This is a genomic window from Halomonas sp. (assembly GCF_029263665.1).
In the GTDB taxonomy this organism is placed as follows: Bacteria; Pseudomonadota; Gammaproteobacteria; order Pseudomonadales; family Halomonadaceae; genus Halomonas.
In genome coordinates, this window is sequence record NZ_JAJUFQ010000007.1 from 173,015 (window position 1) to 230,685 (window position 57,671).

The window sequence follows — 57,671 nt, forward strand, 5'->3', positions numbered from 1 at the left end:
GGTTGCGCGGGGCAATGACGAACAACGGCGCGTAATGGGCTGCCAGGCGCAGCAAGGCTTGATCATCGATATCCAGCAAGCCCAGAGGACTGCGTGGTGCACTGCGCAGCCACTCAGCGGCCACGGCCAGAGAGCTGCCCTCGACGACAGGGGCATAATAGGTCATGGCGTCAGATGATATCGCTGCGGATGACAGCGTCTGGACATCCTGACGGAAGGCATCGAGATAGCCACGCTTCCAGCCTTCATACCCCGAGGCAATTCCCAGACTGGTCAGCGGATAGAGCCCCATCACCCGCCATGCAGTGAGATAGCTGTCCGGTACCTCGACAGCATCCTGCAGTGCCGACCTGGCCGCATGGTCTTCTGGCCCCAGCAATTCCTCCGCCAGCAACATATCCGCACAGGCATTGGCGGTGGACACAGGATCTCGGGTAGATAGTTCCTGTCCCAGCCGTTGACGTTGCGCAGGTGGAAGGTTGGCTGCCTCGATGCGCCGTGCTTCGGCATCCAGGGTGCGCATACGGGTCAGCCAGTCGCTATAACGGGGATCTGACGGATCATCATGCAGTTGGTGGTTGAAGCTCGCCAACAAACGATCACTGCGTAGATAGGGAAAACCGGGAATACGCGCATACCCGGCATCCGCGACATCGGCTGCCGCCACGGTTTCATCGAAGACGGCAAGCGTGTTCAGGCAGCGCTTGTCCGTGGTACTCGGCCGACTCATGTCCGCTGCGCTCGGCATTGGACGCCAATCGGCGACACTCGCACAACCATTCAGCAGCAGGATCGGCAGCAAGGCTGCACTAGCACCACGCCTCCATGCGCCGGGGGCGAATCGGAACATCCTGCGGATGGCCCGCAGGGTAGCCGCCATGGACGGCGGATATCGCCCGGTGATCGAGCCGTGCAGGCGTTTATGCTGTGCTTCTTCAGAACCCGCTTTCACGAATCGCAATGGCTGCCACCCAGTTGACGAATTGCATGACGAGGCTCTCACGCTCTGCATCGATGTGCAGACGGCCTCGCGCTTCACGCGTCTCTGGCCAGGGGGCATCAAGGCGCGCTCTTACCATGAACAATGGACGCTCAAGGTGCAGACGGCCAGCATCACGATCAGCGCCTTCCTGTATGGTCAGAGAACCGCCATGCCGCTCAGCCAGAACAGGATATTCAAGATACTGGGTACGCGTCGGGGCTATATCGACCAGTTCTCCCTCAAGTGGTGCCATGCGTCCCTCGATAAAGAACGATACACGGCTGCCTCGCGTCAGGCGGTGCACTTCGTCCTGATTGACGTAGGCATCCACCATCCAGTGCTCAGGGTCGATCAACACTCCTAGTGGATCACGTGGACTGACCCACTGCCCCGCTTCAAGTTCTGGGTTCACTTGCTGCCAGCGCCCGGTAAAGGGGGAGTTGAGCGACATCCGGGTGATTTCTCTCTGGGTCGCCTCGATGTTGCTCAGATTGAGAAGCCGCTGAGCCCGAGCGGCACTGTCCTGCTTCAGCCCCTGGGGGTTGGCAAGCAATCCCGCCAGCACGGCGTCGATATTGGCCAGTTGCGCCTGCTGAGCCTGCAGGTCGAGACCGACATCAGGGTTGGAAAGCGTGACCACGGTACTGCCGGCATCCACGTCACCATCGGCACGGCGCGCTTCCAGAAGTGCCGGAAAAGGCGCGTAGACAGTGATCGCATGCTGCGAGCGCAATACCCCAGGTCCGCTGACACTGGTCTGCCACGGAATGCTCAGCACTCCGACAAGAATGAGCAACATCACCCACCAGACCCGGCGATGACGACGGGGCACTTCGCTGCGATGGGACCACCAATGGGAAAGCTCACGAGCAATGGGCATGACGATGAACCAGGCGATTTCGACAATGAACAGCACGATCCCCAACACCTTGAAGAACAAGGCATACACCACCAGGGCAATCCCCAGGAACAGCACCAGTCGATACAACCAGGTGGCAAAGGCAAAGCCCACCAGGGCAAGGCGCTGGCGCGGCGGAAACGGTTCCGGCCACGGCTGATCGAGCCCCAGCAATCGACGGCGCAACCATGTTCTGGCCTGGGCCCCCGCTCGCTCGTGCAGGTTGGGGAAATCGAGCAGATCGGTCAGGATGAAGTAACCATCAAAACGCATGAAAGGGCTGGCGTTCAGCGCCAATGACAGCATCCAACTGGTCGTCGCCAGATACAACAGGCCGCTGTTGAGCGCTCCCGGCTCGGTCAGGACCCAACCCAGAGTGGCCAGGCCAGCAATGGCCAGCTCCGTCAAGATACCGGCAGAGGATATCGCCAGGCGCTGGCGCGCACCTTTCAACTTCCAGCTCTCCCCGGTATCGGTATATAGCATCGGCCACAGGACGATGAAGGCTACTCCCATATGGGCCACCCGAACCCCCTGTCGTGTGGCCACCAGGGCATGGCCCAGCTCATGCAGTGACTTGGCGATCACCAGCGCGCAGGCAAAACTGACCAACCCGGAGAACGAGAACAGCTCCACCACCGAATGCGTAAACAGATCCCAACGCTGCAGGACCAGCAGGACACCACACAGGCTCAGCAGCAGGACCACCAACACGCAACCGCGCGTAAACAACCAAGGGATGGCGCCAGCCAGTCTTTGCAGTGCATGTTGCGGGCGAAGCAGTGGTATACGAAAGAACAGATAGTGATGCAGCCACCACCAGACATTCAGCCAGGGGGTGGTCTTGGCCGCTTCTGCGGCATATTGGCCGATACGTTCGCGGTCCGGTCGCAGCAGTTGATGACGATCGAGAAACTCGACCAGTTCCAGCACCTGCTCCACATCAGGTTCAAGAGCGGTCTGAGCGGCCACCTGGGTACAGATGCGTTGTGGGGTCTGCCCCCAGCGCAGCAGACATTCGAATTCAAGCCAACCGATGCGGTAGAAGCGGTTGGTCACAGGATCCTCGATCGACCAGGCAGGCTCACCACTGCGTTCGCGTTCCACTTCGACCAGGTGAAGATCATCACGCAGCGGGGCTACCGGAGACAGGGCTCGTGGGTCCCCCCCGGAGTCCCCCAGCGTGACTTGCGGCGCCGTGCTTGCATCACTCATGCGTGGATCACCAGCCTGTCCAGGCGCGCAATGCCGAAATCGGGCGGCGCATCAGGTAATAGCCGAGACTGACCTCTTCACCATATACCTTGGCGGTACCATGCAATCCCAGGCGAGCATGTTCTGCCTGGTCTTCGATACTCGCCTCCAGGCGATAGGCTGCAATGCCATTATCGTCAGGCTGGGCCTGGTAGCTGGTATCTTCAATGCGGCCATGGATCGGGGTCAGTGGATAGGCGGTGAGAAACAGGGTCACTTCGCCGCCTGGTTCCAGAGAAATGGCATCCGCCACGGCAAGCTGGATTTCCATCTTCGGCTGTTCGGGATCGGCCAGTTGCAGGATCCGCTCCCCCGTCGTCACAGGACGTCCCTGCCAATCGTCTTCGTCTCGATAGACGGCAACCCCGGCACTGGGCGCAAGGACCAGGGCCCTCTCCAGCTCAGTTTCCACTCCTTTCAGTTCCGCACGACGCTGATCTCGCTGGCCCCGCAGTCGAGTGATTTCGGCCAGGCTGGCAGGGTCGTCGAAGGCCAGGCTGCCTGCGGCATCCAGTTCCGCTTCCGCGACCGCCAGTTGCTGACGCAGCACCTCCGCGCGGCTTTCCAGACTGGTCGTATCAAGCCGGAACAGGGGCGTGTCCGCGGCAACAGTCTGGTTGGGCCGTACCAGCATTTCTGCCACGACGCCATCCAATGGACTGGTGACGGCCATCGACTCACGAGAGATGATCTGGGCCGGAGCCAGGGCCGATTGGCGTACGGGAATGAACATGGCCGCCGCGATGGCAATGATCACCAGCCATGCCAGGCGTCCAGCGGGCATGCGCCAAGCTGTCCTGCGCTTCGGCGTCATGGCCTGCCAGCAATAGGCCCAGGTGCTGGCAAGGCCGAGCATCTGCTCTCTCACCGCCTTGGGCGGCGGCTGATCGAGCAGGAACACCACGATCGCCAAGCGCTCACCATCCCTGCTGTGCAACGGCACGCACCACAGCACAGCGGGCCACCACTGTGCCCAGCCCTCGGCAATCTCGGGGGGCGGATCGACACTTTCGCGCAGCACGATACGCGGCGCAGGGCCCTCCAGCGTGGTATCCAGCCAGCGTGTGGCACGCTTGAGCCAGCCAAGATAGGGGGTCTGCTCCTTGGGAGTGGCCAGCCCTGACACACAGGGCACTTCGGCACTTCCTGGCTTGGGCACCAACACCACAGCCTGACGGAAACGCAGTAGCGGGTAGGGGTCGTTGGCGATGGAGAACATCAGTGCCGCCAGGTTCTCCGCCGCCATGGCACGATCACGCAACGCCAGCGCCAGCGCCGAGAGAGACGCAGGCACCGGCTGTTCCTGGGCACTCATGGCGTCACTCTTTTGTCGGTTCGGCGGGAGTCTGCGCCGCTGTCTCGAAACGCACCTGAGCGCTGCCCGTCATGCCCGGCCGCAGCTCCTCGTGCGAGGCATCAAGGGTCGCTTCCAGTGCCACGGTCTGCGCCACCGCATCAATGCGCGCGCTGATGGCGCTCAGTGTCGCGCCATAGTGCTGCTCGGTTTCATTGACCACGATGTCCAGTGGCTGACCAACCTGCAACCTGGGCAACAGTACCGACGGAGCGTTGAGCCTGACCTTGAGCGCGCCATCCCCCACCAGATCGACAATCGGAGTACCTGACCCCATGGTCTGATACGACTTGACGTGGACCTTGGCGATACGCCCCGAGAAGGGAGCTTTCAGGGTGCATTGGTCACGTTCGACAGCGGCCAGGTTGAGCGCACTCTGGGCCTTTTCCACCTCTGCCTGAGCCAAGGCAACCTCATGATCCCCCACCGCATCCAGGCGGCGCAGGCTGCGCTTGGCATCATAGTTCAAACGTGCCACCGAAATTTCCGTATTGGCCGCATTGACCCTGGCCTGCTGAACCCGGCAATCGAAGCGTGCCAGCACATCACCTTCAGCAACGCTATCACCAAGTTCAACCGGTAGTTCTTCCAGCGTGCCTTCCATGCGGCTGGACAGCGTCGCCTCCTGTTGCGGCGCCAGAAGCATTCGCATGCGCAGCGCCTCAGGATTCTCCCGCACCTGCTCCATGCGCCGCTCCATCTCAGGTGTCGGCTCTGGTACTTCGGCTTCCGCCTGTCCTGCCGTCTCGGTCTGAATCTGCATCCCTGCTGGTGCCTCGCCCAGTCTCTCCTGTGCCTGTACCGACAGTGATGCAGGCACCACCAGCAGCGCCAGCATGATCATGGCAGGAACCCTAAGCAACGATCGCTCAGATAACATGGCTTCCCCCATGCGCATCCTCTCCTTCACCCTCTCCTGCATTCTGTCGTGGTAGTGGCGCGGCGGACGCTTGAGTGTTGCCCGTTGCCGGTTCGGAAGGTACGGGGGAAGAAACCGGTTGCAAGGCAGGAGGCGGCCCGGCAATGATGCCGTTCCTTTCATGGGCGCTCATCATGCGCTCAAGCTCACTGGCCAGGGTCTGGATGCTGTCATCGGCAATGCTATCCGGCAGCACATCCAGGCCCACTGAATTGAACAACCGGCCCCAGGCCTCCTGGGCCCGTGAATAAGCTGCCTCACGCTGGTATTGCGAGAGCAGATAGCGACTCTGGGCGCGGATCACTTCCAGCTCGGAGCCGATCGACGTCGAGGCTGCAGCCTTGGCATAATCGAGCAGTTCCTCGTCGACCTGCAGGCTCTCGTCCGCGTAATCGAGTTCTTCCCTGGCCAGGTGATAGCGCAGTGCACCGACACGTACCTGAGTCAGCACAGCCATCGATAGCGCCGTACGGCGCAGGTCGTCCACATCACCCTGGGTTTCCTGGGCGTTGTTGAGATCCGGGTACTGCAACAACCGCAGCAGATTCAGCGACACATTGACCCCTGTCTGGGACCAGTCGTTGTTGTACAGGTAATCGTTGGAGTCATAGTAGAAGCCTGCGTTGACCGAAACATTGGGCCACAGGCGCAACTTGGCCGCTTCCAGGTCGTTCTGGTTGACCCGCTTGCGGTACCACTCTTCCATGATTTCAGGACGGTTCTCCAATGCCAGCTGTTCGAGCTGTTCGATGTTGGCCGGCTCCGGTGGCAATGTCGGTTCCGGTTCGTCGGCCAGCTCCAACCGGGTTCCCGGTGGTAGGGCCATCAACGCTGCCAACTCGGTCTTGGCCAGTTCGAGATCCTGACGACGCGCCGTCAGCAAAGTGGTCGAATCCAGCAAGGCGCGCTGATAGGACAAGATCTCCTGACGCGGCAGCAGCCCTTGCTGCTGGGCCTGGCGCGCCGCATCCAGCGCCACTTCCGTACGCGCCAGCAGGATATCCAGCTGTGGAATCAGGCGCTGGGCGGCCAGCGCTCGCCAATAGGCATTGCGCACATCTCGCAGCACATTCTGCGCCACCCGGCGACGGCGTTCCTCAGCCATCAGGATCTGGTCAGCCTTCTGCTGGTTTTCATAATAGGCAAGCCCGAAATCCAGCAGACTCCAGCTCAAGCCCAGACCGGCAGTGGTCTTGTAACGCTCTTCGGAGGTTGAAGGACGCAGACTTTCTTCACCATCCTCGATACCGATCGAGGTGCCGCCGGAGTCATTGCTGCGGTCGCTGTAACCCGCCTCGGCAATCAACTGCGGCAACAGTTCATGACGCGACACATCCCTCAAGTTCGCTGCCAGAGCGCTTTCCATCAGCTTCAGGCGATAGTCGAGATTGTATTTCAGTGCCCGCGCCGCGGCCTCATAGAACGTCACCGGTTGATTCAGCGGTTCCTGTTCCTGGTACATATGGGCCTGGTCGCTGATCGCCCGTTGTCGGACTTCCGATTGGCTGTACGGGTTCAGCTCAAGGCTGGAGCAGGCACTGAGTGTCATTGAGGCGACGACTGCCGCGCTGATCGTTGTCAGAGGAAAGCGAGCCATACGATATCCTTGTCGCAATGGGGTCATGAATCCGACTCCCCAGGGAAGGGCACTGCATGCTGGGTGGCCGCCAGCAACTGCTGACGGAAGCTCGGTGCGATTGAGGCCACTGTGCCGGGCGTCGTTGTATCTGTCGTCGGTGTGGAATCCGGTGTGTTCGCATTGCCTACAACGCTATCGTCACGGCCCTCCGAGCCGTCACTCAGAGCGGGAGGCCCATCGACCCAACGTGCGCCAGGCGGCAAGGCCGGGCGTCCGTCATTGGCTTGTGGAGTGGAAGGTGGAGCATTGTGCTGCGATGGTGCCTGCTGAGGGGCATCATCATGACTCAAGGTTCCCTCGAGCAGCGCATCTCGGGTTGGCGCATAAAGGGAAGGAGCAGGCAGCAGGCCATCGGCACTCAGCTCAGTGCGCCCATAGCGACCCAGCAGCAACAAGGTGTCCTGTTCGGCAAAGGCGCGACTGATCAGGACGCTATCGCGGACGAACTGCCCCTCCACCTGCCCCAATCCTTCTGCGAGAGAGAGCGATTGGATTTCGGGCAACGTCACCAGGCGCGGGTTGGCGCCATGGCTGAGACGCAGATAATTGGAGGCTTCCAGGTTACTGCTCTGGACCTCCGGGGTGACATACACGATAGGCTCGAAACCAAGATCACTGCCTGGCCCCGGTTGCAAGGGGGCGCGATCGAGAAAATGCGGCCCTATTTCACCTTTCACAGGGATGTAGGGCGCCGCTATATCCAGGGTGATGGTGAGATTCGCGGTGGCAGTGGCACCAGCCCTGTCAGTGATGCGGTAGACGAAGACGTCATCCAGAATGGCGCCGCGCCCGGCGGCCTGCAGCACTTCGCTGTTGGTCATATCGATGACGTACTCATAACTGCCATCGGCATTGAGCAGCAGCGTGCCATAACGCCCATAGAGTGCCTGACCGGCTGCCGCTGTCTCGTCATCATCGAGCGGACGCACATCGACCACCTGCAACTGATCACCACCATCGACATCTCCGTCGTTGGGCAGCACGTTGCCGGTAGCCTGAGGTTCGGGAGTCTGATCGCTGGCGAAGTTGCTGTCGTCACGGGCGACCGGGTTGTCATTGGCACCCTGAATGACAATGGTCAGGCGGGCACTGGATGTGTCTCCTGCCGTGTCGCGCATCACATAGTCGAAGCGCTCGGTGAGCGTTTCGCCCGCCGTTCGCAGCGCCTGGACAGTCGGGTTGTCATTGTCGACTTCGTAACGGTAACTGCCGTCAGCGTTGATGATCAGCGTGCCGTAGCGACCCTGTAACGTCTGGCCAGCCAGTGCAGTGCTATTCCCCTGGCGGACACTGACCACGCTCTTGGTCTCGCCGTAGTCCGTACCATCGACATCGGTGTCATTGTCGAGCACATTACCGCTCGGGTCGGTACCGGGGGTGCCATTGTCGATGCCGCCTGCCTCGACAGCGATGGTGCCATCGTCATTGGCCACCGGGGTATCGTTGGTACCCTGGATGACGATGGTCAGCACCGCCTGAGACGTATCACCGGCGGTGTCACTGATGAGGTAATTAAAGTTCTCGGTGAGTGTCTGCCCCGCAGTACGCAGCGCCTGTACGTCGGGGTTGTCGTTATCGACCTCGTAACGATAGCTGCCGTCAGCATTAATGATCAGAGTGCCGTATTGCCCGGTCAGCGACTGACCCGCCTGCACGCTGTCGGTACCCTGGCCGACGCTGACCACGGTAGTGGTTTCGCCGCGATTGGTGCCGTCGACATCCGAGTCGTTGTCGAGGACATTGCCACTGGGATCGATGCCCGGCGTGCCATTGTCGGCGCCTCCAGCCTCGACTGCAGTGGCGGTATCATCGTTGGCCACTGGTGTATCGTTGGCGCCTTGAATGACGATGGTCAGACGTGCAGTTGATGTATCCCCGGCAGTATCGCGCATGACATAGTCGAAGCGCTCAGTCAGGGTCTGTCCCGCAGTGCGCAGGGCCTGCACGGCGGGGTTATCGTTGTCGACCTCATATTGATAGCTACCGTCATCATTGATGACCAGCGTACCGTAGCGGCCCTGGAGAGTCTGGCCGGCCAGGGCGCTATTGCCCCCTTGGCTGACACTGAGCACGGTTTTGGTTTCCCCGTAGTCAACGCCATCGACATCGGTATCGTTGTCGAGCACATTGCCGGTTGGGTCGACACCTGGCGTACCATTGTCGATGCCGCCTGCTTCGACAGCGGTGGTGCCATCGTCATTGGCCACCGGGGTGTCGTTGCGGCCATCAATGGTAATGGTCAGTTCTGCGCTGTCTTCAGCGCCCCAGCGATCATCGATGGTGTAGGTGAAGACATCCGTCAACGTCTGACCACTCTGGCGCAAGGCCTGAACGTCGGGGTTGTTATCGTCGACTTCGTAGGTGTAGCTGCCATCGCCATTGAGGATCAGACGTCCATATTCACCGTCAAGATACTCACCAACCACACCTTCGGTACCGGTGCCAGCGGCGTTTCCGGCACGGATGCCGATGACCTCAAGGTTGGGGCTATCATCGGGCGTCGGGCCGACGTCTGCATCGGGGTCTACATCGTTGTCCAGCACATTGCCAGTGGCATTCTCACCCGGGCTGGCATTGTCCAAACCGCCGGCTTCGATAGCCGAGCCGGCATCGTCACTGGCAACCGGCGTATCATTGCCGCCGCGAATGATCACTCGCAACTGGGCAGTATCAACGAGCCCTCCCTGGTCAACGGCTTCATAGGTGAAGTAGTCGTTGAGAAAATCGGTAGCATCCAGGGCGATAACATCGGGGTTGTTATTGTCGACTTCGTACAGATAACTGCCATCGGGGTTGATGGTCAGAGTGCCGTACTGGCCGATCAAGCTGATGCCTCCTGGCGGGATCGCTTGTAGCGGGTCGCCACTGGATTCTTCGCCAGCACGGGCAGCCCCTACCGACAGGCTATCGTTACCATCGACATCGGTATCGTTGGGTAACACATTGCCATCGGGGTTATTGCCGGTGCCGTTGGGGTTTTCGGCGACAGCGTAAGCCAGGTCGTTGTCGGCCACCGGCGCGTCCCAGGCACCTTCGATGGTCAGGGTCAGCTGTGCGATGTCTGTCGCGCCGACCGTATCCAGCATGCGGTAACTGAACGTCTCGGTCAGCGATTCCCCTGCGACCAATTGCTGTACCGCATCAAGGCTGTTGTCGATGGTGTAGGTGAAGCTGCCATCGGCGTTGATGGTCAACGTGCCGTACTCACCGGCAATATCGGTACTCCCTGACACGCTAGTGAAGTCACCGCCATCTGCTTCGCTGCCGGTGCGAATGCCATTGACGGCCTTGGTGTCTCCGCTATCGACATCGGTGTCATTGTCGAGCACATTGCCGGTGCCATCCTGCCCGGGGGTTCCATTGTCGGTGCCACCAGCCTCGATGGCGGTGGCCTCATCATCGTTGGCGACCGGGGTGTCGTTGCGGCCCTCGATGGTGATGGTCAGAACGGCCGTGGACGCCCCACCCAGTGGATCCACGGCGGTATAGGTGAACGTTTCACTCAGCTGATCGTCGGCCGTGCGCAGTGCCTGGACAGCGGGATTGTCATTGTCGAGGACATAGGTGTAGCTGCCATCGGCATTGAGTGTCAGCGTGCCATAGAGACCAACGAGGGACTCACCCGCGGCAGCGTCACCGCTAGCGTTGCCGTACTCACTGACTTCCAGTGTCTGGCCATCGACATCCGTATCGTTGTCTAGCACATTGCCGCTGGGATCAACGCCGGGCGTACCGTTGTCGATACCGCCCGCCTCGATGGCAGTGGCGTTGTCATCCACTGGAGCAGGCGGATCATTGGCGCCGGTAATAGTGACGACCAACTGGGCGAGGTCGGTATTGCCGTCGGTATCGACCAGTTGATAGGTAAAGGTCTCGGTGATGGTCTCACCGGCTGCCAGCGCCTGGACATCCGGGTTACTGCCATCGACATCGAACTGATAGCTGCCATCCGGGTTGACGGTCAGGCTGCCATAGGTTCCGTCGATGCTGGTGCCGCCAGCGATGACGTCGATCAAAGTGCCACCTGCACCCTCTTCTCCCGGTCGGATACCGTTCACGGCCAGATTAGTATTGGGTCGGTCGATCGCATCGACATCGTCATCGATGCCATCCCCATCATCATCGGTGATCAGATTACCGGTCCCCGGCACGGCGGGCGTCTCGCCATCGGTGGATGGCGCCTGGGCGGTGGCCGAGTTGTCGGTGGCCACCGGGTTGTCCTGGCTGCCATCGATGGTGATGGTCAGGGTGGCGATATCATCCAGGCCACCGGCATCCGTGACGATATAACTGAAGTCTTCGCTCAGGCTTTCGCCATCGGTCAGGCGCTGAACATCGGTGTTGTCGTTGTCGACCACATAGAGGTAACTACCATCGGCACCGATCGTCAGCGTGCCGTACTGCCCCGTGATGCTGGTGCCATCAGTAATGGAAGTCCCACTGCTGACATCGGTGAAAGCCCCTTCCGCATCCTCGTTTCCACTACGAATACCGCTGACGGCCTGGGTCTCGCCGTATTCGTCCACATCACTGTCGTTGTCGAGGACATTGCCGCTGGCATCCTGCCCCCCAGAGCCATTGTTGACGCCACCGGCTTCGATAGCCGTCGCAGTATCATCTTCGGCCACCGGAGTGTCGTTGGCACCCTGAATGGTCACGGTAATACTGGCCTGGGACGTGGCACCTGCCAGGTCGGCCATCTCGTAGACAAAGCTCTCGCTCAACGTATCGCCGGACTGACGCAACGCCTCGACCTCTGGGTTATCGTTGTCGACGATGTACTGAGCAAAACCATCACTGCCGATGATCAGGGTGCCGTATTCACCGACGATTTCCAGCGGCTGGCCGGGATTAGCACTCACTGCCTGCAGGTTGTCAGCATCAATACCGGCCTGAATCACACTCAGCACATCATCGTTGGTCGCGATATCCACATCGGTATCGTTGTCGAGCACGAAGCCATTGGGATCGACACCCACCTGGTTGTTGTCAGTACCACCGGCTTCCACCGCAATGACCGAATCATCATTGGCAATGGGATCGTCATTGACCGCATTGACGGTGATGCCCAGGGTGTCGACATCTTCCAGAGCATCATTCGGGTTCTGGCCGGGAATACCATCCCCCTGAGCCGCATCAGGATGGTCACCAAAACTGCCTTGATCGTTGGTGGTGATGGTCAGGGTGTCCTGGCCATTGAAGTTCAGGTTGCCCTGATAGGTAAGGTTGGACAGTGCGGTATTGATCTGTGCCACCGTGCCGGTGATCACCAGCGTCGCCGTGCCATCGCCCTGAAGATCGGCACCACCCGCATCGTCGATGTTCAAGATGCCGCTCAGTACTTCCAGCGTGACTTGCAAGGTGTCCGAATCATGAGCGTCCGGATCGGAGATCGACAGGCCGGTAATGTCGATGACGGTATCTTCGTCGCCTACGGCAGTGGCACTATCCACCCCCTCGTTGACCGGGGCATCGTTGAGTTGCACATAGCCGATATTCGCAGGGCTTTCGCTACCTTCGCCAAGGGTGACGGTGATATCGGCCAGGCTGCCATTGCCATAGGTACCGCCGTCGCTGTCGTAACGGGCACGCACATCACCTGCATCAACATCGCTGAATTCATCCGCGGCAGTGATGCGATACAACCCCGTGGGCAGCACGCCAAACTGATACTGGCCATCGGCATCGGTCTCGATGGTGAACGTTAGATTGTCATCCGTCGTAGCGAAATCATTGTCGTTGCCCGCCCAGGTCAAAGTGACCGTCTGGCCGGCGAAAGCGGTTTCGTCCGCATCCTGAACGCCATTGGCATTGTTGGTGTCATCCCACAGGGTGCCTTCGATGATACCCAACCCGGCACCTTCGCTGAGGATATAGTCGTTGACGCCACCAGCGCCGTCACGACCATCTCGCTCGCCTTCTGCCGTGCCATCGGCCCCGACCGTACTACCGGCAAATTCAGTGAAATCCTCAGGCAGGCTCGACCAGGTCAGCGTCGCTTGGGCATCGCCCTCGGCTACCACGGCATCATTGGGTACATCGACGCTGTAATTGACCGTGACACTCTGTCCGGGATCAAGTTGATCGAAGACCACGCTGATGCCACCGGTGGTGTCGATGGTGACTCCGTCGGGAAGGTTGTCGGGGGGATAGGAAGTGCCATCGATGGTGATGCTATTGACGGTATAATTGCTGCCATTGGGGAAGGCATCCGTCAGCGACACGTCATAGGCAGGGGCAGTGCCATTCTGGGTGAAACTGACATCCGCTGTGGCATTACCGGTCGCACTGCCTACGCCGGGATCGAAGTCGACCACACTCTTGTCGAGGTCAGAAAAGCCAGGCTCGGCGATACGCTCGACGATACGTTCACTGGTGAAATCAGTGCCATTACGACTTTCGGTGACCGTCATGCCGAGTTCGGTACCAGCGATATTGCCTGTCACATTATCGACGCGAACGTTGAATTCCAGAGTGATGCCTTCCGCATCATCCTGCTCGGGAGGTTTGTCCTGGTCATCGCTATTGGCGATGGATGCCAGATTGATGGTCAACGTGCGGCCATCCGCCGAAATGGTGTAGAGATCCGGGTTGAGAACTCCTGAAGGACCGTTGGACAGGTCGGTTGGAATATCCCCTGCTTCTGGAGACTCCTCATTACCATCGATTTCATTGGCCCCGGTATCCAGTATCGGAAACAGGCCATTACCATTCGAGATCAGCCCCATCAATATCTGATTGGCGGTTTCCGGCAGAATAGTGAGCCCTTCATCCACCTGAATCGTCAGGCTGTAATTGCTCGACAGCCCTTCTGGAATCAGGGCAACGACACGGTAACGAATGATCTCGCCGACGGCGACATCTTCGCTGGGGCCACTTGTAGGATCTGCGGCCTCAGTATCATCCAGCCCGCCGACCCGGGAAACCCGTAATTCCTGTGCCACAGGAATGACCAGAGTGTCCTGCTGCTGATAATCGTTGAGGACACCACTATTCAGGGGACCATCTACACCGGTACGTTCCTCGCCCACGCTGGATGTGACTTCATCATCGAGGCTGGTCCATTGCACCTGGGCGTCGCTGTTCAGGCTGACGAAGTCTGCTGCCAGAAGCCCCACGGTACCGGAGATAGTGATGGTGATGCTCTGTCCATTGCTCAAGTCAATATCCGAGCCATCAGCGATACGCAGCACGCCATCTTCAATAATGAAATCGGCGGCAGTCACATTGCCGGCACTGTCGACAACGCCAGCAATGCTCAGGTCTTCTACGTGTTCCGGCAGCTGGGTGTCGAGGATCAGGTCAAAGGCATCGGTTCCGGATGTATTGTTCAGAGTGATGGTGAATTCCACCTCATCACCAAGATCGACACCAGGGCCTGGATCGGCAGGGACAGTGAGTTCCTGTTCGATCGTTACCGTAGGCTCGACGATATTGGTCACCACGCCATCACCGGTGCTGGCCACGTTGCGATTCACCGGGGTCGTGCCGTTGACCTCGTCACCATCGGGGTCGCTGTAGCTCAACTCGGCATCATTGGTATGTGTCGTGCCTTGCTGGTTGCTCTGGACATTATCGGCAATCAGGCGCAAGCGAATCACAAAGCTGTTGTTGCCTGTGTCGTTGTCGGCATCGGTACTGCTGGCAGTAAAGGTCAGACTGCCATCGGCATTGACACTGCCGACGGTGACAGTACCGGCGAAATCAGCACTCAGTGCACCACTGCCAGCGCTTGTCTGAATCAATTCATAACCCAGACCGCCGTTGAAGGTGGTATCCAGCACCATGCCTGGTGGGATCAGGTCACTGACGTCGAGATCCTGAGTGGTGCCTTCGGGCAGGGTGACGACAATGTCGTAATCCATGCTTTCACCCACCACCAGGTTGGTGCCGCTGGTGTGGGATTCACTGGAGTCGTCGTCCGTCAGACTGCCATCCTTGTAACCGATGCTGACTTCAGGAGCAGCGATCTGCTGGGTAGCATCGTCGCTGAGATCATTGGGCGTGAAGTCCTCGCCGCCTTCGACACTGGCGTAATGGTTCAGTGTCGCGGTACTGCCCATGGTACGGCTGGCGGCCACTGCCGCCACGACCTGCACGTCGTAGGTGATGACAATGACGTTCAGGCCACTGGTGTCGTTGTCGGTGCCGTCACGACCGGCCAGGAGCGTGGCCTGATTGTCAGCATCAAGCAGGGTGATGGTATTGCCGTTGACTTCGTAGTCGGTGCCTTCGACCAATTCCGTACCATCGCCACGGGTCAGGATCAGATTGGCAGCGTCGAGACTACCGCCAACAAAGGTCAGATCCGAGGGAATCTCTATGGTGGTAGCCACATCGTAGGCACCGCCGCCGCCGGTGTTCTTGAGAATGGTCGCCAAGCGCAAGGTGTCACCGGCATCGATATCACTGACATCGCCGTCTCCCACACTGGGATCGGTAACGGGACCAGTATGTGGAGTTCCCGTTGTACCAGGCGCAGCCCAGTTGCCATCGGTGCCGGATACGGTGCCGTTGCTGGAACTGACGACACCATGGGTGATACCCACCACCGGCTCAGCCACCGATTGCACTCGAACGACGTCTTCGCTGATCAGCTCATTCTTGTCGAGGGTGGTGGTCTGGCTGGATTGGGCCAGTACATCCAGCGAACGCTGGTCGGCAAAAGGCTGATCACCCACCGTCATGGTGAAGTCGATGGCAATAGTACTAGGAGCGGTGGCATCACTGACGTCGGCAAAGGTAAAGACCAGTGAGTTGCCCGGTCCGCTGGTCACGGTGACGGCGCCTTCATGGGTATTGGCGGCATTGAGTGCCCAGGTATTGGGGCCGCTACCTTCGGTCCAGTTGATACCCGATGTATCCAGCAGCGGTAATGGTAGATACACCGTCAGGGTGAAGTTCTCGTGATCGCCGGTGATCAGGTCATAACTGACGGTGAAGGTGACCTCTTCACCAGGGGATAGCTCAGCGTCACCACCGGGGATGGTGATATCCACCTGGCCAGTCGGTACCGTGGTTTCAGTGCTGGAGTTGTCGCTCTCATCGAAACCCGTGGTGTTGTTCTCATCAATCAAGATATCGGCGTTGACCACCGCATTGTTGCTGACACTATCCCCCTCATTGATGGCGGGATGGTCCACGCCTGTCGCATATTCCTCGTCGATGACAGTGGTGTAGTTGATGGTGGCACTGGTGGGAGTGCCGTCATGAACCTGGTCGAAAGCATCGTCCCCGGCCAGCCAAGGCTGCCCGGGGAATGCTGCCTCCATGGAAGCGGCGACATCGAACTCCAGCGCAGTGGTGCCATCGGAGTTGGTGATTTCGGTGTATATCAGGTCGACGATCACCCCCTGCTGCACGTTGCCGTCACCATCGACGAAGGTCACCGTCATGGTCGGCGTGCCCTGAAGCGTCTGGCCATTGCCCAGGGTGTCGGTGACCACGAATTGTCCCTGATCCTGGCTATTGTTGCCGAAGGCAAAATAGTCCGACAGCGTCATCTGCAGCTGGTAATCGAGAGTGTCACCTGGTGTCAGGCCAGGTGCGCCGGTATCGGTGACGATAGTCGCTGTCTTGTGCAAGGCGATGGACTTGGCGGTGAAGCTGATCGGCTCACCGGTGCCGCTGAAATCGATGGTGCCACCGCCATCGGGTTCATCACGATCATCGATGGGGTCCCACTCCCCGGTTCCAGTGGGAGCACCGAAGGTAATGGTGACATTATCGCCGGTATCCGGATCGATGATCGGATTGCCCTCGGCATCCTGCTCGGGAACATAGAACTCCACCGTACTCGATTCGGCACCCGTCAATTCAGCGTACTCGACCGTATATTCGGTGATGAACACATCGTCACGGTCGATCATCGTCTGAATGATGGCGGGATTGGTGACGACCTGGCCGCTGGCCAGAGTGATCGAAGTCAGGGTGCCATTGCCGGGATCAATACTGGTGACCTGAACGTTGGTCGGCACCGGCTGGGTAACCACCACATTGCTGATGGGCTGGATTTCAGGGTCGATACCGGCAGGCTTTATGGTGGTGGTCAGGCTATGAGTATAGTTCTCACCAGTGGCCGTCTCATCTTCGGTCATGTTGAGCGTCTGCTCGACATCGACGACCGTCGGCATGATCGTGATGATCGACGGGTTGGTACCGATGACACTGGGGTCGTCCTGGGGGTTGTCGAGAGGGTCGTGGCCCAGCTCAAAGCCGCCGATAGCGGTGATATCCAGCTCAGGAGAACCATCGGTGGCCGAGGTGTCGGCCAGATCGCTCAGGGTGGCGGAAAAGGTGACTTCGATAGCCGGCTGGTCGGGACCAAAACTGGCGAAAGGAATCTCGACCACCACCAGCGTATCACCGGGCTGATAGCCATAATCGGCCGCATTGATGATCACGGCGTCGCCGTTGGCATCCTTGGCAATGGGATGTTCCGCCTGACCATTGTCATCGAAGGTGACCGTGGTAATGGGCAGATTGCCGCCCACGTAGCTTGCCGAGTTGATGGTGATGCCATCATCGATTTCAGCCCCCGCACCATCCTTGCCGGTGGTCGGCACGTACAGGTGGATAAAGGGCGCATAACCGATCTCGGAAGAAGTGTTGCTGAAGCTGACCGTGAAGTCGAAGTTCTCTCCCAGAGGGACTTCCTGGTTGGCCGCGCCCAGGGAAACCGTCGGGGCAGCGGGCAGAAGCCCATCCATGGTGGCCAGTCCGCTGAGATCGGTACCGGTCTGTTGGTCGATATCTCCCCGGGTGATCTCCAACTGCCAGTCACCACCGAGGCGTGCTTCACCGGTATCGTCATCGGAAGCAGCGACATCCGCACCGGTGGCATCGGCAAGGCCGTCGATCAGTTGCTGGCCGCTGGCTCCGTCTCCCACTCGGCAGCCATACAGCAACAGATCGGCATCAGCACTCAAGGAGTCGCGCCATTGGCCAAGTTGCTGTTCTAGCTGAGGAAGGGTGTCGACGGAGACATGGGAACTGCCGAGCAGGAACTGACCGTCGGCACCATGGCTGAAGATCTCGATGCTGGCGACATCGTCCATACCCGCCAGGGCCGAAGTGATGGCATCGATGCCATCCTGCCCCGACGCCACGACCACCAGTTCGGATGCCTCCTTGGTGCTGTCAATGATCGACTGGCGCTGCTGCGGATCCAGCCGCGCATCGAGCACCACCAGATGCCGTTTGGCCTGTAACTGGCTACGTGAAGCTTCCTGGACATCATGGTCCCCATTCGTCGCCACATGCTGGGAAGCATCCACACCACCATCGCTCTGGTGGTCCGGTGTTTCCTGGTCGACAGCCGCTGCTGCTGCACCATCGAACAGCAGACGTGGTTCCAGGGCGATCAATCTTGAGCGAGGCCGAGTCCCTTTCATGGCAATTCCGTCAAGTGAATTACTTCTTTATCTGTAGGTAGCACTTTGTAAATAAGCGCTTTTTCTTACAATCACATAAGAGCATCTAGGAAAGCATAGTAGAAAATTTGCCAATACCAGATTCTTCCATGAATTTATGGGCCTGATTCTTGGGTCAACTTTTATTGAAAAATATCTCGCCAAGCCTACGCACACAGACATAAAGACCAGATACGAACTGAGCCAGGAAACAGTGATGCATGCAGAAAGCATGTCCAGAGAACAGAATGCACCATTTCCAAAGACAGAAAACGTCTCCGCAACGCATGAAGACATGAAACTTCCTACAATTGTGTGAATAGCCACTGACAATCACAGAGGGCTTCTGATATAGAAACTGTGCTAAAACAGCATCAATAAAACCTGATACCCCGAGAACAGGGCCCATCGTCAAGAACGGAGCCTTCCATGCTGTGCGGGATGCTGTCGTAACGACTGGATAGGAGAGCTGAAGGTGACACAAGCCGAAACCAAGGTTGTCATCGTCGACGACCATCCTGTGGTCTGCATGGCACTGAGCACGCTACTTTCTTCCCATGGCATGAAGGTCGTAGGAGAGGCCGACAATGGTGTCAATGCGATCCAATTGATCAAGCAGAGCAAGCCTGCGGTGGTGGTACTGGATATCAACATTCCCCGTCTCGATGGCATGGCGGTGATTTCTCGTGTCCGGGCACTGCCCGATGCTCCCGACATCCTGGTCTTCACCTCTCAGCCCCCACAGGTCTACAGCCGCCGTTGCCGGCTGGCCGGGGCATCGGGCTTCGTCAACAAGGACCAGGACCTGATGTCGGTACTCAATGGCATCCGGGCTATCCTCGGTGGTTACCAGTACTTTCCCAAGGAGTCCTATACCTCAATGGACTGGGAAACAGAGGGCGATCACGACGACCCCATTCGTACCCTGTCGGAGCGTGAGCTGACGATATTCAGATATCTTGCCCAGGGGCATTCGAACAAGGAAATCTCTGACCAACTGCTGATCAGCAATAAAACCGTCAGCACACACAAGACGCGAATCTATCAAAAGCTTGGTGTCGGCAATATCGCCGAGCTGGTCGAACTGGCAAAACGCAACGCCATCATATGATGCTCTCGCGCCTTGTCAGAAAGTTCGCTTCCATCAGCCTGACATTATGGTTGATGAGCCCCGCTGTTCAGCTCCAGGCGTATACCGGCCAGCCAATATCCCTGGAGTTGCTGGCAAGGACTCACGAACCCCTTCAGATCGAGCGCTATACCCGACAGGAACAGGTACGGATCGAGCAGCTCAAGACACTGCATGTAGGCGTTTTCCTGTCCTCGCACACGCCTTTTGAAGTGGTTTCCGATGGTACGACATTCGAGGGCATTACCGCCGATATGCTCGGCATCATCTCAGGCTTTACCGGCCTGAATATCGAAGTCACTCAATATGCCGACCAGGCCAGGGCCAACGCGGCGTTGAAGCAGGGGGACATCGATGCCATTGCGACCATACCCGTCAATACCCCACCGCCGGGGGGGATCACCTATACACGCCCGTTCCTGAGTTCCGGCCTGGCATTGGTCAAGCGCCCTTCTTCTACCGAACCCGCCCGCAACCTGATCACGGGCTACGACAGACTCAATGCCCCCTGGATGGGAAGTGAAAGTGTCCGTAGCATGGTTTCGACCACCGAGGTACGCCCGTTCGAGTCGACACTAGATGCCATCTCGAATCTGGTCTTTGGCGACATCGACAGCGTAGTGACAGATACCATCTCAGCCAATTATGTCATCAACCGGTACTATCCCAATGACGCTCGTATCGCCAGCCTGATCGATGAGCCAGTTGAGGTCGGGTTTGCTGTGCTGGCGGACAGGCCCATACTGACATCGATCCTGGATAAATCGATCGACAGCATTCCCCCTGATATTGCCAGCAATATCGTGGAAAACTGGGGCGGCGGTGGCAGGGTATCGCGTGGCCGCCTGACATTTCCTCCCGAGTTGCAACAGTGGGTGGATGCGCGGCCAGTCATCCGAGTGGGGGTCAATAAAGAGTATGCCCCCTATTCCTACTACGACATCGAGAACCGCTACGTCGGCATCACCTCAGATGTATTGTCGCGAATCTCTGCCCTCACCGGCATTCAGTTCGATGTTGTCCCCTTCTCGGAAATTCGAGAGGGAATCCGTGCCTTGAAAGCGGGTGAAGTCGATATGCTGGCAGACTTTACCGCGACTCCCAATCGCAGGGAGCAATATCTGTTCACGCGGCCCTATCTGGTATCACCTTATACCGTGATCACCCATGATGCTGACAATGAAATCGATATTACCAACCTGGATGGCCTGAAGATTGCGCTGCCCCGTGGCCATGCGCTGATTTCCTCCTTGAGTCTGGAGTACCCTGAGGCCAGCTTTATCGAGCTGGATGATATCTTGTCGACCTATCAAAGGGTGAATCGCGGTGGCGCGGATGTTGCCATTCAGCCCTATCGGAGCACACGTTACGTTCTATCGCGTCAGCAAGGCTCCCGTCTTCATATTGTCGGCATATTGCCAGATCGCTTTGCCAAGATGGCCTTTGCTACCTTGCCGAACAATGCCCCCCTGGTGGATATCCTGAATACGGCGCTGGCCAGCATTCGTCCGGAGGAAATGGCCAACATGGAGAACCGTTGGCGCACCAACCCTGTGATAAGGGTGTCAGGCTGGCAGATATATCGTTCTCTCATCCTCGGTGTGGTGCTGGTGTCATTGCTGGTGGTCACACTGTTCTTCGCCTGGAATTTTTTCCTGCGCAAGGAAATCACCAAGCGCAAGCGCGTGGAAGAGGAGCTTTCCGATCAGGTTGAATTCATGACGGCCATGATTGAGGGCACCCCTCACCCCATCTATGTCCGGGACAAGAAAGGGTTGCTGCTGCGATGCAACAACAGCTATCTGGAGGCCATCGGTCGGACGCAAAGCGAAGTGATGGGCCATGACCTTTGCAAGTTGCAAGGTCTCGACCAAAACACGCTGGACTCGTTGTTGAACGATTACGAAAGCGTGATTGCCACCCGGCAACCACAAATCGGAGATCGAGTTCTTAACCTGAACGATCAGACGGTCGCGGTGTATCACTGGATCATTCCTCTCTCCAGCCATTCGGGGGAGGTGCGCGGCGTCATTGGCGGCTGGATCAATATCAGCGAACGCTATCGCCTGATGGATGAACTGAAGGAAGCGACACAGGAGGCAGAGTCAGCCAGTCAATACAAGAGCCGCTTCCTGGCCACCATGAGCCATGAGATTCGTACCTTGCTCAATGCCATCATCGGCATGCAGGAACTGGCACTGGACAAGGGCAAGAAAGGGCAGTTCGATGAAGCCTCCCTCGAAATCTCGCACCAGGCCTCACGCGACCTGCTCGAATTGATTGGCCATGTACTGGACTTCTCCAAGATTGAAGCCGGGCACCTTGAGCTCAAGCCGACACGAGTGGATCCCGTCGCACTGTGTGAATCGGTCATCGATATTTTCAGGCCGTTGGCGGCAGAGAAAGGCATTGCCTTGGAGCTGGAGGTCACCGCCAGGAAACGCCATGACGTGTTCGTCGACCCTTACCGGCTCAAGCAGGTGGTTTCCAACCTGATCAACAATGCCATCAAATTCACCTCCGAAGGCAAGGTTCATGTCAGCCTGAACATGACCGACAAGAAGGATGGCATGACGGATCTCTGCATTGTCGTCGAAGACAGTGGCTGCGGCATCTCTGAACAGAACATGGAGCACATCTTCCAGCCATTCACCCAGCTGTCGTCCGGGATCAATGGCACCGGCCTAGGGCTGGTGATCTGCCAGGGGCTGGTCGAGAGCATGAAAGGGCGTCTAGCGTTGACGAGCAAGGAACATGTTGGCACCCAGGTGACCGTGGACCTTCCCCTCAAGGTGATTGACTGGCCGCTACAGATTCCCGCTCACCTTGATGAGGGTGAGATTGCCTCCATACCCTTGCCGACCTTGAACATATTGATCGTCGATGATCACCCTGCCAACAGAACGTTGCTCATGCAGCAACTCGACCAGTTGAACCAGAAAGTTACTGCCACAAGCAGCGGGGCCGAGGCCCTCAAGCACTGGGAGCAGGACTGCTTCGACCTGGTGATCACCGATTGCAATATGCCGGAAATGACCGGATATGAATTGGCCGAAAAAATACGCGAACGGGAGCAGCTCAAAGGCGGCCCCAACTCGAAGATATTTGCCCTGACGGCCAATGCCATACTCGATGAAGAGGAACGCTGCCTGAAGAGCGGCATGGATGGCTGCCTGTATAAACCTGTCAGCATGCAGGAGCTGCGCGAGCTGATAGAAAGCATTCAATCCATCCAACAGGTCGTGTGTCGACTCAGCCAGATCCAGACGCTCGACATCTGTTCTGTATGCAAGACGCTGGGGGTCAACCCAAAGACTGTGATGCAGATGCTGGAGAAGCTCTACTTCACCAATGATGAAGATATCAAGCAACTGCACCAGGCTTTCAATCAGCAGGATGTTGCTCGCCAGGCCGACCTGGTCCACAAGATCAGGGGAGGCGCCCGCATCATTCATGCCGACCCGGTCGTGGAGGCATGCAAGCGCTTCGAACAGTGCCTCCACAAGCAGGATGATGCCCAGCTGCAGCAGGCCAGGATAGCGATGCTTGACGAACTTTCTGCCCTGCAGGAACAGCTCAGGATCCATGCACTACCCAGTTCCTGAGCCGTTACCACACAGCATCCATCGTGATGGCTCAGGCCCACCTCAGCAGAGATGTTGAGGTGGGCTTTGGGTATTGAGCACGATACCGCCTGGTTCTTGGTTTGAATTTCTTGATGTTCAACATTAATACAGCTTCTTCAGGAAAATTCTCGAGAACATTCAGACAGAGTCCCGTAGAAGCTTCATCTCGACCATGGAATCCTGCCGTGAGTCCACGATGGTCCTGAGAGTAATCCAGCCATCCAAACTCGATGATCCAAGTCATATACGAAAGTTCCTGGAAACTCCGGCAAGGGATAGAAATAGTGAACGCATCTTACATGTTGACACCTCATGAAAACTTGCCAGGCAAGGATATGGCCAGGACTATTCAGATGAAAAAAAGAGCGAAAACGCCTATAAATCAAGAATATTAAAAATATGCGGCCTCACTGGAGTCATAGAGCTGATGGATATCGCCAAGCAACATGATATCGAGACAACCCACTTGATTTTAGTGATATTTGTACGGATGTATTTTCTTATTATAAAACAATAAAGATGTGAATTGAATCATATTTACGCAGCAGACCTGCTCAATCCATAGCTTTAATATAGTAAACACATAAACCTCTAATAACACGTATCACCTCGAGGTATTATCGGAAAACAAACTCTCACTAACTCCATGGATTAATGAATATGCCGAAAAAGCTCTCACACATATACTACTGGATAGATATAGCGCAGAGTAATCATGCCAACAAGGCAGCTCCATGCTCTAGTTACACTTCTTCAAAGAGGCGCATTCACCCTGACTCTTCGATGAGTTGGTAGCCTAGGGAAAGGAAGGTCTATTGGGAACAAAGGAGAATACCAATGATAAAGAAAACGCAAAGCGGCGCTGCAATAGTTGCAGGGCTTCTCGCCATGGGCCAGGCCATGGCTCAGGGGCAGGAAGCGACGGATGACCACACCAGTTATCCAACGTATGGAACGAAACCCAATATCGTATTGATCGTTTCAGATGACACAGGCTATTGGGATCTCGGTGCCTACATGGGCGGCAAGGCCCGTGGCATGGATACACCGAATCTCGACCGCATGGCCGATGAAGGCATGATGTTCACCGACTTCTATGCTCAAGCCTCGTGTACTCCCGGGCGCGCGGCGATGCAAACTGGCCGCAACCCGAATCGTTCAGGGATGACCACGGTGGCCTTCCAAGGCCAGGGCGGCGGCCTCCCCGAAGCGGAATGGACCCTGGCATCCGTCCTCAAGCAGGCGGATTACAATACGTACTTCTCTGGAAAGTGGCACCTCGGGGAAGCCGATTACGCCATGCCCACCGCCCAAGGCTATGACAAGATGGAGAACGTCCTGCTCTACCATCTCAATGCCATGACCTACGCATTGGAAGGCTGGAATCCCCAGATCACGGACGAGCAGCGCAAATTCTTCATGGACTCCACTATTGGTATTCTTGAAGGGGAGGCGGGCAAAAAGCCTACTGAAGTGCTGTCGATGGCCGACATGACGGTGAAGGACCTTGCCAACCTCGATACCGTGACAGCCGAAAAGGCAGTGGCTGAGATGGAACGCCTGGCAGAGCTGGACCAGCCGTTCTTCATGTCGATCAACTGGTCAGCCAACCACCAGCCCAACCTTCCGGCTGACGAGTTTGTCGGCGCCTCCGAGGTCAAGTCCAAGTATGGCGACAAGGTTGTCGAAATGGATGCTCAGACCGGCAAGCTACTCGACAAGATCCAGGAGCTAGGTATCGAGGACAACACCCTTGTCGTCTACACCGTCGACAACGGCGCATGGCAGGATGTGCATCCTGATAGCGGCATGACACCTTTCCGTGGCTCCAAGGGCACGGATCGCGAAGGCGGCTGGCGGGTACCGGCGATCTTCAAATGGAAAGGCCATATCGACTCAGGCACTAAATCCAGCGACATTGCTGGCGGCCTTGACCTGATGGCCACCTTTGCCCATCTCGCAGGCGTTGAACTCCCCAAAGAAGACCGTGACGGCAAGCCGATCATTTTCGACAGCCATGACATGGCCCCCATTCTGTTCTCGGATGTCGATGATGATCTGTGGGATCGTGACTCCTGGCTCTACTTCACCGAAACAGAATTGATGCCAGGTGCGATCCGTATCGGTCACTGGAAGGCGGTGTTCAACCAGAAAGGCGATAATGGCGCTATTGCCGGCTCTGAAGCTCCGGCCGCGGAACTCGGCTGGCGTGGGCCGTCGCAGTATTCCGATGTGGTGCCACAGATCTTCAACCTGTGGGAAGACCCACAAGAGCGCTACGATATCTTCATGACTTCCGGGCGGGAAAATACCTGGGCACTGCCTTTCTTCAGTGAAGAACTGAAAAAAGTCGCCGAGTCCTACATGGAATACCCCCCACGGCCACTGCAGTCTGATGCCTATTCCGGCCCGCTGACCATCAAGCGCTTCCGTGCCCTGGAGAAAGTGCAGGAAATCCTCAAGGAAAAGAATATCCAGGTGGATCTCAACAACTAACAGATGCTAATAGCCAGTCGATAGCGTCAACTCAAAACAATGCCGGAGCAGGGAAACCTGCTCCGGCTTTTTGCCATCACCAGCTCCAGACAATATAGATGTGATTGTGCTCGCCCTGACAGGCAAGGTTCCTCTGCTCCGAGGTTGTAAGCATTACATCCATGCTTTATAGCAAGGAATATCAGGGAATACTCACCGTAACAATAGCCGTTGCACTATAAGCGCCGGGCTCAATCTTCCCTTCACTCGGAACTAGAGTGGGATAGAGTTGTACCAAGTTCTCAGCTCGCCCATTGTGATAGGGGATCATCCGACTGTTCTGATTCCCTAGACCGAGAAGGTTGCCTGAAAGGTCCGTCATGGCGACCCCCAATCCAGGCATGGTAGTGACAATGTAAGGACCGTCAGCATTGGGGGTTCCAGCAGCAGAGATAAAGTACTCTAGATGACTAGCGGATGTATCAGCAACGTTATTGCAGTTAACTGATAGATCAATCTGGCGGGGAATATAACCACCACCTGGCGGTTTTCCTTCAGCCAATTGGCCAGGAGTGACCTCACCAAGGTCTACGGTAATGTTATCCCCCGCCTCAAAGGTACAACTGGCGGAGGAAGAAAGCACAATATTGGCATTCACCGTGGAGAACGGGAAGCTGTAGTCGGGTGCTCCGACACCACTGGAGACGACCTGCCAATATAGCTTGGCTAGTTCTCCGGAAAAACGGGATTCGCCCAATATCCCCTTATCAATACGGAACTCAATCTTGCCTCGGCTACCAGTCGCAATCGTGAAGCTGTTGGTGGCGGTGTTGCTGCAGCTCGTCCTTCCCGCATTGCGGCGCTGGTAAAAGGGCATCTGAACGTTACCTGGACCATAAATATAGAACCAGACTCTGGCCGAAACATTCTCATTCAATTTCAACCAGCCATCGGTTTCTGGTAGTGATGCCGTGGCAGTAAAAAGCGAGTAATCATTAATAGATGAAGGACAGTTACAAGTACCGTTAGCCCCAGCTCCAGTATTGAAGCTCTCTGTCTGTGTCATTCCTGATTGTTGACCATAGTCCCCAAGTTCCACATCAAGGGGCACCATATGGACATAATCCCCCGCGCACTGATAAGCAGGCAGTCCATCAGGAACCGGTGTTGCTGCCAAGACCGAACTGGAATCAGTGGCAACGATGGTCATGGATAGTACAAGCATTAAACTTGCGAGTCTTTTCATGCTGGAAACCTTTCTCGATTCTCTCGGCATCATTATCAGGAGACGGTAGATAGACACTGAGCTTCTACCTGGGGATAGGGCATATTGCGGTCATCTTTCGGTACTGAATAAATCAGATAACAGGAATTCGCATTGTCTCGGCCCCAGACAACCTTGAGCTCAGGGTACTCACCCCGAATAAAGATCATGCCCCCCTGGCCAACCAGCGATACATTGTTGCCTTCCCCATCGAGCACTTCCGCACCGAAGGGAATGTCCCCATTCTGAACCCTGAGCAATAATGGCTTGCCTTGGGTGGTCGAAAAATCAAGTCTCACAACCGCTCCGCGCCGAGGCGCGACCTGTTGCATCGCGGCATTCAGTTCCACATCCGTTGGCAACCCCTTGGGGTCAATACCAACACTGTTGTAACGATATGGAGTCAGACCCGCGCGAATAGCCTCGCCATCACTATCCAGCCGATTGCCCGTTCCCTGACTCAGAAAAGCACCCGACGCGCCCTCCGCTACCACCAGCGCCATGGTTTCGCTGCGATCCGGGCTAAAGACCAGACCACCAGAATGGGCCACCAGGGTACCGCTGGCATTGGCCGAATACTGGCGGTAATCACCATCCTGGCTGTAAGTGGCACCTAATTGCGCCATGCTCGTACGGTAGTTCAGGTTACCTCCCAGCCCTTGGCGATCATCATCGTTGTCGTAGCTGGCATAAACGCCATAACCCAACTGGTTGTTCTCGCCAGCGACACCCGACAATTGGGTACGTGCCAGACTGCTACCCTCGCCATCCTGGGTCAGGCTGGTCGTCCAGGTCGGGCGGCGTGCACCACTGCCGATGGGAATCGATGCCGTCGCCATATAGGTGTTGCTGGCTTCGTCATCCTGCAAGTCCCGGCTGGCAGTGAGCCCCAGGCTGCCCCAACGGAAACTTTTGTTGTAACCCATTTGGAAGGTAGTAGTACTGGAACGCTCGTCCCAATAGTTTCGCGTAATACCAGAGACATTCAGGTCACCCGCTCTGCCAAGCGGCTGACTGATATTCAACTGAAAGCGATTGCGTTCGCGCAGCGAGGAAGAATCCCTATCCCCCTCACGTAGGTGGGCATAGTCGGCGAAACTGAGAAAATCCTCAGTGGAATAACGGTAAGCGGCCAACGCGAAATTGGTACCGGTGGTAACCAGACGCTTGCTGTAACTGAGGCGGTAACTGCTGCCACTCATGCTATCGTCATGGCTATCTGGCAGATTCTCGGCCTGGGACAGAGTGACATCCAAAGCAACTGCTCCCAACGATGTTCCCACTGCGACACCCGCCAGACCAGAGCGGTAGTCCTCGGCAAGAATGCTGCCGCCATATAAGGTCAGGGCATTGTTGATGCCACGGCGATAACTGGCCTGGGTGAACCAGAGCTCATCTTCCAGGCTGTCATCACGATAACGACCCCCAGCCAGATTGAAGCGCGAAGCACCTGGCCGCAGCATTTGCACTACCGAAGCAAAAGGTACGGTGAAGCTGTGCTCGCTGCCATCGGCTTCGGTGACCGTCACCTCCAGATCCCCGGCATAACCCGTGGCGTAGAGGTCATCGATGATAAATACCCCAGGTGACACACTGGTCTCATAGATAGTGTTGCCGCTCTGACGTACCGTTACCTTGGCGTTGGTTTGCGCAGTACCACGAATCACGGGGGCAAATCCCCGCTCGCTCTCTGGCAGCATGCTGTCATCACTGGATAATTGCACGCCAGTGAAGGGAATGCTGTCGAAATCACTGCCCGGTGTGAAATACTCCCCCAAGGTCAGTTGGGACTGCCAGCGGTCGATATCCTTCTGGGCATAGGTGTTCAGGGTGTTGTAGTGCCCCCCATCGTCATCCAGGCTGCTGTCCGAGTAGTTGCCATTGTGGCGCAAGCGCCACCCTGCCAGATTGAAGCCGGCATTCAAGTTGATGTTGTAATCCGTGCTATCCGTATCACCATTGTCGCTATGCACGACATTGGCATGATAGCCGAGCAAACCGGCAGGAATCCCTTGATCCCATTCACTAGGATCGACATAGCCACGTTTGACCCGCCCCGCATATGCCTGGGGAATGCTCAGCTTGCCGCTGAGACTGGCCAGGTCCATGTGGAAACTGGCTCCGGGAATCAACTCTTCGGCAACGATACAGTCACTTTCCAGCTGTTGCTTTACCTTGGCTTGATCCGGTAATTGATCAAGTTTGGCTCCCCAGCGCATGGCATCACCAGCAGAAAAGCAGAAACGCAGCTCTCCTTTTTCCGGTTCCTCGACACGCACCTTTTGCTGCAAGTACGCATTATCATTCACCAGAATGTTCAGGTCATAACTTCCAGGGGGAATGGCGCCAGCCTGGCTGTAGCGAGAAATATCAATATCCTGCCCCAGGCCACGCAGAAAGGCGCTATTGAAGGTAACGGCTTCACCTTTATCATCCGGGGCAGCAGCCCAGGCGGCCCCCGTGGCCAGCGCCAGGCCAACCGCCAGTGCTAGAGGGGACAACCTCAGCTTCCCATGGCCAATAGGTCCCCCTATCGCCGTGGAATATGGCAATATTCTTTTCATAATATAATTGACGAGCTAATTATCTAATTGATGGATAGCGCTTGATAAAGGTGAAAAAGGCTTGAGAGATAACTCATGAATGAGTGTATTGAGACCGGCTTGATACAACGCCCGGCTCAAGATCTACCTTTTTCCTTCAATGAACTTGCCAACATCAGGGAACGCTACAGCGAATAGTCCTGGCTCTGGCTGGCACCAAAATCATTGATCCACTGAGCCTCGACGCTGCCTCTTGCAGCCGGGGTCGTCATGCCTTTCAGCAAGAACTCCTGGCTTGCGCCGGGGGCCACCATGCCATCAGAGGCATCAGCAACATAACGCTGCCCGCCAGTATTCAACGCCACTTGGGAGAAACTCACATGATAGGCAGAGCGATTGGTGGCTTTTAATGCATAACCGCCACTCATCGGAACCAGGCTCCAGGACACCGCCTTGGCCGCATCTTCCGGTTGCCCTTGCAGACCATCGGGACGGAAGAACAGCTTGAATCGAGAACGGAAAGCAAATTGCAGAATATTCTGCCCTTTCTGGCTGCTGGCCTCGGGGGGAATATCCAGCACATTGAGCCAGAACACTGACTCACGATCCTGTGGCAAACCGCTCCCGACATAGGCAATACGCAGAGCCTGCCCCTGACGAGCCTCGACCCTGGTCACAGGAGGCAACAGCGCGAAAGGTAGATTCTCGGCACCGGGCTGCGAATCGGGATTGCCACTGTCCAACCACACTTGCACCAAAGAAGGTTGATTGCCAGTGTTGTTCAGATTGACGGTAATTTCCCGTTCTCCGGCGGGATAGACAAATCTTGTCCCTTGCACCTGGATAGCGGCCTGTGCCATTGCGGGTAACAACAGTACTGCGCACAGTAGGGCTGTGCTCAATCTACCTACGGACCTTCTGACGATATGTTTCATCGGGACACTCCTCCAATAGTTGCCTGCTGCGATACTCATCGCAGCAGGCCGACCATTACTGGTAGTCCAGGGTGTAGACCAACTGGGTTTCAACATTGCCCGAGGTGGCAGCATCTGTTGCGTAGTACTGAGCGGCATAGTTCAGTGTCGCGCTGCCATCAGTAGCAAAGTTGACAAAGGGGTTATTGGTGTTGTCACGCAGATCGATCACGTTTCCAGACGCTTGGTCCGTCACCTGGACCAGAACGTTCTCCGCTGGTGTCGCGGCGTTGTTGAGCAGGTTGCCTGTGTTCATGTCCACATTGGTAGGCTCGAACCATGCACGTACAGCACCACTGGTCGGGCAGCCACTCAGGCTCATGGAAATCGCTGTGTTGCCAGCGGTATCACCAGCGGCAGCCAGAGAGCTGCTGGAGACAGTCGGCAGCACAACGGTGGCGTCTGCTGCTCCGCCATCAATGGCGATATTACAGGCGCTGTCGACAACCAGCCCATTGATGGTGATGGTGCCATCTGCGGCCATTGCGCCCGTTGCCGCAGCAAGAGTTACCCCTGCCAGTGTGCTTACGACGAACTTCTTCATTTTCATTACCCTTCAGGATTGCGAATAAATAGTGAGCACCATAAGACTTTGTTAATTCATTCAGCCTTATGAATAAGCCATTTACATGGCACAATGATAAAATCATTAGTCATTCAGGCACGCTAAAAGCATGCTGCACCAGTCAGTACACTGAGCTGATAACCAATCATTTCAGATAGATCAATTAGGACTGGCGAGCGAAGTCTAACCATGCCTCTTAGGTACAACATTGAGCCATGTCAATTTTTTACCCCGAATGAGGTACCTCACATTAGATTGGGAAAATTCCTACACTGGATAAGAAAATTCCTATGCGAATAGGAAAAAACACCTCATCAGTGATGATGCATAATGCGAATTCAAAGATGAGCGCTACTACACAAGACTTCGCCCATATTGATGAATAAGCGGGTGATGCCTCTTAGCTTTCACCGTCTAGAAGGCCATATCTCCTGGCCGCATCAGCCAATTCCACCACATTATGAACGTGGAGTTTCTTGAATATCCTGGTCTTGTACGTGCTGATACTCTTGGGGCTAAGCGATAGCAGCTCAGCGATATCCTTGTTTTTTACCCCCTGGATAATATAGTTCATGACGACTCTTTCCCGGCTGGATAGTTTACCCAGAGCTTCCCCTGTATCATTGGCAGAGCCCCAGACCTTTCCCACACTCTGGGGAAAAAAGGTATAGCCTTTCAGGATCGCTTTAACGCCTTCTGCAAAAACCGCTGTATCTTGCTCTTTACTGACAAATCCAGAAGCTCCTGCTTCCCAGCAGCGTTTGGCATAAGTATCAATAGGCTGGGCTGTCATTATCAGAACTTCAGGAGGGTTACCCTTCTCGCGTAACTGTATGATGGCTGCCAAGCCATCCATATCAGGTAGTTTGAGATCAAGGATCACCATATCTGGCTGAAAGCTTTCAACAAGCCGAAGGGCATCTTCTCCATTGTCAGCTTCTGAAACGACGTCTACACCGGCCTCTGTCAATACATGTTTAGCTATGAAACGAACAACAGGGTGATCATCCACAATAATGGCAGTCGCTTTATTTTCTCCCCTTCGGAAACAAGTATTATTTCTTATCTTCTTCATGCTTCTCATGAATCATTCTCAATGATAAGTAAATTATATAATTCCGCCACATACAGAACATTCCTTTTTAGAGAGTCCCTTGGGAGATCTAACAAACGCTTCCATTAAGTTTTATTTCTGCAAATCAACCTTTAATTTTCAATAACTCCCTTCATCAACATGGACCCTTTAAGGCATAATCATTCGTTTCGCTCAGACTCGGTTAATAACATGTAAAGGTGCTTTTGCTTAATCTCGGTTAAACATTTACCCTAAGCCCAATAAATGCAAAAGGATGCCCCTTGTAAAGCCCGAGCACGATATCTGCGAGCGCATACAGAAATAAACGAACCACACATCCATGGGTGGCTTTTGAACAGCACAGCTCAGGTGTCTGCAACGAAAAACGCCGTGAACTTCCAGGCAAGTTGCAGTACCCCCTTCCCTGAGCCAACCAGTCATTGCTGAGTCAGATGAGTCCCTCAACTGGCTAATTCGACATACCTCGTACAGATGTACGACGAAGTATGAGCACGCTACCGAATCAGCATAATGATCTGTGTCAATTTTTATGCACAGAATTTACACGCACCATGACGTCAGACAGTTATAGAAGGTCGGAGGATTCATCCCCTAGGGTACGTAGTGGCGATCGTGATGCGACTTGGCACGACAGAGGAGCGGGTTATCAAAGGGCAAAGGGATGTAGAAAGAAGCTGGCTATCTTGGCGAGTGTCGGATGACAGGCACAATGCTTCGTACGCCTATGGATTTACATGCGGACGGGCGTCAAAAAACCGTTGACTCGACGGAATCTAAGTTTACTTGGGTGCATTTTGCGACCACAACCTGATGACCATCTCTCCTCATTCACGAGTAGCCTGTCGGTAATATCTGGAAACAATGGCCCGCAGGCAGCAGGGTAACCTTGTGGAGACACCCTTGCTCTGTACAGCTCCAGGGTATCGTCCCATGTCGACAATGGCCTGCCTCTTGCTTAAAAAATCTTTTAATACAGATAATTATCATCATTTCTCAAACAGAGGGGTGATCTCATACCACTTGTGGCTCGAATAGGTGGCTCACTGCACCATATATGACCATGACGCCCTATAGTGGCTCATTCGGAATATGACGTTATGTAAGCGTCTGCACACAAGCAAGCCGCCGATTCAGGCCAGCCGGGGGCGAGAAACGTCACAAAAAGTCCATTTGACAGGAATAATCACAACGCCTACCCACAGGCTTATCATGCTTCATGTCGGTCTTGTTTTTCGGACACATCCTATCTCTGCTGATATAGATTCTTATTATCCTTAGGTCTAACCTCCCTCCCAGCAGCAGAGCTCCCTTCCTCTCCTTCCCGCACCCGCATGCCTTCTACTAGACATCAGTCCACATATCGAATAATCATAAAAGCATATCATTTTATATGATTTAGCTCTGCCCCATGCCCTTCCTTCCTTCCTTGCCGAAAGGTACAACGAATATCGATCAATGAAAAAACACAACACATTGATTTTATTGAAAATATAGCAGTATAGACTGTTGCCATGCATATACATAAAGTATATACATCCATTTATAAATAGATTTTCATCAAATATACTAAAAATATTACATAAAAATAATATAAATATTATAAAAACCATCCATTATATGAAATTACAAGAGGCTGTGGCATCCACGATAGTCTACTATGCCATAAGGCCATCCCCATCAAAGAAACCAATTTAAAGTCTTGGTCGAAAGATAAGTAAAGCGAAATAAGAAAGTCTCTTCACAAACAATTATTCTTGCATCGTAAAAATATTTCCCTTACTCTGCATCGCGCCAACCAATGGTTATAGAAAAACAATACACAGATTCATCTACTTACTTACATAAACAAAAAAGCAACACAAACAAACATTGCAACACGTTGATTATCAAGGTTTTTTATGCGACATGTCATTTTATGGCTGTTAAATACTGCACCATGATGGCACCATCATATTGATCGACCACCCCCATACTCCCACCGTTACATAATTGTAATATTTTGCAGTCACCCTATGCCCGGGATATGTCCTGTGACTCTTTCTAATAGTGTTTAAGGCCTACTCCACGATATAGTCGCAGAGTGTCTCTTAAATGCGACTATTTTCATTCGTTTTTTTTGCCTTTATATCTAGAAAGACATATCCACAGCTCATAGACTACGTGGCCAACCACTCTGCCTACTCTTCGGGAGTGCAGAACACGAACATGCCACGGACACGGCAATTCAAGGGAAAGGGAAGTTCCCGGAGTCAATCCCAGGGCGGTAGCGTGCTCGGAGGAAACCGGCGCAGCTTCCCTTATCCTTCGAGCGCTTCCCTCTAGCACTTTAAGCTGGCAGCTCGTTCATCAAGCTGGCAGCATGATGCCTGGGCCTGCTTCAGTCGGTTCACTCAGGAAGATTCATGCCATACCACAAGTCTGATCAAATTAGTCGACTCGCATGGGCCGGACTCCTGGCTTTGCTGCTCGGCGGCTGTGCATTCCCCGGTCAACAAAACCCATCTGGTTCCATCATTGTTGGAGGACAGCAGGGCCGCCCTCTGGATGAAGCGCTCAGCAACTTCCTTTCCGGCTCCTCTGCCCATGAGGTACTCAACCTGTCATCCAGCCCATGGGGGGCCAATGTCGAGGTCCAGGCAGAACAGTCTTATCACTCGGCCAGCGGTCGTACCTGCCGCCACCTTAATGTCGTAGGTATGAACACTGGTGAACGCCAGCCCATCGTCGCCTGTGAAACGCCGACAGGCTGGGTATCTCACCGTCGTGTCACGGCAATGTTGAATGGGGCGGAGAGCGTACGATGAGAATGATCAGGAATTTGCACCGCACGCTTCGAACCACTTCGCTTGCTGCGATTTATACCTGTGGGGTGCTTGCCTCAACGGCAATGGCCCAGAGCATCACGACATCAGATGAAATCCTGCCTCAATCCGAACAGGCTCAGCCGACTTCGGCAGAACAGCAGGTCGATGCTACGCCGCGTGCCGACTGGACAAGCGACAACTATGGCCCCGTCGGCGAAAAGCCCAAGGCCGATATCGAGTCCATGATGCCCTTCGGCTCCAACCTCTTCGAAGGTGGTTTCCGAAGCACCATGTCCGAAGGCATGAACAGCACTTATCGCATCAAACCAGGCGATCAGGTGACGGTACAGATCTGGGGAGCCGTGGAACTCGACCGCGTAATGCCGGTGGATGCACAGGGCAATATCTTTATCCCATCGATCGGCCCCCTGGCCGTGCAAGGAATAACGCCTGGCGAACTCGATGCCCGGGTACGCCAGGCGATCCAGAATGTCTACCCGGATAATGTAGAGGTATATACCAACCTGCAGGGCGTACAGCCGGTTGGCATATTCGTGACCGGTTATGTAGAGAGCCCCGGCCGTTACTCCGGTACCCCTTCCGACTCGGCGCTGTATTTCCTTGACCAGGCAGGGGGAGTCGACAACGACCTGGGCAGCTATCGCAATATCCGCGTCATAAGAGGCGGTAGCGAAGTTGGCCGCATCGACCTCTATGACTTCCTGCTGACAGGACAGCTCCCGCAGTTCCAGTTCCGTGACGGAGATACCATCGTCGTCGAAGAACGCGGGCCCGCCATTGCGGTCACCGGTGATGTCAATCGAGAGTATCGTTACGAGTTGCTGGGCAATCAGCTGTCCGGTGCCGAAGTCACTCAACTGGCGCGTTTGAAGAGCGGTGTCTCTCACGTACTGCTACGTGGAGATCGTCCAACCGGACCGGTTGCCACCTATATGCCATTGAGTGAGTTCAGCTCCGTCAACGTGCAGAGTGGCGACGAAGTGCTGTACAGCGCAGACCAACGTGCAGAGAGCATTGTCGTCACGTTGGAAGGCAGCTACTTCGGCCCTTCACGTTACGCCCTGCCACGCGATGCTCGACTTGGCGAGTTCCTGGATGCTATCTCTGTACCCGCAGACATGACGGCCGTGGAAAGTGTCTCGATCAAGCGCGAGAGTGTAGCGGCTCAGCAGGCAGAGGCTCTGAAGGAAAGTCTGCGTCGCCTGGAAACAACCTATCTGGGAGCTTCCTCTCAGACCAATGAAGAAGCTGAGATCCGTGTTAGAGAGGCTGAGCTGATCCAGAGGTTCGTCGAGCGAGCCCGTAATCTCGAGCCGAGCGGTCGACTTGTCGTCGCTCATCAGGATGGTATCAGCGACATTCGTCTGCAAGACGGTGACGTCATCACCTTGCCTGAAATCACAGACTCCATCCTGATCAGTGGTGAGGTCGTGGTGCCCCAGGCCACGGTCTATCAACAGGGACAGGATGTCTGGGACTATATCAACAGTGCTGGCGGTCTGACCCAACGCGGCGACGACGACAACATCCTGGTAGTGCGCCAGAATGGCGCTGTGCGTAATGTCGAAGACATTACCCTGCGCCCAGGCGACGAGATTCTGGTCATGCCCGAGGTACCGACCAAGAACCTCCAGCTGGCTACCAGCATTACTCAGATTCTGTATCAAATCGCAGTGGCCACCAAGGTCGCTCTGGATATCTGATGCCTGAGCCACGTTCCATTCCAGGCAGCAGTGCGGATACGCGCTCTGCCTGGTCCGTTACCTTCAGTGTCTGGTACGCCATGTTCATGCGTGAAGCCATTTCGCGCACCATGGCAGATCGCATGGGCTGGTTCTGGATGATCGCCGAACCCTTGGCCTTCACCGTGATCATGGTGTCCATCCGCAGCTTCATCAAAAGTGACTGCATGGTTGTCGGCGCGGAATTCATCCCATGGATGGTCGTCGGCTTGATGGGGTTCTTTCTCATCCGCGAAGGCATGATGCGAGCGCTGGGGGCGATCAAGTCCAACCAGGCGTTGTTTGCCTACCGCCAGGTACAGCCTGTCGATCCTGTTCTGGTACGCAATTTCCTTGAAGGCATGCTGCGCACCTTCGTCTTCATGCTGTTCATTCTCGGTGCGTCGATGCTCGACGTGGACCTGTTTCCCGACGATGCACTGGCTGCCATGGCAGGCTGGCTGTCGATGTGGTCGCTAGGGCTGGGGCTTGGCCTGATAGTGTCCGTGCTGGGAACGCTGATCACAGAGATCAGCATGGTGGTGAGAATGATCAATCTGCCGTTGTTCATTCTTTCAGGGGTGATTTTTCCGCTGAACCAGCTCCCTCACTGGATGCTCGACTATCTGATGCTCAACCCTATCGTCCATGGGGTCGAGAATCTGCGTCACGCCTTCTTCAATGGCTACCATGTGGTACATGGCACCAGCATGACCTACTTCTGGCTGTGCACACTTTCCACCATAGCCCTGGGCTTTATCCTGCATGTGCGCTTCCGTGACCGCTTGAAAGCCCAATGATCGAAATCAGCCACCTCTACAAGCGCTACCACAATCATCACGGCAGTGACTGGGTGCTCCGGGATATCAACCTGATCATCCCGGAAGGGATCAGCGTCGGCCTGGTCGGTCGTAACGGAGCGGGTAAATCCACGCTGTTGCGTCTGATTGCCGGCATGGATAACCCGGAAAGGGGCAAGATCACTCGTCATGCCCGAGTATCCTGGCCGATCGGGCTGAGTGGAGGCTTCCAAGGGTCGATGACGGGTCGCCAGAACGTCAAGTTCGTTGCCCGCGTGCATGGCGGGCGCCAGGATGTCCAGGCGATCATTGACAAGGTCGAAACCTTCTCCGAGTTGGGCCCAGCCTTCGATGAGCCCATCAGGACCTATTCATCGGGCATGCGGGCTCGCCTCAACTTTGGTCTTTCGCTTGCCTTCGACTTCGATGTCTACCTGTCCGATGAAGCCACCGCTGTTGGCGATCGCTCGTTCAAGGCCAAGGCCACCAAGGCGTTCAAGGACAAGGTCGGCCAAGCCAGCCTGATCATGGTCTCCCACAGCGAAGACATCCTGAAGGAACTGTGCCAGTCAGGCATCTATCTCAAGGACGGCCAGGCCGAGTGGTTTGACGACATAGGCGACGCCATCAGCGCCTATCACGCTGATACCGACTCTCCTCAGGACAAGGAGAAGAAGGCAAAGCCGCCCGAAGACCTTTCCTCGCTCACCCTGCAACAGCTCCATACGCTGCGCAAGGAACGTCGAGCCGCCTTTGACAAGGCCAAACAGGAAATGGAAGCCGCCCAGATACCCAGCATTCCTCCCGATGAACGCAAGGCCTATGGCAATGCCTTCCGGGAGACCAGAGAGAAATGGCACGCAGTGATCGTGGCTATCCAGAATCGACAGAAGAAAGAGACGACCGAATAATGCCGACTACGTCAGCCGATCCAACTGCACCAACAGCGATGTCATTGGCGAAACGTTACCCCCACTGGGCAGCCGCTGCCCTGGCCATCTTTGTGGTGAGCTTCTATTGGCTGGTGTGGGCTGACGACCGTTATGTATCAAACGCTTCCGTGGTGCTTGATACACCACAAATTGCGGCCCCAGAACTGACATTCTCGAGCCTGCTGACCGGATCCCAGCAGGATAGTGACCTGCTGCTCCTGCGTGAGTACCTGCTCTCGACCGACATGCTCAAGCAGGTACAGGAGCAACTGGACTTTCGCAAGCATTACTCCGAGCACGGGGACATCTTTTCCACACTGTGGAACAAGGACGCTCCCATCGAGGATTTGCACAAGTACTACCTCAAGCGGGTCACTGTAGAGATGGACGAATATTCCGGCGTACTGGATATCGAAGTCCAGGCCTATACACCAGAGTTCGCCCACAAGATGACCCAGCTGCTGCTGAAAGCCGGTGAGCAGCACATGAACGAAATGGGCCAGCGCCTTGCCGAAGAGCAAGTGAAGTTCCTTGAGGTTCAGGTCGATCGGCTCAGCGATCGATTGGATGAAACACGCGATGAGCTGCTTGCCTATCAGAATGAACATGGCCTGGTCTCGCCAACGGGTACCGTGGAGAGCCTCAGCCAAGTCGTAGCGACCCTGGAAGGACAGCTGGCCTCACTGCAGGCACGCCGCTCTGCCTTGTCCAGCTATTCAAGCGACCGTTCTGCCGATGTCGTCAAGGTGAACAGCGAAATCGCCGCAGTACGCGCTCAGATCGAGCAGGAAAGAAGCCGCCTGGCCCAGGCCACCGGGGACGCCCTCAACCGTACCGCATCGGAATATCAGACCCTTGAGCTGAAAGCCAAATTTGCCCAGGAAACCTATTCCAGCGCCATTGCGGCCCTGGAAGGAACCCGCATCGAGGCAGCCCGCAAGCTGAAGCAGGTCAGCGTGCTGCAAAGCCCGCTCTACCCGGAGTATTCCACCAGCCCGAGACGAGTGTATAACGCCAGCGTATTTGCCATCGTGGTGATATTCCTCGCCTTCATTGCCAACATGCTCGTCCTGATCGTCCGTGACCACAGGGATTGAAGCGGCTACCTGGATTCGGTAACGAAACCTTTCATTGCTAACCGTTTGATGACATCACACAGGGAGTGATCGTGACTTCTACTACGTTTTTTGTGACCGGAGGTGCCGGCTTTATCGGCTCTGCCGTCGTACGCGAGCTGGTTGGACGCGAGAATGTGCGCGTCGTCAATATCGATACGTTGACCTATGCCGGCAACCCAGAGTCTCTCGAAGCAGTGGAAGGCAACCCAAATTACCACTTCGTCCAGGCCGACATCTGCGATGGCGAACGTCTTCAGCAGTTGTTCAGCGAGTTCCAGCCCGATGTAGTGATGCACCTGGCAGCAGAAAGCCACGTTGACCGCTCCATCGACGGCCCTGCCGCTTTCATCGAGACCAACATCATCGGGACCTACCAGTTGCTCGAAGCCGCACGCGGTTATTGGGGCAAGCTGAAGGAAACCGATAGTGACAAGGCCAAAGGGTTCCGCTTCCACCATATCTCTACCGATGAAGTCTATGGTGACCTGGAAGGTCCAGAAGATCTTTTCACTGAAACCACCCCTTACGCCCCAAGCTCCCCCTACTCTGCCAGCAAGGCCAGTTCGGACCACCTGGTTCGCGCCTGGGGACGTACCTACGGCCTGCCGGTAGTGGTCACCAATTGTTCCAACAACTACGGCCCCTATCATTTCCCTGAAAAACTGATTCCCTTGATGATTCTCAATGCCTTGTCTGGAAAGTCACTTCCGGTATACGGCGATGGCAAGCAGGTACGCGACTGGCTGTATGTGGAAGACCACGCCCGGGCGCTGATCAAGGTCGCCACTGAGGGAGCCACTGGCGAGACCTACAATATTGGCGGCCACAACGAGAAGCAGAACATTGAAGTCGTCCATACCCTCTGCGCTCTGCTTGAAGAGCTGGCACCCAGCAAACCCCAGGGGGTAGAGAATTACGCTGATCTGATCACCTACGTACAAGACCGTCCTGGTCATGATGTACGCTATGCCATTGATGCCAGCAAGATACAGCGAGAGCTGGGCTGGACCCCGGAGGAAACCTTCGAGACCGGCCTGCGGAAAACCGTGGAGTGGTACTTGAACAATGAAACATGGTGGCGTCGCGTGCTCGACGGTAGCTACCAGGGAGAAAGGCTTGGCACTGGCCAGGGCCTGTGATGTTTCTTGCTTGGTTCTCTGAAAGACCTTCAGACGACTGATCGGCAAATTGCACAACGCATCATCATAAAACCGCTGCAGGATAACACCGTTGCAGGAACCAAGGAGGGAGATATGAAATGGTTGCTTCTTGGCGTCAATGGCCAGGTAGGTCATGAGGTCCGTCGCTACCTCAGCACCCTGGGCGAATGCCTGGCGCCGACCCGCAATGAACTGGATCTCAGCAAGCAGGATGCTGTCGTTCGGTACCTGGATGAGCACAAGCCTGAGTTGATCGTCAACGCTGCAGCATATACCGCAGTGGACAAGGCTGAAGAAGAAGTCGAGCTGGCCACCGCGCTCAACGCGACTCTCCCCGAGACACTGGCCCGTTACTGTGCCAAAAACGGGCTGTTGCTGGTCCACTACTCCAGTGACTATGTATACCCCGGAAACGGTGAAACTGCCTGGCAGGAAGGCGATGTCACAGACCCATTGTCCGTCTACGGGCAGAGCAAGCATGCCGGTGACGCCGCGGTTCTGGCCAGCGGCTGTGATCACCTGATCTTCCGTACCAGTTGGGTGTACAGTGCCCGCGGGCATAACTTCATGAAGACCATGCTGCGCCTGGGCAAGGACAAGGAACAACTCTCCATTGTCGGTGATCAGATCGGAGCTCCCACGCCAGCACGCCTGATTGCCGAGGTGACTGCCCTGGCGGTTCAGCGCTTCCAGCATGACCGCAGAGTGACGGGGCTTTATCACCTGGCCCCTCGCGGGGAAACCAGCTGGCATGGTTTCGCTTGCGAGATCTTCGAGCAAGCCCAGGCACAGGGCGTCGAGCTTGCCATCAGCAATGAGCGCGTGGCGTCCATTCCGACCTCGAACTATCCGACACCGGCGACACGTCCCCTGAACTCGCGCCTCAACCTGTCCAGGATCGAGCAGACCTTCAATATCCAACTGCCCGACTGGCGCGAACAGCTGACCTTGACCCTTACGGAACACCTTGGCTGAAGGCCTTCAGGGACCAGGCCATCGCTTCGGTTGAAGCCTGGTCCTGGCTTGTGGCACCCGTTGAAGGCCTGGTTCATAACACCAACTGAAGTCTTCATGCATGACACCGGCTGAAGGCTTGGTTCATAACATCGGCTGAAGGCTCGATTCATAACATCAGCTGAAGGCTCGATTCATAACATCAGCTGAAGGCTCTATCACAATTCAGCCAGGGTGTTTCTGCCCAGCTTCCCCTAGGTCCTGTACGAAAAGTTACCGAAAGGCACTTTTCGTACGAGACCTAGCCAAGTCCCCTGCAGCAAACAACGAGAGTATCCTCCCATGAACCGCAAAGGCATCATTCTTGCCGGTGGCTCCGGCACGCGCCTGCATCCCATCACCCTCGGCGTCTCCAAGCAACTGCTGCCAGTCTATGACAAGCCGATGATCTATTATCCGCTGTCCGTGCTCATGCTGGCGGGCATTCGCGATGTTCTGATCATCTCGACACCCGATGACCTGCCGCAGTACAAGAATCTGCTGGGTAACGGCGAGCAGTTTGGCATCCGCTTGCAATACGCGGAGCAACCGAGCCCGGATGGCCTGGCCCAGGCTTTCATCATTGGTGAAGAGTTCATCGGTGACGACCCCGTGTGCCTGGTGCTGGGTGACAACATCTTCCATGGTCAGCACTTCTCGGAACAGCTCAAGCGCGCTTCCCAGCAGACCAAGGGAGCAAAGGTCTTCGGCTATCTGGTGAAAGATCCCGAGCGTTTTGGTGTGGTCGAGTTCAACGAGGATGGCAAGGCACTGTCCATCGAGGAAAAACCCGATAACCCTCGTTCCTCCCATGCGGTAACCGGGCTGTATTTCTACGATAACGACGTTGTCGAAATCGCCAAGGCCGTGAAGCCCTCCGAACGAGGCGAATTGGAAATCACCAGCATCAACAATGCCTATCTCGAACGTGGCGATCTGGAGGTCGAACGCCTGGGCCGAGGCTTTGCCTGGCTCGATACGGGCACCCACGACAGCCTGCTGGAAGCTGCTCAATACGTTCAGACCATCGAACACCGCCAGGGCATGAAAATCGCCTGCCTCGAAGAAATCGCCTGGAGCCAAGGATGGATCAGCGATGACTTCCTGCTCGAGCAGGCCAACACCTTGAAGAAGACCGGTTACGGCAAATATCTGAAACGTCTGATCAAACAGCAGCGCCGGGCGCAGGCATAATCATCGCCCGTGACGGTAAGCCGTAACAGGAAAGCCGATCAGTACAGCTGATCAAGGAGTGAGACATGGAGTCGTTGGCAGCATTCAGGGGCCAAGCCACCTATATCCAGAAGCAACTGACACAGCATGCTTCACAGCTGCGAGAAGTCGACTTGGCAGATCTGCTGGATGGCAACTCAGCCAGTCAACGCACTCAGGACCTGGTCTTCCGTTTTGGCTCCTGGGTCATGGATCTATCCAAGCAACGCTGGCAGCCACAGACACTGGCATTGCTGGCCGACTGGGCCGATGCCCGAGGCCTGGCTCAACAACGCAGCAGGCTGTTCTCTGCCGCCATCGTCAACCCGTCCGAAAAGCGTCCTGCCCTGCATGTTTCATTGCGCTGGCCACAGGATCGTCCCGCCCCGCAGGGCAGCGAGGACGAAGTCGCCTTTGCCCAGCAACAGCGCGAGAGAATGGCCACTCTGGTGAAGAAGGTACGTCGGGGTGCCTGGCATGGTGTCACTGGCCAACGTATTACTGACGTCATTCATATCGGAGTCGGGGGATCCGACCTTGGTCCTCGCCTGATCAGCGAAGCCTTGCAGGAAACGCATCCGGGGGGCGACGTGGCCGTCCACTTTGTGTCCACCATGGATGCCTCTCAGCTGATTCCATTGATGCAGCACCTCGACCCGGCATCGACCTTGCTGGTTCTGGCATCCAAGTCATTCACCACGGCAGATACTCAGTTCAACTTGAATACCGCACTCACCTGGCTGGAAAGTTCACTCGGTGTGAGCCGCCAGCAAGTGTGTGAGCAGCAGATGATCGGCGTTTCTGCCAAGCCCCGGAAGATGACCGAATTCGGTATTCCGGAAGATCATCAACTGGCATTCGCCGAAGGTGTCGGTGGACGTTTCTCGCTGTGGTCACCCATTGGCATCAGCCTGGCCATCCGCATTGGCATGCCCGCCTTCGAAGAGTTGCTGGCAGGTGCCCACGCCATGGACCGCCATTTCCTGGATACCCCTACCACGGAGAACCTGCCTGCCTTGCTCGCGTTGGTAGGTGCCTGGAATACGCAGTTTCTCGGCATTCCCACCCATGCAGTGCTTCCTTATGATGGTCGCCTGGCCAGCCTGCCTGACTTCCTTCAACAGTTGGAAATGGAATCCAACGGCAAGAGTGTTGGGCTCGATGGTGAAGGTGTCGGTCATGCTACCTGCCCCATCCTGTGGGGAGACGTGGGCCCCAACGGCCAACATGCCTTCTATCAATTGCTGCACCAGGGAACCCACACCGTCAGTGCCGATTTCCTGGCGGTACGTCGCCGCCATGCCCAGGCAGCACCTGCACTCCAGGAATCCCTGCAGGCGCAGCAGCGCCTGACCCTGGCCAACTGCCTGGCTCAGGCACGCCTGATGGCATTGGGCGACGATGCCATTCCCGGTGCCCTGAAAGACCACATGGCACGCGGCTATCGAGGCAACCAGCCCAATACCCTGCTGTTGATTGAAGAACTCACGCCCTGGAACCTCGGCGCATTGCTGGCCATGTACGAACACAAGGTGTTCGTACAGTCAGTTCTGTGGGGACTCAATCCCTTTGACCAGCCCGGCGTGGAGTTAGGTAAGCTATTAGCGCAAGGCATCTATCAAACACTGACTGAAGCACAGGATGCCAGCGACCGGGGCAACGACCCCAGCACCGCTTTCCTGATATCGACACTCACTTCTTGAGACCAGATGACGATGAGTGATAACTCCATTGACGCCCTGCTGGCGGCATATCACGACATAACGCCTGACATTACCGATCCTGCCCAGAAAGTCAGTTTCGGTACCTCGGGACATCGTGGCACGGCACTGAGCGGATCTTTCAACGACGCTCATATCGCTGCCATCGCCCAGGCAGTGGCCGACTATCGCCGCCAGGCTGGCATCGACGGGCCACTTTTCCTTGGCCGCGATACCCATGCACTGTCACGCCCAGCCTGGGAAACCACTCTGCAGGTGCTGGCAGCTAACCAGGTCGATACTGTCATTGCCGAGAACGATGAGGTACTGGCTACCCCTGTCATCAGCCATGCCATTCTGCGCCACAATGCGGAACGTACAGAGTCGCTGGCCGATGGGTTGATCATCACGCCCTCGCACAACCCACCGCAGGATGGTGGTATCAAGTACAACCCGACCCACGGCGGCCCGGCAGAAGGTGACATCACCAGCTGGATTGAACAACGCGCCAATCAGTATCTGGCGGACGGCGGCAAGGGCATCCAGCGCCAGGACCAGGCCAGCGCCCTGGACAAGGCTCGCAGCCAGGATCTGATTGGTGATTATGTTGCCACCCTGGGGGATGTCATCGATATGGCAGCCATTCGCGCGAGCAACCTGCGTCTGGGCGCAGACCCCATGGGCGGGACGGCATTGCCGATCTGGCAAGCCATCGCCAAGCGCTATGACCTGCAGCTTGAAGTGGTCAACACCCAGGTCGATTCCAGCTTCAGCTTCATGCCGCCGGATCACGACGGCAAGATCCGCATGGACTGTTCCAGTCCTGCAGCCATGGCCAACCTTCTGGCCATCAAGGACCGTTTCGACCTCGCCTTTGGCAACGATCCCGACGCCGATCGCCATGGCATCGTCGATGCCGCCGGCCTGATGAACCCCAATCACTATCTGGCCGTCGCTATCGATTACCTGCTGACCCACCGGCCTCAATGGTCTGCCGATCTCAAGGTCGGCAAGACACTGGTGTCCTCGTCAATGATCGACCGCGTGGTCGCAGCTCATGACCGCCCTCTCCATGAAGTCCCGGTCGGCTTCAAGTGGTTTGTGGAAGGCCTGCATCAAGGCTGGCTGGCCTTCGGCGGAGAAGAGAGCGCCGGCGCCAGTCTGTTGACCCATACGGGAAGTGCCTGGTCCACAGACAAGGACGGCATCGCGCTGTGCCTTCTGGCCGCGGAAATCACGGCAGTGACCGGCGAGATACCGAGTCAGCGCTATGCAGCCCTGACCGCAGCCCATGGGGCCCCGGTCTACCGACGGATCGATACCCCCTGCGATATCGAGCAAAAGGCCGCCTTCAAGTCGCTGAATGCATCCAGCATCAACACGCCCACTTTGGCGGGCGACCCCATCGAGACCATTCTCACCGAAGCTCCCGGGAATGGTGCCTCTATTGGTGGCATCAAAGTCACCACTGCCAACGGCTGGTTTGCTGCACGGCCCAGCGGCACGGAAGCACTCTACAAACTCTATGCCGAAAGCTTCAAAGGCGAGGCGCATCTCGACGTTCTGATTGCTGACGCCCAGACATTGCTGGATAACAGCCTTTAACCCTTTTCTCTTGATCCACACACAGGCGAACCATGGAATATCAACCCCTTGCCATTCCCGAAGTGGTACTGCTGACACCCAAGGTCTTTGGTGATGAACGCGGTTTCTTCCTGGAAACCTTTCGCCAGAGCGAATTCGAGCAACATTGCGGCAAATACCAGTTCGTTCAGGACAACCACAGCAAGTCTGCTCAAGGTATCCTGCGCGGCCTGCATTATCAGTTGCAGCAACCACAGGGCAAGCTGGTTCGGGTCACTCGCGGCGAAGTCTTCGATGTTGCCGTGGACATGCGCAAAGGCAGCCCGACCTTTGGCCAGTGGGTAGGTGCGCTGCTCAGTGAAGAAAACAAGCAGATGCTCTGGGTTCCGCCGGGTTTTGCCCATGGTTTCTACGTCACCAGCCCGGATGGTGCCGAGTTCCAGTACAAGTGTACCGACTATTATGCCCCCGGCGATGAGTACAGCCTGCGCTGGGATGACCCGAGCCTGGCCATCGAGTGGCCGCTGGTGGAAGGTCAGGCTCCCCAAGTTTCCGATAAAGACGCCCAAGGGGATTCTTTCGAGAATTCAAAGAAGTTCAGTTAAGGAAACGCTGAGTAAATCAGCCGAGCAGTATGATCACCATGTTCGTTCCCGACGAACACTTCACTTCCCGCACCCTGCGGGTCGCAAGGCACAAGGAGCCCAGCCCCCACACCTCATGAGACATAGGTGTGGGCTGACGCTCCATCCCTCGCCCTACTGATTCGCTAGAAGCGAACCGGCACATCTTTCGGATAGCCCGAGAAGTCGCCGCCACTCATGGCGGCTATGCCAAGTGATTCATACATGCAGGCATTTATGCAGAGTTTTCCCTATGGCTACACGTCGTAGCTCAACTATCCAATAGGGTCTGTCGATGAAAGAAACATATACCGCATTACGTGAGTTCGGGGCTGCCTTCATGGGCCCGGCTCTTACCATGTACGCTCGCGCCGTACGCGATAACTCCTCCGGACGTCTGCCTGTCTGCCTGGCACGTGAAGGATGGTTGATCCATAGGCTTCTGACACGCCTGGAAAGTGAAGGGCTGGTTCGTTTCGAGCACTCCCCCATCTATCTGAAGGTATCGCGTACCCTGCTTTTCCGGGCCATGGTTGGAGAACCCTCCATCTGGCCGCTGGCAATGAAAAGTGGTTTCTCGGGCAGCGTACTGGACCTGTTGATGAAGCGCTTTGGCTTCCAGATGCATGAAGTCTTCGCCTGCCTGCCGCCGGAACTGCTGGGTTTCACCCTGGAGCTTCCAGAAGATGCAGAAAAGGTAAGCGAGTGGCTTGAGCCACATGCAGAGCGTCTCAATGAGCAGGTCAAGTACACCCGGGAAGCCCTGAACGAATATTTCACACGTTCAGGGCTTTATGACCAGAACCTGACCCCCATGATGCTTGACCTGGGATATGCGGGAACGATTCAAAAGCTTTGTACCAAACTCCTGAACCGGGATACGGACGGCCTCTACTTTGTTGCAACCAAAGCAGGTCAGACAGATATCGACGGTCATACCGCTACCGTAAGAGGCGTCTTCCGCGAGGGCGTGGAGTGGAAGCAGGGCTATACCATGCTCGAGCGCTCCCTCTACTTCGAATGTCTGATGACAGCACCGCATGGGCAGGTCGTCGATATTCTACAGACGCATGATGGCAAGCTGATCTTCTCGCATGGTAGGGAAGCATCAAGCCAACGGTTCTATCAGGACCTGGAAGCGGTGCTTGATGGTGCCATCGATGCCGTTGTCGAAGCCATGTCCAAGGACATCACCTACACCACCGAAGAAGTGGAAGACCTCTTCGAAGTCTTCTCGACCCGCCCTGGTGCACTTCCCCAGGCTTCCTGGCACCTATTTACAGCCGACGACGATATATCAGGAAATGGGATGGTCAACCCTCTCCATATATTTGGCTTCTAAAGGAGGCTCAGGATCAACATGGAAAGAATGATCAAAGCAAAATCTCAGTTTCTCAAGCTTTGGCAGCGCAGTGCATATAGTGCAAAAAGCAAATCCTATAACAACAACCAAACTATAGAAAATCAGTCTGTAGATACGCAGGAGCGAGAACATGTATCAGAACATGCACCTGTGCAGCCCCCTCAAGATAACGTTGTAGAAAATCTACCTGTACAGGAGCAAGGTGCCGTGCTTAAGCAGGAGCATGAACATGAAATCGCGATGAGAGAGTGCATTGAAGCCGGCCTCTTTGATCCTCAGTGGTATAGAGAAACTTATAATGTTCGATTTGAAGATGATTTTGCTGTCTTCTCGGACTACCTGACGAAATCACGCTTTGCTCCTGTAAACCCCTCTCCAGCATTTGATAGTGAAACTTATCTTCGAGAAAACATCGATGTATTTCATCATCAGATCAGTCCTCTGTATCACTATATAAAGAATGGAAAGATCGAAGGAAGAAGGCATGGCCCGGCAATCACCCGCTGGTTACCACGTGAAATCCTCGAACCCGAAAGAATCGTTTCCGAAGCAGCTAAAGACCTCAAGATCGCAGTATGTCTGCACATCTTTTACGACGACTTTATTGATCGCTTTGCCCAGGCACTGGATGCATTCCCCACTCAGGTCGACATACTCCTGACTCTGGCGAAAGAAGAATTCACCGAGAAAGCCAGGGAAATCCTGGGAGGTCATCCGAAGGTCAACGGAATCGAAATCAGGATAGTTCCCAACCGTGGCCGCAACTTTGGCCCCATGCTGGTCGAGTATTCCGAGCTCCTGAAGAACTATGATCTTTTCTGCCATCTTCACTCGAAGAAGTCGCTTTTCTCGGGCAAGGAGCAGACCCAGTGGGCAGACTACCTGACGGAATACCTACTGCGCGATGCCAATATCGTGTCCGGTGTTCTTAATGCATTTGCTGAAGATAAAAGCCTGGGGCTTTACTACCCCACGACCTTCTGGATGATGCCTATCTGGGTCAACCATGTGACCATGAACGTCCCCTTCATTCGCGAGTGGGAACGTCGCCTTGGCCTGTCTCATGTCCCCGAGTTCCTCAGCTATCCGGTAGGAGGGATGTTCTGGGCAAGACCGGAAGCTCTGGAAGGCGTCGTTGGTGAGAGTTGGGAATATGATGACTTCCCCGCCGAACCCCTGCCAAACGATGGCTCCATGCTCCATGCCCTGGAGAGAGTCCTGGGTAGCCTGGTGGAAGAGAAGGGATATAAGCAGTTCTTCTACTATCCGACAACAGGGCAGTTCACTACCGACAAGTCCTATACAACGTCGAGCTATCGGGGAAGCATTGATCAGCACCTTCCAGCCATCCAGGCACATGCGTGCATCAGCTTTGATGTTTTCGATACACTGGTGAGGCGTGAATACACCATTCCCGATTACGCAAAGTTGAAGCTGGGCAAGCAACTGTGCGAACAAGGAATGGTCTCCAGTGCGAAAGAGTTCGTGAAACTTCGCAACCAGGCAGAGTTTGAACTACGCAAGCGAGCAAATTTCCAGGGCGATGTCGTCATCGACGATATCTATCAGGAAATCGGTCTCAAGCTTGGTATATCTGCTGAAGAAGCAGATAGCCTGATGCGGCAGGAGTTCGAACTCGACCTGGAGATGATTCTTCCCAAGAACGAGATGGTTGAGCTGTTCAACCACCTGGGAAGCATGGGCCACAAGATATGGGTGATATCCGACAGTTATTACACCCGTGAACAAGTTGGCTTGATGCTGAGAAAAGTCGGTATTGCAGTCCCCTACAGGCTTCTGGTTTCAAGTACAGAGCAAAAGCGCAAGGACAATGGCTCCATGTGGGCAATGGTCAAGCAGGACCTTGCACAGGAAGGCATCGATCGTCACCTTCATATTGGCGACAATGTCGTTGCTGATGCTCAACGACCGGGGGATATTGGCCTGGTAACCTTCCATATCCTGCACCCCATGGAAAAGTGGCAAGCACTTGGCTTCCCCAATGTACTCAAGGGAGAAGATGCTCTGGATGAGGAGCAGATTCTCAAGTGGGGCAAGCTGATCAGTCAAGTTGGACGCAACCCTTTCATCGGTGAATAATGAAAAAAGATACTCTATATTTGCATGTTGGCTGGTCCAAAACCGGCACATCAGCAATTCAGTCGCAGATACAAGCCCAGAAGGATGACTTTCTCGATAAAGGCATCCTTTACCCCCAGTCTCTGCAATGGCCCGATCATTCTCATCACCCATTTGCTCTGTCCTTCAAAGGGAGCGGAGCATATCAGAGCGACATGTCTCCTGCAGAGGCTCTGGACAAGCTTCAGCAGGAAATGGACCAGTCACCGGCAGATAGCATACTGCTCTCTTCCGAACTATCTCCCTTCTACATGGATAACCCGAGATTCAGGAAGTTTGCGAGTGATAACTTCAATAGAATCGAGGTGTTGTTTACGTTAAGACCACAATCGGAACTGTTGCTTTCTCTGTTCAACCAGCTGGTGAAAGACTCCAACATCCGATACACCGCTTCACTCTTCACACTGGCCATAAGGAATCTTTCCTGGCTGAATTACTATCAGAATATCAAGCATTGGCAAGAGGCGGTTGGCCAGAACAATGTTCGTGCCATTCCTTATAGCAAGCAAGTGGTCAATAGCTTCTTTGAGGCCTTTGATGTGCCTGTTGTATTTGGCAAGAAAGAAGACAATCCTATCGTGAACCCATCATTGCCAACGCGATGCCTGGCCGTTCTGCAACAAAGAGGAAAGGCCGCAAATGATAATGCCGACTTCAACCGTATCCGTCAGCAGGTGATTCAACTATCCGAGAATGTACCTGTAGAAGAAGACAAGTTCATTCTGTTCTCGGTAGATGAACAACAGTCCTTTGACGAAAATTACCAGAAGGGTAATCATCTGCTTGCCGAAATGTTGGATTTTGATGCATCAACGATCCAGAAAACAACATACAAACCGATAAAATCGTTGCATCCTGACTTTGTTCTGGAAGACTACATATAAAGTATATAGGTGTGTTTTATGAGACTTATACTTCATCCAGGACATGCCAAATGTGGTTCCACCAGCATCCAAAAGTCCATCATAGTCAATAGAAAGCTTCTTGAATCAAACGGGTTTATCATCCCTGATCCACAAATGCGTATACGTGGTGACAAAGGATTTAACCCTAATGGAGAAACTCCCAGGCCTTTCTTCAGGAAAATGATGGAAGAGAGGGATACCTCAGAACTGGAAGCCAAGCTGAAACGCATTTCCAATAGGGCAAAAAAAAACAACAAGACAGTTCTTATTTCAGCAGAAAACCTTGTAAATGGATTATCTAATCGAGTTGGAGAAAGTATTCACAGGCTTCTTGCTTCTTATTTCTCAGACATTCAGGTTCTGTACTACATCAAACCCATCGACAGTTTCCTGCTTTCCGCCTGGCAGCAATGGGGTTACAAAAATGGAAAGCAGTTCGATGAGTTCGTAGATAATGCCATCAGAGCAGGAAACCCAAATTACAAGATAGCCGCTGATACCTTCAGCGCTATTTATGGTGACAACAGCCTGGATGTCATCCTGCTCGAAACGAACTTTCTGCATGGTGGAAATCTCCTTGAAGACTTTTACACACGGATCGGTGTAGACTTTTCAAAAACAAACGACTCTGAATCACGCAGCAATATAAGTCTCAATCCTCACCTATGTAGCATTCTTTCCAGGTCCCCGCATCTTTTTGAAAATGCACATGACGAGTCGGTCAAGGAGCACATCCTGAACATGGCCGGAAAGAATTCCTTGGCATTCAAGAAGAGCCAAGGCTTTATTTCTCGGGAGATCATTCAGAAAATAAAAAACAGATTTGATTCCGATGGAAAGTATCTCGTTGAGAATTATCTTCCCGATGCATCAGTCAATGATGTCGTAGTACAACCATCGACTCTTGAAGCAGCCCCCTTGGGTGATAATGAGGAAATCAAGCAGATGCTGGCGATACAAATGGAACTCATGCTCAAGCTAGCGAAATGAACAGCCGTTCACGGGCACATCAGGAAGGAAGAGTGCTGGAGCATGACATGGCCTGTGCAACATGTTCCGTCATGGCCATTCACTGCCCTTCCTGATCGACCATAGAGTTTCACTAGCCTCTTCCTCATAGAAAAGATCTCTGCTCATTTATTTATAATCTTATCTTTTAAAGAGATGGCTGACATTTAGATTCAGTGTAGACCGCATATCTTACATAATTTTACAGTTCCCATGACAACCTAGAGATATTCACTGTTATATTCCTCTCTAGCAGGCATGTTTTCACATGATAGCCTTTATTTTTCCTTGCTATCATCAGGTATGCACTATATAGACTCTTTCCCCAAAGGGCGGCTTGATCGTTAATCCACGATGGTGTAAAGATGGCCAACATTCCAAAGCGTATCATTCAATTCTGCCATGACCCTGATCATGCTCCTGAGCGTATTCTGAAAGCAGCCGAAACAACCAGACACAATCTTCCCGAATACGACTACATACTGGCTGATGATGAGTTGGCCAAGAAAGTCATCAAGGAGAACTGGGGAGAGAATCTATATTCGTGGTATTGCCTGAATCAGATTCCTGCATCAAGGGCCGACATTGCTCGCTTGGTACTCGTACATCATTACGGTGGCATCTATGTCGATCTGTCGATGCAGATGAGAAACAGCTTTGATGACTATCTTGATGAAGACATCATACTGCTCAAAAGGGATGACTTCTCGCAGTATCAGGACAATCCTCAGAATGCGCACTTTACAAACTCTATCATAGGCGCACCAAAGGGGTCTCCATTCCTGGAAGCTCTCATTACCAAGATAAAGCTGAATTTTTATCTCTCGAGCTTCAACTACGACGTCATCAATTGTACGGGTCCTGGAGTTATCAACCAGCTACTCAAGGATGTCTCCGGAAAATTTTTTCCGTGCCCCATAAGCTTCAAGAAAGCAAACAGAAACCTGTTTGACTATGTCCGGGTCAAGGGCTTCTCCAATTCCTGGACCGAGCAGCAGAAAGAAGGCATCATTCCGAAGGGAAAGAGCAGCCATACGCGCATCAGAAAATATGCAGACTACCAGAGAATAAGAAAAGACATGTCGGATGGAGAGCTCCACGTTCATATTGGTTGGCCAAAGGTAGGAAGCACCTCCATTCAGGACTTCTTCAAGGATAATAACAACCGAAATGGTTTCTATTATCCTCAGGCAGGAAGACCCAACAATGTCCGTGCACATCACCAGTTGGTCAAACACAAGTTTCAGGGACCTGTCGCCAATGCATTTATCAATGAAATAAAGGGGCATAGACAAGTTGTTATATCTTCGGAACAGATCTCTGTTGATATGCTTAATGATGACTTCCTTGAATCATTGCAGGCTTTTGCCATACGTAGCAGACGTAAATTGACTCTGTACGTATACCTCAAGAATGTCTTTGACTTTATCGAAAGCGCATATGCACAGTGTCTGCGTACAGACCTTTATGGAATAGTGCCTGGGGATTACACCGGAAATATTGACGACTTTGTTCGTGACTCTCTCTCAGGTCCTTTGTCTCATCTGGTGCAATATGGAAAGTGCCTGGAGAAACTCTCTACTGTCTTTGGAGAGGAAAGTCTCTGCATCAGAAACCTGGAAAAGGATGTCGAAAACAAGGATGTACTTTCCGACTTCCTAAGGTGCATTGGTTACCCAGAAATGCGCAACAATAATGCAAGAATGAAGCGCTCGAACGTTTCCTTGAGCACTGTAGAAAAGGCTGTCATTCTGGAACTGAATCGCCTGGGGTATAGCCGGGAGGAAAAGGCCAATACGATCAAGAGCCTTTCCAGTAAAAAGATGAAAAACAACAGGAAAGGCAAGCTGCTGTGTGATGCCATCAACCTTGATCCAAACAAGGATTTCCTTGCACGCATCAAGAAACTGTGCAGGGAAGTATGTGACAGTGACAACGCTTCTCCCGTTGACAGAAGCCTTTACAACTTCAATCGCAGGATGAAAGCCAACTGTACATATGATGAGCTAATGGACGAGTCTTATATAAAGAATCTACTGTCCTCCAGCTCCTGAGCCTTTTTGCATTGAGTTCCAATATGACACCTTTGTTTTTTGTACATATCCCAAAAACAGCCGGTACAAGTTTTCGACTTGGGGCAGAAAGGTATTTTGGCGCAGAGAGAATCACTTACGACTACGGCAGTTCCTCCAGCGCCACCAGTGGCTTGGTAAAAGACTTTCTCTATGGGGATGTGACTGACTTTTGGGGCTTTTCTGAACAGTGTCGCCAACAGACCGTCGCTATGGTCGGCGGACACGTCAATATTGGCCGATTCGTATCACTCTTTGGCATCAATAGCACCGTCACCTTTCTGCGTGACCCGCTTCAGCGGATGGCATCAGAATATTCCCATTTTGTGCGTCACTACGCATACAAAGGGGATTTCAAGGATTTTTACTCTCGTCCAGTGATGCATAATCGCCAGAGCAAGATTCTGCACGGGGTATCCTCGGAAGCCATTGGCATGTTGGGTATCACCGAGCGCTACGCCGAGAGCCTGGAATTGCTCAATGCCCACTATGGCATCGACATTCCTCTCCGGGAGGATAACCAGGGCAAAGCTCGCCTGGATGCTGCTCATGAGCTCAGCGAAGAGGATATCTCTGAGCTCACTCGCTTGAACGCACGTGATATCGCACTGTATGAACACAGCATGCGACTGTTCGATACACGCATGGCGCTCTTCCGCGATAGCTTGCCTTATGCACATGCGCATCTTGTGGAAGCCAATGCTCAGCGCATCGCCGGCTGGGCATGGTGGGCCAGCGGAGACGACAGCCCGGTTGAAGTGGAAGTCTGGGTGAATGACCAGTTACGCGACAAGGTGGCAGCCACCGAACTACGTCCTGGGTTGTGCCGATTCAAGGTGCCGAGAGGCGGCTATATCGGCTTCCACCTTCCTCTCAAGCTGGAATCAGGTGACCGAGTACAATGCCGAGTGGCAAAGACGGGGCAACCCTTCCCTCCTCGGCCCATCCAGGTGGAAAGGCCAACTGACAAGTGAACATGCATTATGCAAAAGGCCTGGATGAAGCAATGAGCTGGTTACAACGGTTGCTGGAGTTTACACCGCTGACCATTCACCCTCTCAGCCGGTTGAAACCCCACCAGCACCTGCTGCCCGCCACGGATTCCTCATGGCAATGGCAATCAACGGGCAATGACCCACAGTTCACCCTGCGCAAGGGTCTGCCATTGCCTGGCTGGCAAATGCTGGAAGTTGCCATGGACCATGACCAACCCCAGGTGGCCATTCGCCTCTATCTGGATACGGGAAAAGGGTTCAGCGAAGAAGAAAGCGTCTTCCTGCCTCTCAAGAGCGGTCGCAAGACCAAGCGCATGTTCTACGTGTCGAAACCACTGAAGGCCATTCGCTTCGACCCGATGGAACAGGAAGGACATTTCTCTCTTAGCCACCTGCGTATCGCCTGGCTGAGCCCTTGGTTCGCTCATGACCGCCTGGCAAGCCGCCTGGCCAACATGCACCACCACTGGAGGGAGTGGAACCGGCCACGCATATTGCCCGAGCTCAAGCGTCAGGCCGAAGCCAAGGGACAACATTGGCGAGACATGGCACTGGCACAGTATGAAGCGACTTTCGAGCGCTATACCTCGCGACTCGACTATCGTCAGTGGCTCAAGAAGCAGGAGCCTCTGTCCGCCGAGGGAGTGCAAGCGAGACTGGAGAAGCTTTCTTCTTCTCCCCTCATCTCCGTGCTGGTACCGGTCTACAACCCGCCTCTCGACTGGTTGCGAGAGTGCCTGGATTCCGTCCAGACCCAACTCTACCCTCACTGGCAGCTGTGCATCGCCGATGATGCTTCAACGGCTCCCGGGGTCAAAGAGCTGCTCTCGGAATATGCCGAACAGGATTCGCGAATCAAGGTCGTATACCGGCCAGACAATGGACATATCTGTGCTGCCAGCAACAGTGCTCTTGCCATCGCAGACGGGGAATTCGTGGCGCTGCTGGACCATGACGACTGCCTGTCTCCCGATGCCCTGCTGAGAGTCGCTGAAGCGCACCACCAGAATCCGAATGCAAGCTTGATCTACAGCGATGAAGACAAGCTGGGACCAGATGGGACGCGCTTCGACCCTCACTTCAAGCCGCAATGGAACCCTGACCTGCTGCTGGCACAAAATTATATTTCGCACCTGGGGGTGTACCGTACAGCGCTGGTACGCGAAGCAGGCGGATTTCGGGAAGGTTACGAAGGCAGCCAGGATCACGATCTGGTCCTGCGCGTGACAGCTCACCTGACAGCCCAGCAGATCGTGCATATTCCCCATGTGCTCTATCACTGGCGCGCCGTCGACGGTTCTACCGCGCTGGCAAGCAGAGAAAAGAGGTACACCAGCCAGGCAGGCCTGAAGGCCGTTGAGGATTTCCTGAAGTCGAAGACCCCATCAGCCAAGGTTGAGTTTGGTCATTACTCCAACACATATCGCATCCGCTGGCCCTTGCCTGAACACCCACCCATGGTCAGCATGCTGATACCGACCCGCGATAGGGTTGAAGTTCTACAACCCTGCGTAGATGCCATTCTCGAGCGAACGGATTACCCCCACTTCGAGCTGTTGATTCTGGATAACGGTTCAGTCTGCAGCAAGACTCTGGACTATATGGTCCAGGTGGAACAGCGTGATCCGCGAGTGCGCGTGCTACGCTGGAATCACCCTTTCAATTACTCAGCCATCAACAACTTTGGCGCCAGCCAGGCCAAGGGTGAGATCCTGGCCCTGGTCAACAACGACATCGAGCCCATTCACAGCGACTGGCTCAATGAAATGGTCAGCCAGGCCATCAGGCCGGAAATTGGCTGCGTGGGCGCAAAGCTCTACTACCCCAACGATACGGTCCAGCATGGCGGCGTCATCCTGGGTATCGGAGGAGTGGCAGGCCACGCCCACAAGTACTTTACTCGTAACTCGTTTGGTTACTTCACGCGGCTGCACTTGGCACACAACCTGTCAGCAGTGACGGCGGCATGCCTGGTGGTGCGAAAGGCAATATACGAAGAAGTCGGCGGGCTCAATGCCCAACACCTGACGGTTGCCTTCAATGATGTGGATCTGTGCCTGAAAGTCCGGGAAGCTGGTTATCGCAACCTGTGGACGCCTTATGCGGAGCTGTATCATCACGAATCTGTATCGAGAGGCGCCGATGACAACGTTCAGAAACGCGCCAGGGCTCAGAAGGAAGTCGAGTACATGCGACGCATCTGGGGTGAGCAACTGGATACGGATCCGGCTTATAACCCCAATCTGACGCTGATACATGAGGACTTTTCTCTCAGATAGGCAGCTTTGCCCCAAAAAAACCGGGCAATACATCCATCACCAGCATGCCATTTTCGGGAAAAAATCCCCACAACCATGGGAAACCTCTTAGTTGACACGCAGACATTACGGGC

The 57,671-nt window shown here is 54.9% G+C and carries 32 protein-coding genes (1 of these 32 cut by a window edge); 21 read left to right on the forward strand and 11 right to left on the reverse strand.

Annotated elements, in window-relative coordinates; translation table 11 throughout:
- The 6 genes in view from Q1K07_RS09930 to Q1K07_RS09955 are tightly spaced (at most 23 nt apart) and all read right to left on the reverse strand, a layout consistent with a single transcriptional unit that may run on beyond the window.
- Window positions 1–961: the 5' portion of a hypothetical protein gene (locus Q1K07_RS09930; RefSeq protein ID WP_300310299.1), read on the reverse strand. 752 nt of this gene lie to the left of the window's left edge; only the first 961 of its 1,713 coding nucleotides appear in the window; it begins with the start codon at window positions 959–961; the stop codon falls past the left edge of the window.
- On the reverse strand, window positions 936–3,095 hold the full coding sequence (locus tag Q1K07_RS09935; protein ID WP_300310301.1) for an HlyD family efflux transporter periplasmic adaptor subunit: 2,160 nt from the start codon (window positions 3,093–3,095) through the stop codon (window positions 936–938). Before Q1K07_RS09935 ends, Q1K07_RS09930 begins: the two co-directional genes overlap by 26 nt.
- Before the next feature lie 7 nt (window positions 3,096–3,102).
- Complete coding sequence (locus Q1K07_RS09940; RefSeq protein WP_300310303.1) at window positions 3,103–4,449, reverse strand: HlyD family efflux transporter periplasmic adaptor subunit; 1,347 nt, start codon at window positions 4,447–4,449, stop codon at window positions 3,103–3,105.
- A gap of 4 nt (window positions 4,450–4,453) precedes the next feature.
- Window positions 4,454–5,368 (reverse strand): efflux RND transporter periplasmic adaptor subunit, encoded by a 915-nt coding sequence (locus Q1K07_RS09945; RefSeq protein ID WP_300310304.1) that lies wholly within the window; start codon window positions 5,366–5,368, stop codon window positions 4,454–4,456.
- The gene (locus tag Q1K07_RS09950) at window positions 5,358–7,004 is read right to left on the reverse strand and encodes a TolC family protein (protein ID WP_300310305.1); all 1,647 of its coding nucleotides are present in this window, start codon (window positions 7,002–7,004) and stop codon (window positions 5,358–5,360) included. The genes Q1K07_RS09945 and Q1K07_RS09950 overlap by 11 nt, the downstream gene beginning before the upstream one ends.
- Before the next feature lie 23 nt (window positions 7,005–7,027).
- Window positions 7,028–18,439 (reverse strand): VCBS domain-containing protein, encoded by an 11,412-nt coding sequence (locus tag Q1K07_RS09955; RefSeq protein WP_300310307.1) that lies wholly within the window; start codon window positions 18,437–18,439, stop codon window positions 7,028–7,030.
- Between the two features lie 493 nt (window positions 18,440–18,932).
- On the opposite strand from Q1K07_RS09955, the gene Q1K07_RS09960 reads away from it, so the two are divergent.
- From Q1K07_RS09960 to Q1K07_RS09970, 3 genes are all read left to right on the forward strand, one after another.
- A complete protein-coding gene (locus Q1K07_RS09960; RefSeq protein ID WP_300310309.1) occupies window positions 18,933–19,568 on the forward strand; it encodes a response regulator transcription factor in 636 nt (211 codons plus the stop codon).
- A 53-nt stretch (window positions 19,569–19,621) separates the two neighbouring features.
- On the forward strand, window positions 19,622–23,191 hold the full coding sequence (locus Q1K07_RS09965; RefSeq protein ID WP_300310311.1) for a transporter substrate-binding domain-containing protein: 3,570 nt from the start codon (window positions 19,622–19,624) through the stop codon (window positions 23,189–23,191).
- 858 nt (window positions 23,192–24,049) lie between these two features.
- On the forward strand, window positions 24,050–25,708 hold the full coding sequence (locus Q1K07_RS09970) for an arylsulfatase (RefSeq protein ID WP_300310313.1): 1,659 nt from the start codon (window positions 24,050–24,052) through the stop codon (window positions 25,706–25,708).
- A 181-nt stretch (window positions 25,709–25,889) separates the two neighbouring features.
- Here the strand turns inward: Q1K07_RS09970 and Q1K07_RS09975 are convergent, their stop codons facing one another.
- From Q1K07_RS09975 to Q1K07_RS09995, 5 genes are all read right to left on the reverse strand, one after another.
- Complete coding sequence (locus Q1K07_RS09975; protein WP_300310315.1) at window positions 25,890–26,933, reverse strand: fimbrial protein; 1,044 nt, start codon at window positions 26,931–26,933, stop codon at window positions 25,890–25,892.
- A gap of 35 nt (window positions 26,934–26,968) precedes the next feature.
- Window positions 26,969–29,452, reverse strand: coding sequence for a fimbria/pilus outer membrane usher protein (locus Q1K07_RS09980; protein WP_300310317.1), 2,484 nt, complete (start codon window positions 29,450–29,452; stop codon window positions 26,969–26,971).
- Window positions 29,453–29,679: 227 nt separating this feature from the next.
- The gene (locus Q1K07_RS09985) at window positions 29,680–30,429 is read right to left on the reverse strand and encodes a fimbria/pilus periplasmic chaperone (protein ID WP_300310319.1); all 750 of its coding nucleotides are present in this window, start codon (window positions 30,427–30,429) and stop codon (window positions 29,680–29,682) included.
- A 55-nt stretch (window positions 30,430–30,484) separates the two neighbouring features.
- Complete coding sequence (locus Q1K07_RS09990; RefSeq protein WP_300310321.1) at window positions 30,485–31,012, reverse strand: fimbrial protein; 528 nt, start codon at window positions 31,010–31,012, stop codon at window positions 30,485–30,487.
- Between the two features lie 421 nt (window positions 31,013–31,433).
- Window positions 31,434–32,108: a response regulator transcription factor gene (locus Q1K07_RS09995; RefSeq protein WP_300310323.1), complete on the reverse strand. Its 675-nt coding sequence runs from the start codon at window positions 32,106–32,108 to the stop codon at window positions 31,434–31,436.
- Between the two features lie 2,423 nt (window positions 32,109–34,531).
- On the opposite strand from Q1K07_RS09995, the gene Q1K07_RS10000 reads away from it, so the two are divergent.
- The 18 genes from Q1K07_RS10000 to Q1K07_RS10085 all read left to right on the forward strand — a co-directional run bounded on the left by Q1K07_RS10000 (window position 34,532) and on the right by Q1K07_RS10085 (window position 57,558).
- Window positions 34,532–34,933 (forward strand): DVU3141 family protein, encoded by a 402-nt coding sequence (locus Q1K07_RS10000; protein WP_300310325.1) that lies wholly within the window; start codon window positions 34,532–34,534, stop codon window positions 34,931–34,933.
- Window positions 34,930–36,657 (forward strand): polysaccharide biosynthesis/export family protein, encoded by a 1,728-nt coding sequence (locus Q1K07_RS10005; RefSeq protein WP_300310327.1) that lies wholly within the window; start codon window positions 34,930–34,932, stop codon window positions 36,655–36,657. Before Q1K07_RS10000 ends, Q1K07_RS10005 begins: the two co-directional genes overlap by 4 nt.
- Window positions 36,657–37,475 carry an ABC transporter permease gene (locus Q1K07_RS10010; RefSeq protein WP_300310329.1) on the forward strand — a complete coding sequence of 273 codons (819 nt, stop codon included), beginning with the start codon at window positions 36,657–36,659 and terminating at the stop codon, window positions 37,473–37,475. The genes Q1K07_RS10005 and Q1K07_RS10010 overlap by 1 nt, the downstream gene beginning before the upstream one ends.
- Window positions 37,472–38,386, forward strand: a complete 915-nt coding sequence (locus tag Q1K07_RS10015; RefSeq protein WP_300310331.1) for an ABC transporter ATP-binding protein — start codon at window positions 37,472–37,474, stop codon at window positions 38,384–38,386. Before Q1K07_RS10010 ends, Q1K07_RS10015 begins: the two co-directional genes overlap by 4 nt.
- On the forward strand, window positions 38,386–39,504 hold the full coding sequence (locus Q1K07_RS10020) for a chain-length determining protein (protein WP_300310333.1): 1,119 nt from the start codon (window positions 38,386–38,388) through the stop codon (window positions 39,502–39,504). The genes Q1K07_RS10015 and Q1K07_RS10020 overlap by 1 nt, the downstream gene beginning before the upstream one ends.
- A 71-nt stretch (window positions 39,505–39,575) precedes the next feature.
- On the forward strand, window positions 39,576–40,664 hold the full coding sequence (gene rfbB / locus Q1K07_RS10025; protein ID WP_300310334.1) for a dTDP-glucose 4,6-dehydratase: 1,089 nt from the start codon (window positions 39,576–39,578) through the stop codon (window positions 40,662–40,664).
- A 114-nt stretch (window positions 40,665–40,778) separates the two neighbouring features.
- Window positions 40,779–41,660: a dTDP-4-dehydrorhamnose reductase gene (rfbD, locus tag Q1K07_RS10030; protein ID WP_300310336.1), complete on the forward strand. Its 882-nt coding sequence runs from the start codon at window positions 40,779–40,781 to the stop codon at window positions 41,658–41,660.
- 321 nt (window positions 41,661–41,981) lie between these two features.
- Entirely contained in the window at window positions 41,982–42,872 is an 891-nt protein-coding gene (gene rfbA, locus Q1K07_RS10035; protein WP_300310338.1) for a glucose-1-phosphate thymidylyltransferase RfbA, read from the forward strand.
- 65 nt (window positions 42,873–42,937) lie between these two features.
- On the forward strand, window positions 42,938–44,593 hold the full coding sequence (gene pgi / locus Q1K07_RS10040; RefSeq protein WP_300310340.1) for a glucose-6-phosphate isomerase: 1,656 nt from the start codon (window positions 42,938–42,940) through the stop codon (window positions 44,591–44,593).
- Between the two features lie 6 nt (window positions 44,594–44,599).
- Window positions 44,600–46,195, forward strand: coding sequence for a phosphoglucomutase (alpha-D-glucose-1,6-bisphosphate-dependent) (gene pgm, locus Q1K07_RS10045; protein ID WP_300310342.1), 1,596 nt, complete (start codon window positions 44,600–44,602; stop codon window positions 46,193–46,195).
- A gap of 32 nt (window positions 46,196–46,227) precedes the next feature.
- Window positions 46,228–46,779 (forward strand): dTDP-4-dehydrorhamnose 3,5-epimerase, encoded by a 552-nt coding sequence (gene rfbC, locus Q1K07_RS10050; protein ID WP_300310344.1) that lies wholly within the window; start codon window positions 46,228–46,230, stop codon window positions 46,777–46,779.
- A gap of 313 nt (window positions 46,780–47,092) precedes the next feature.
- Window positions 47,093–48,139, forward strand: a complete 1,047-nt coding sequence (locus tag Q1K07_RS10055; protein WP_300310346.1) for a hypothetical protein — start codon at window positions 47,093–47,095, stop codon at window positions 48,137–48,139.
- Between the two features lie 18 nt (window positions 48,140–48,157).
- Window positions 48,158–50,260: a rhamnan synthesis F family protein gene (locus Q1K07_RS10060; protein ID WP_300310348.1), complete on the forward strand. Its 2,103-nt coding sequence runs from the start codon at window positions 48,158–48,160 to the stop codon at window positions 50,258–50,260.
- On the forward strand, window positions 50,260–51,183 hold the full coding sequence (locus tag Q1K07_RS10065) for a hypothetical protein (protein ID WP_300310350.1): 924 nt from the start codon (window positions 50,260–50,262) through the stop codon (window positions 51,181–51,183). The genes Q1K07_RS10060 and Q1K07_RS10065 overlap by 1 nt, the downstream gene beginning before the upstream one ends.
- Before the next feature lie 18 nt (window positions 51,184–51,201).
- A complete protein-coding gene (locus tag Q1K07_RS10070) occupies window positions 51,202–52,194 on the forward strand; it encodes a hypothetical protein (RefSeq protein ID WP_300310352.1) in 993 nt (330 codons plus the stop codon).
- 383 nt (window positions 52,195–52,577) lie between these two features.
- Window positions 52,578–54,266 carry a glycosyltransferase gene (locus Q1K07_RS10075; RefSeq protein WP_300310354.1) on the forward strand — a complete coding sequence of 563 codons (1,689 nt, stop codon included), beginning with the start codon at window positions 52,578–52,580 and terminating at the stop codon, window positions 54,264–54,266.
- A 179-nt stretch (window positions 54,267–54,445) separates the two neighbouring features.
- Window positions 54,446–55,258 (forward strand): hypothetical protein, encoded by an 813-nt coding sequence (locus Q1K07_RS10080; RefSeq protein ID WP_300310356.1) that lies wholly within the window; start codon window positions 54,446–54,448, stop codon window positions 55,256–55,258.
- A 32-nt stretch (window positions 55,259–55,290) separates the two neighbouring features.
- A complete protein-coding gene (locus Q1K07_RS10085; RefSeq protein ID WP_300310358.1) occupies window positions 55,291–57,558 on the forward strand; it encodes a glycosyltransferase family 2 protein in 2,268 nt (755 codons plus the stop codon).
- Window positions 57,559–57,671: the final 113 nt, after the last annotated feature.

Coding starts and splice junctions, on each gene's coding strand:
- pgi (WP_300310340.1), top strand. CDS start 42,938: ATGGAGTCGTTGGCAGCATTCAGGGGCCAAGCCACCTATATCCAGAAG.
- Q1K07_RS10000 (WP_300310325.1), top strand. CDS start 34,532: ATGCCATACCACAAGTCTGATCAAATTAGTCGACTCGCATGGGCCGGA.
- Q1K07_RS10020 (WP_300310333.1), top strand. CDS start 38,386: ATGCCGACTACGTCAGCCGATCCAACTGCACCAACAGCGATGTCATTG.
- Q1K07_RS09985 (WP_300310319.1), bottom strand. CDS start 30,429: ATGAAACATATCGTCAGAAGGTCCGTAGGTAGATTGAGCACAGCCCTA.
- Q1K07_RS09955 (WP_300310307.1), bottom strand. CDS start 18,439: ATGAAAGGGACTCGGCCTCGCTCAAGATTGATCGCCCTGGAACCACGT.
- Q1K07_RS09995 (WP_300310323.1), bottom strand. CDS start 32,108: ATGAAGAAGATAAGAAATAATACTTGTTTCCGAAGGGGAGAAAATAAA.
- Q1K07_RS09935 (WP_300310301.1), bottom strand. CDS start 3,095: ATGAGTGATGCAAGCACGGCGCCGCAAGTCACGCTGGGGGACTCCGGG.
- Q1K07_RS10015 (WP_300310331.1), top strand. CDS start 37,472: ATGATCGAAATCAGCCACCTCTACAAGCGCTACCACAATCATCACGGC.
- Q1K07_RS10075 (WP_300310354.1), top strand. CDS start 52,578: ATGGCCAACATTCCAAAGCGTATCATTCAATTCTGCCATGACCCTGAT.
- Q1K07_RS10085 (WP_300310358.1), top strand. CDS start 55,291: ATGAGCTGGTTACAACGGTTGCTGGAGTTTACACCGCTGACCATTCAC.
- Q1K07_RS10065 (WP_300310350.1), top strand. CDS start 50,260: ATGAAAAAAGATACTCTATATTTGCATGTTGGCTGGTCCAAAACCGGC.
- Q1K07_RS09950 (WP_300310305.1), bottom strand. CDS start 7,004: ATGGCTCGCTTTCCTCTGACAACGATCAGCGCGGCAGTCGTCGCCTCA.
- Q1K07_RS09990 (WP_300310321.1), bottom strand. CDS start 31,012: ATGAAGAAGTTCGTCGTAAGCACACTGGCAGGGGTAACTCTTGCTGCG.
- Q1K07_RS10010 (WP_300310329.1), top strand. CDS start 36,657: ATGCCTGAGCCACGTTCCATTCCAGGCAGCAGTGCGGATACGCGCTCT.
- Q1K07_RS09970 (WP_300310313.1), top strand. CDS start 24,050: ATGATAAAGAAAACGCAAAGCGGCGCTGCAATAGTTGCAGGGCTTCTC.
- Q1K07_RS10005 (WP_300310327.1), top strand. CDS start 34,930: ATGAGAATGATCAGGAATTTGCACCGCACGCTTCGAACCACTTCGCTT.
- Q1K07_RS09975 (WP_300310315.1), bottom strand. CDS start 26,933: ATGAAAAGACTCGCAAGTTTAATGCTTGTACTATCCATGACCATCGTT.
- rfbD (WP_300310336.1), top strand. CDS start 40,779: ATGAAATGGTTGCTTCTTGGCGTCAATGGCCAGGTAGGTCATGAGGTC.
- Q1K07_RS09945 (WP_300310304.1), bottom strand. CDS start 5,368: ATGTTATCTGAGCGATCGTTGCTTAGGGTTCCTGCCATGATCATGCTG.
- rfbC (WP_300310344.1), top strand. CDS start 46,228: ATGGAATATCAACCCCTTGCCATTCCCGAAGTGGTACTGCTGACACCC.
- rfbA (WP_300310338.1), top strand. CDS start 41,982: ATGAACCGCAAAGGCATCATTCTTGCCGGTGGCTCCGGCACGCGCCTG.
- Q1K07_RS09965 (WP_300310311.1), top strand. CDS start 19,622: ATGAGCCCCGCTGTTCAGCTCCAGGCGTATACCGGCCAGCCAATATCC.
- Q1K07_RS10070 (WP_300310352.1), top strand. CDS start 51,202: ATGAGACTTATACTTCATCCAGGACATGCCAAATGTGGTTCCACCAGC.
- pgm (WP_300310342.1), top strand. CDS start 44,600: ATGACGATGAGTGATAACTCCATTGACGCCCTGCTGGCGGCATATCAC.
- Q1K07_RS10055 (WP_300310346.1), top strand. CDS start 47,093: ATGAAAGAAACATATACCGCATTACGTGAGTTCGGGGCTGCCTTCATG.
- Q1K07_RS10060 (WP_300310348.1), top strand. CDS start 48,158: ATGGAAAGAATGATCAAAGCAAAATCTCAGTTTCTCAAGCTTTGGCAG.
- Q1K07_RS09940 (WP_300310303.1), bottom strand. CDS start 4,449: ATGAGTGCCCAGGAACAGCCGGTGCCTGCGTCTCTCTCGGCGCTGGCG.